Source organism: Bradyrhizobium sp. C9 (assembly GCF_002532045.1).
Taxonomy (GTDB): Bacteria; Pseudomonadota; Alphaproteobacteria; order Rhizobiales; family Xanthobacteraceae; genus Bradyrhizobium.
This window is the reverse complement of the sequence record NZ_NWTG01000011.1, coordinates 180,080-237,142: the sequence shown is the minus strand read 5'-3', so window position 1 is coordinate 237,142 and position 57,063 is coordinate 180,080. Positions and strand designations below refer to the sequence as shown.

Below are 57,063 nucleotides of genomic sequence, written 5' to 3'. Positions count from 1 at the left end.
GAATTTTCATTGGCGCGCAGACCACGTTCATGCCGATGGAGACTATTATAGTGGGGCTCGGACAACTCAAAGAAACGGCCCCCAGCGAGGGTCAATCGCTGCGGCCGCGTGCGGCATCACGTCGGAGGTGTTCAGCCGATCAGCAGAGCGCCGATGCCTACCATGAGCGCTACGAACGATATCGCCGCCACCGCTTTGGAGCTGTACTCGACGCCATCTGCGTGATTGCTTCTGCTGAACATAGCCCCATTTTGCGCCCCGGCTCAGGTACCCGCATTCACATATGCAAAGCGGTCGGATTCTGAGATCGGCCCCAGCGCCCCGGGGAGAGCACTGAGGCCGATGGTCGTCCCACTCAGCCCGACCGACATTGCAACGCCGCAAATTGCCACTTGTTCCCGAAACGAAAGCCGGCCTCAGCGAGAGGGGACCCGCTGAGGCCGGTTGCGGGATCGTCCGGGCTGCTGTCAGACAGCACGACCTGCAGTAAACGACGATCCCGAATGTCCGTTCCTGTGAATTAAAAGGGCAGCACGTTGGGGGCCTAAGCCATGATAACCCTGCCGCCTCCGCGCCTGCGAACCGGCGCAACATGGGTAAGGAAGGCAACCCCGCAGGTAGGTGGAAATTAGTGGACGCGGGTTGCCAATCACCTCGGATTTTTAACCCGGCGAATTACCCGCGTCCTTCCCGGCGCGAGTACACCGGAAACTTATCTGTTGCACTTGATCAGTTCGACGACCGCTTGACCGGTCATCGTCGAGCGCCTCAGTAACTCGGCGACGAGAGCGTCAAATGCTCGCCGATGACGGCGAATGATCGCGCGGGCCTCGCGGATTGCCGCATCGAGCAGATACTCGCGGGCGACGCTGCTATTCGGTGCAAGCAGCCGTGCCACCGCTTCGGCCTTACGTAGATCGCTGCCGCCTATGTCATCAGCCTCGCCGAGATGGGCGCGCTCGCCAGCACGACCCGCAGACAGGATGACGATCCGGTCGAAGTCGTCATCAGCATCTCCGACGACGCGACCGTTGACGCCTTGGCCGTTGCTGACGATCGTTATGCTGTCGATCCCGGCGCCAACCGCCCAACGGGCGATTGCGTGCCCGCTCTCATGCGCCGCGACGCGACGAGCCTCGCGGATGTCAACGGTGAGGGAGTGGAGCATCACCGGCCACGCATCCGATCAATCATGCGCTGGCGAGCCAGCATACGGGTTCTCGCGGCCATACGTGCGAGCGCAGCGCGGTGAGCGGCTGCAAGCGAGTAGTCGCCGAAGCTGCGAAAATTTGCTTCGCTATCTGCCGGAGTGCTAACGATTGAGACTTCATGGAGTCCCCAACGGACGGCCTCAAAGGTAAGATTGTCGTCGAAGGAAATTCGATCGACTGCCGGATCGAGGATGCGGCCATCCTCGCCGGTAATCTGCCATTTGGTCACGGTGTAGCCGACCGAGACCGAAGACAGTTCGCCGCGTGCGACCATTCCGAATGCCGCGTCGCCTGCTGGCGTCTTATTGAAGCGAATGCGACCGAGGAGCGTCTTTCCTTCAAACCAAACGCGAGTTAATCGTCCCAAGCTGGACGAGATCGAGCTTTGGTTGTGGCTGTCAAGGACCATGATGCCGCCAGCGTCGAGGCGTGATAGATCAACGGCGGATGGCGAGATGCGCAAGACTTCGGTCCCGTATGCTCTCTGGACGGCGCTGCCCTTGCTCAACGTGGCATCAATTGTGCGATCGGATTTGTTTAAGCTGCGTGGTTCGCCCGGTACAGTGCTAGATCGCCGCTTCTCCGAAGAGAAGCGACGGAGGTCCGTTGACGTGATGAATTGGCCCATTGGTTACCTCTGATAGGAAATGACTTCAACGATGCCGCCAGCGGCAACGCCCTGATCGTTTCCGAACGCCGGAGTCGGACGCCGCAGGTCGTCGGCGTCGAGATCGATCAGACCTGTAGTGCGCGGATCGACCTGAATGAGGCGGCCAGCGTTATGCTTCAACCATGCGGGAGAACCGACTTCGGCGGCGCGGCCAGCGGCGACGGCACGATCGGCTGTTGCGACGGGGAGATCGACCTGACTATCCTTGGCAGCCGCGCGGAGTTCGCCGCCGTGCTGCCATTTGCAGTCGGCCAGAGCCACAACACGGCGGGTCGGGATCACAGGCGCGACTTCTATTGCCGCGACCGGCTCATGTTCAACCGGCATGCTTGGCGCGATCGAGCCGTTGCGGAGACCGTCGATCAGGTATGCAAGCTCAGCCGCAGTGTGATCTACGCTGAGCGCGAGATCGCGGCAGATCGATTGCGCGAAGCCAGCGATTTCTGCGGCCGCGAACGACAAGCCGCCGATTTTCTCGGCTGGCGCGATCAATGCGCTAATAGCATCGACCGCAGCGAGCGCGGCGGCCTGATAGTCGTGAAGAGCGGCCTCGTGCTCGTTAGCCAGCTTCGCGGCCAGTTCGGCACGAACGATCGAGTCATGTTCGGCGCGTTTCTGAGCAAGTGCCTGTTCATAGCGGCGGATGACGGACGTAAGCGTCTTCGCGGACGCCTCCGATTGCGCAAGGAGGGCATGCGCGGCCTCGATCTCGGCGGTTGGCTTACGCTCGAAAACGAGCCTCTCAGCCGCCTCAGAGGCGGCGACGGCAGCACCGCGAACGTCGTTCAGTTCGCCGCGAAGGGTGCCGAGACGATCTTCGATGTTCGCGATATCTTTGATCAGTGACTTGAGGGTCTGATCGCCTTTTTTCGGGAAGAATGAAAATCCCATAGGAGTCCTCGTTTCAACAGGTGAAGCCCCGTTGCACGCTGGCAACGAGGCGTAGGTTTTGGGGTTCGGGATGATTGGGAAGGGTTTGGGCGGGAGCGCGGTTCGCTCCGGGCGACGAAGGCAACTATACACGGTTTTCGGAGGCGAAACCGTAGCTCGTCCAGTTCGTCCGGTTCATAACGGTTCGGCGACTAGCTGCCCATCGCGTTCGAGCAGCCGCAAGCACTTCCTTGTCGCTGCCTTGCGAACCGCAGCCCAAAAACTTGCTGGCAATGCGTAGAGCCGCCCGTCGTCCGACTGACACGATGTGATCTCGCCTGACTTGGCGAGTTCGTACACTCTGGATTTGCTGATCACGCCGTGCGGGACTTGTTCGAGAAGCTGAGGAACTGGCATCATGCCGCCCATCGGGCGGCTCGCGCTGCCGAGATCGATGACGGTCTGGGCTAGGCGTGCGGAGGCGAGTTCGGCTTCGAGCCGCGCGATCTTTTCACGGAGGGGTTCAAGCAGGGCTTCGGCGATCTTGCGGCGATGCCGTTCCTCGTCAAGCTCAGCTTGCGAGCGCCACCATTCACGTTTGGCGACAGCCGCTTCGCCTTCGGCATGCTTCATGCGGCTGTAGATGCTGGCGAGCGCGCGCCGCGAGATCGTAACCTGATCGATCATTGTGCCGCCCCATCAGCGCCGGGGGTCGATCCCCGCTTCCTGAGCTGCCTTAGCATCCGGTCATCGAGGCAGAGATCATCCTCAGCGATCGAGAGGTTCAAGCTTCGATCGTCGGGAAGAGCAGGGAAGCCGAGGGCCTGCAGTAATTCGTGACTGGGAGGCGTGTCTTTCGTCTTCGGCCTGATCTTCGGGCACGAAGTAAAGAGCGTCTTGACGGTGAACATGTCGATGTACGTGACCGTATCGAGCTTGACTGCCCTGATCCTATCGGTGCGGATTAACGAATAGAGCTTACTCTTGCTGATGCCCATCAATTCTAGGGCACGGCTTACACGCACGTAACGTTTCTCAGTCAGCGGGTCTGGCCGGTCGCCAAACAGGTCTAAATCCATTCAAGTAGTCCTTTCAGGTGTTAAGCAGGGTTCCCGAGTGCCAACAATGGCAATGATCTGAACCCCCTTGGGGCGTTGTTTCCGTAGGGATACGTCGCCGTCGCGCGTGCGTGGACCGTCGGCATAGGGGGCGCCACTGGGACCCAAATCCTATTGCAGGAATTTGTTATCTTCCTTTTCGCCCGGTCAGCATCGCTCTTCTCCCCGCTCGATTGAGAGGCGCGAGAGATTGGAGAGCACGCGCAGTACACGCGCTCTCACGGATCGAGCGGTTCTCTATGGGAATTGGTGCTTTGGGGCTTGTGCTGATGGTGCTGCGGCTCTTGCCGACCAACACTGTCAGATGCCGCTTTCCTGACTCAGCGCGAGTCACGGGTGGGTTTGTTCTGACGGTGGCGGTCAATGCTACCGACTAGCTGCGGACTTATCAGCAGCCTTGCTGCGCGATCCATTTGCGAATGGCATGGTGCTCACCTGCAGCTATCAGCAACCACCGTGCACTCAGCGTGACACGCCAGCGAAACCCGCCATCCGGTCCACGGGATGCCGCCTTGTATGCGGCGACATACCCGGCATCCCTCAGCCAGCGCAGTTCCCATGCTGGTGGGATTGCATACGGCTTGCAGTGCAGTGACCGGAACGACTGCCACGTCGGTTCCCAACTCGGCATGCTCAGCAATCGCGCTTGCAACGTCGAGCATGACGCGGGTCATGTTGAACATCGCACACGGCAACCCGGACCAGTTTCTGCCTGAACGCGCGCTTAGCGAATTCGGCGGCGATGGCACCGGCCAAGTCGTCGCTGGGAGTGCGGACGGCCATCCCCTGATGATCCGGCCGAGCCATACGATCATGCACTCTCATGCTGTTACCGAACGCTAGCCTTTTCTTGCTGCAAGAAACAGCAGGCCACGCTGATGAGACGTAAGGGTTTCGCCCTTCGCGAATGCGGCTATTGCGTCTTCCAATTTTTTCTCTGCGTGCCGCCGATAGGCGGTGCGGTAGTCGTCATCAGTTGGCCGTGGCCTATGGTCGTCGAGTCTTACGATATTGGTCATTTGTTGCTCTCTTCGGTTGGTGCGCGAAGTGGCACAAGTGCGTGTACACCAGATACTTACTTACTTTGCTGTACACGGACCTGTGCCAACCTTGGCGTTTGCTTTGCGGCGTTGATAAGTGCGCCTGCTGACACCCAGTGCCAGCCACGGCTTAGTCCTGCTTTCGGAGTGCGTCGCCAGATACTCAGCGCGCGGCTGTGCGCCGCGCTTACGCCGACGTTCGGCTTCGGCTTGCTTTTTGCAACGCTTGCGTCGCAGCTCGCGGCCAGCCTTATCGAGATCGAATGCACCGATGGTGGTGATGCCGAGCGCTTGTCGCGTCTCGAATGCCAACCGCATCTCTTGGCCCAGCTCATCGGCTGTCCACTTCCGAGGATTGGCGGTAACTTCCATGATCACGGTTTCGATGTCGTATGGACTGAGCCACGGAGCCCATTGCTCAATCCACTCTCTGATGGCGGCATCTGCGCCGCATTTCTTGCCGAGATACCAAAGATGGCAGGCAGCAATGAGTATGCAGTCCCATCCTGCAGAGTCCTCGGGTAGCTCGGTGCCGCGAAATTGATGGGCGTAGAGAAGCTCAAGGTCAGCGAAACGGATGTTCTTTCGAGTTTGGTAGAGCGGGGTCTTCCGGCTGTTTCCGTGAGCGTTATAGAGCAACCTGATAAGCGCGCGGGTCTGCGCGACTGCTCTCGTGTCGGTGCGATCGACCTTCACCAGCCGTGCTTGAGTTTTCATGCGCTCCTTCTTTTGAGAGTTTCTGAGGGTTGAGAAAAAAGAACACGACTTTTCGCGCGCCCGCTGGACTGTCATCTGCGGATGCCTGAAAAATCGTATTGCCGGAGGCGACACAGCGTGCCGCCTCCCAACACTCTTCACGAGTCAAAGAGCCAGCGACCCGATCGCTCGGGCCACGCTCACGTCTGCATCGTTGCGCTTCGGTGATGTCGGGAAATATAGAGCCCGCTCAGACGGCAAGCGAACCTTGCAGCCCAGTTCGTGGGTGTGGACAAACGGGCGGAGAGACCGCCGTCGAGATTGTCTGCGCGAAGGGGCCGCTTGTCGTTAGAGCGATAGGTCGATCACGACGTGGCCTAAATCTAGTCCAGTGAACGCCTGTTGAGGGTCGGTCACGTCCGCGCAGAAAAAATAAATATGCTCAGTGGCCTATATCTAGGCCACCTTGAATTTGACAACGCGATGCTCGGCACCATTTCGGCTGCATGTGCCCACAATGGGCGACCACAACCTGAGAGGAAAATCTACGATGGAAGTGACTTTCAACGCCGTAACGAAGCGCTTCGGGCGGCGTTTCTGGCATGAGGGACGAAGTATAGCCAAGGCTACGAAGCGTGAGACGGCGAACGGCTATGGGCCATATCAGTTGCTGTTTAACGGCACCACGATCATCGACTGCGGTGATCTCGATCGCATCAATGATTGGTGCGCCGACGTGATGACACGCAACGAGCGTATCATTGATGTAAGGCGGGGGATGTGATGCTGGTCTACAGGCGCACGTCTGATAAGGCACATTGGAGGCTGGCACACAATCATGTGCAGCACTCTGCCGACATGATGCACGGCGTTAACGGCTTCCGGCGGTTTTGGGTTGACCCAAAAGAGGTCAAGCGCGGTAAATGGGTGAAGTGTCCTTGCGGCTGGCGGCCCGATCTTGGCACCCACTATGCGATCAAGGAGCATGCCAAGCGCTGGCGTTGCGATATGTTCAAATGGGGACCGATCAGCGACCGTTGGAATGAAAATAGCCAAGGACAGTGATCAGCACAAAAAGCCCGGCCAAAGGCCGGGCTTTCTTTTTAAACGCATTGGTGAGTCAGCTAGGCAGCTTGGCGTGTATCCTGCGCATCGACTGCCGACATGATGTAACCTTCCCATTTGGTGAGAGCTTCGAGCTTCTGCCTAATGTAGACGGCGGAGTTGTAAACTTGATCCATCCCGCGCTTGCCGTGGTTGAGGATCGACTCCGAGACTTCGCCGGGAACGTCGAGATGCTCGGACATGATCGTTTTCGCGGTCCTGCGAAGATCGTGGAATACCCACGGTTCATTGAACCTCACAATGTCGTCGATGCGCTGCTTCAAGCGAGTCCAGTTCGTCAGGCCGAGATCGTGATAGCCGAATACAAAGGTCCGGTCCTTGACGGTGCGGCTGTCGATGATCGCCTTCGCCATTGGTGCTAACGGCAAAACATGCCGACCGAGTGCTTTGTTTTTCGCGCGAGCGCGGTCCCAAGTCAGCCGATCGTCGCCGATCTCAGAGACGCGGAGATTGCCGATTTGGCCGGCGCGTTGCGCGGTGAGGATCATCAGGCGCAACGCATCACGCTCGTCCTGAGAGAACACGTCGGCGTCAAGGGCGGTCCAAAGCTTGGCGATCTCGGCAGCGCTCAGCGCGCGGTCGCGCGGTACCTCTTGCGCCTTAGCCGTCTTCTCGGCGGGATTGTGCTCAAGGACGCCTTCCGCAATCAGCCAATTGAAAAAGGTGCTGAGGGCAGCGCGGGACCGGTTACGACACGTCTTGCCGCTATCACGCTCAATGGTAGCCAACTCGGCGGAAACGTCAGCGCGGGTGATATCGGTCGGCGACATGCCGTGCAAGCGTTTGAAATAGACCCTGAGATAGCGCTCAATGTCCGACCTGTACTTGCTGGCCCAGCGGCCCTCCATCGCCTCAAGATAACGATTGATGAGCGGTCCAAGCGCCTGAGAGATGCGACGCTCTTCGTCAAGGCGTGCTTGCTTCGGGCTCTTGCCGGTCTGAGCAAGGCCAAGAATATGCCGGGCCTTCTCGCGAGCGGTATCGAGATCGAGGACGCTGATCCTGCCGATCGTCTCCCGACCTTGCCGGGAACCAATCTGCCATTGACAGATGTAGCTGGACGCACCGCTTGCCCGGAGGCGGACGCCGAAGCCGGGCATGCTGTCATCCCAGATCATAATTTCCGTCCTGCCTTCCGGTGTCCGGAGCTTCCGCACCGCTGACGTGCTGGTAAATTTCATTTCGGCGTTTCCAAAATGGTGGAAGGACGGTGGAAGGAAATGGAGTGATAACCACTTACAACTACCTTCAAACAGTCAGCCAACAAATGGGGAATATCAGCGGTTTAGCAAGTCCGTCCTTCCACTTTCCCGGCGAGTCATGCGGCTGACAAACAGCTGTGCTTATGGGGCCTTGTCGCCCACGGGGAAGCGCGATTCGCGGCCGGTTCCAAGGTTGTGCATCCATGCCCCATCCGATAGGTTCCGCCCGCGTCCGTCCCCCCGATTCAGCCCAAAAGCCCGCATGCTAGGCCGTCCCAAATTCGTTCTTGCTTCCGGTTCGCCGCGGCGGCTGGCCCTGCTCAACCAGGCCGGCATCGAGCCCGACGCGTTGCGCCCGGCCGATGTCGACGAGACCCCGCGGCGGGGCGAGTTGCCGCGCGCCTGCGCCAATCGCCTCGCGCGTGCGAAGGCGGACGCGGCGCTGAAGTCGGTGCAACTCGACGACGATCTGCGCGGCTCCTTCATCATCTCGGCCGACACCGTGGTGGCGGTCGGCCGGCGTATCCTGCCCAAGGCCAATCTGGTCGACGAGGCCGCGCAGTGCCTGCGGCTACTGTCGGGCCGCAATCACCGCGTCTACACCGCGATCTGCGTGGTGACGCCGCGCGAGGCGTTCCGCCAGCGCCTGGTGGAGACCCGCGTGCGCTTCAAGCGGCTCAGCGACGACGACATCCAGGCCTATATCGGCTCCGGCGAATGGCGCGGCAAAGCCGGCGGCTATGCCGTGCAGGGCATCGCCGGATCCTTCGTGGTCAAGATGGTCGGCTCCTACACCAACGTCGTCGGCCTGCCGCTCTACGAGACCGTGACCCTGCTCGGCGGCGAGGGGTTTCCGATCCGCCACGGCTGGCTCAACGCCGTCGCGGTTTGAATTATCCGCTTTCGCGCAGCGACGGCAGTCCACCTCTGCCGCTTGCGGGTGGGGCTCTTTCCTCCTGAACGGCTCCTGGTGAGACCTCACCCCAACTGCCCCACGTCGGCATGGCCGGGCTATGGAACCGGCCGATAGCCGGGTGCGATAGCTCGTCCCAGAGGCGCGCCGCCGAAATATCGAAAACAACCCCATGCACAGTAGCCGTCAACTGCCCGGCGTTCGAAGACGCATATGCGATTGCCTAACCCGCAACCGGGAAAGGGAGCGCAGCAGAACATGCGGCAGATGATGTACACTCCGGCCCAACCATGACCGATCAAGCCCGAACACCCCCGGCCGCCTCACGGGCGTGCCCGATCTGCGGCAAGCCCGCCCAGCGGACCTTTCTCCCGTTCTGCTCGTCGCGCTGCCGCGACGTCGACCTCAACCGCTGGCTCAGCGGCCGCTATGTCGTTCCCGGCCGCGATGATGACGCCGAGGACCCGGAATAGCCAAGATTTCCCAACAAGTTGGGGAAAGAACGCCAGGCGCGCGGCGCCCGGCGAAGCGTTTCGCGAAGCCGGGTGGACACAGCGCCCCGACCTCTCTATAAACCGCCCGCTCGCTTCGGCCTTTTCGGCCCCGCGGGTTTGCCCAGGTAGCTCAGTTGGTAGAGCATGCGACTGAAAATCGCAGTGTCGGTGGTTCGATCCCGCCCCTGGGCACCATCCCCTCGCAGCAATTCTGATCGGCCCAACGTTGCATTCGGACGATCCGGAAGGCACGGCAGGAACCGGGACGGCTGCCAACCCGTTTGCAGCGGCGAGCATTTGATTCCGATGCCACAATTTGGCGCCGTATCGTCAGGGCGATCCCCCGCCTGAAGGACGTTGCGACATGACTAGACGATTCAAGGCCGGCGATCACGTCAGGTGGAATTCCGAGGCTGGCCGGGTCTCGGGCACCATCATCGCGGTTCATACCCGCGATTTCGATTACAAGGGGCATATGCACCGCGCCTCGGAGGCCGATCCGCAATACGAGATCAAGAGCGACAAGACCGATCACGTCGCCGCGCACAAGGGCAGCGCGCTCCATCGTGCCTAGCGAAGGCGTAGCGCTGCCGTTCTTCACGATCGGCCATTCCAACCGCAGTCTCGAGGACTTGATCGTCCTCCTCACTGCGGCCAGGATCGACCGCGTCGTCGACATCAGAACGGTGCCGCGGTCGCGCACCAATCCGCAGTTCAACAAGGACACGCTGCCCACGTCTCTGTCGGCCGCCGGCATCTCGTATGAGCATCTGGCCGATCTCGGCGGGCTGCGCGGCAAGGCGCGAGGCGTGCCGCCTTCAGTCAACGGATTCTGGAGCAACGAGAGCTTCCACAACTACGCCGACTATGCGCTGTCGCCGCAGTTTCACGCGAGCCTGCAACATCTGCGCGACGAGGGGCACCGGCAACGCTGCGCGATCATGTGCTCGGAAGCGGTGTGGTGGCGCTGCCACCGCCGCATCGTCGCCGACTATCTCATCGCGTCCGGCGAGATCGTCGTCCACATCATGGGGGAGGGCCGCCTCGAGCCCGCCCGCCTCACCGAAGGCGCCGTGGTCCAAGGCGATGGTACGGTGGTCTATCCGGCGACGGGTCAACTGGACTTATGAGCGGGCGGCGAAGCCCGCGGCGGTCCGCGTCGCGCGCGGTGCGCCACCTGGCGCAGTCATGCCAACGGCACGCGATCAGGCCGCCTGTTTCGGCGTCCAGACGCCTGCTGGCACCGGCTCAGCCGGCAACAGACTGGCGCCGGCGGCGCCCGCGATCGACATCGTGATCTCGTGGATGTCTTGCACCGACCGCTGCATCGAGAAGCGCGGATAGAGCTCGCTCATCGTGGTGGCGGTCGCCGCCTGGGCCGCGGCGGGATCGGCCAGCAGGGCCTCGACGGCGGCGGCGACGCTGGTCGTGTCCTGGCCGAAGCTGTAGCGGTTAAGATACGGCATTTCCGCGGTCGAGAAGCGGTTGGCGTCGAACACCGGCACGGTGCCGGCGCCGAGCGCGAAGAACACCCGGTCGTGCACCGACAGGTCGATGTTGGGATTGAGCGAGACCGTGGCGAGATAGCTGCCGAGGCCTTCACGCATCGCATCGAAGGTCATCGCGCCTAGCACGCGGGCTGGACGTCTGCCGACGTCGAGATCGCTCCAGCCGCCGCCGATGAAATCGACCGGATAGTCGGCCAGCACCGCGCCGACCTCGCGGGTGCGCACGCCTCTTGTGTAATTGTCGAGCCGGGTCAGAATCACGTTGAACAGCTCGCCGCCAGGCTTCAGATAGACGAGATGCCGCTCGGCGACATCGACGATGATTTTTGGAAACGCGCCGCAGGTCTTGCCGCGCGCCTCGGCGATCGCGTCGAACAGCAGCGCGAACAGCTTTGGCGGCATCGTCTTGCGCCAGCCGCGCTCGAGGGCCAGCGGATTCCAGCCGGACTTGGCGAAGATCAGCCGGCCGTTGCGCTTCTCGGGCGGCAGGCCGCCGAAGAAGCCGGGATCGGGGATGCCCATATGGGTCGCGAACACGCTGCCGTTAGCGCCGAGGTGATCGCGGTTGAATGCGGCGTGGTCGGGAAACACGTAGCCATGCGCGGTGTAGCGGCTCTCGAGCCCGTGCCGCTTGGCGAAATAGCAGGGGTGGTCGCAGAACCAGGTGAAGACGGGAATCTGGGCGACGTCCCAGAACAGCCGGCCGTCCTTGGTGTGGATATCGAGCCCGATGCCGGAGAAGCCGAGCGCCATCGTCTCGGTCTTCCGCGGCAACAGCGCATTGAGCCGGGCCGAGAAATCCGGCGCCAGCAGGTCGAGCATCTTGACCTCGTGCCCGAGCCGGTCGAGCTCGGCGGCCGCCATCGCGAGGATGCCGCGCAGCGAATCATAAGTCGTGTTGCTGGAATACAGAACGCAGATTACGGACATCGGGCCCCCGCGCATGATGCTGTTGCTGCGCGCGCGGATAAACCCAGCGCCTCGCATGCTGTCAGTTGAACGGCCGAGCCCGCTGTTCCGGGCACGAAATTATCGTGGCCTTAACCAAAATCTTCGCCGGAAGTCGGCGGCAGCGCCGTTGAAGCTCCGACGGGATCACGCGGCGGGCGACCGCCCGGGCCCGCGCGGGGAGCGGGGGCCACATGCAGCTTGAGAGTTTCGATGTCGTCGTGGTGGGCGCCGGCTTCTTCGGCGCCGTGATCGCCGAGCAGGTGGCGAACAGGCTCGACCGCTCGGTCTGCGTGCTCGACCGCCGGCCCCATATCGGCGGCAACGCCTATTCGGAAGTCGATTCCGACAGCGGCGTCGAGGTGCATCGCTACGGCACGCATATCTTCCACACCAATTCCGAGACCGTCTGGCGTTATCTGCACCGCTTCACCGAATTCACCGACTACCGCCACCGCGTCTTCACGGTGGCGAACGGCCATGTCTATTCGATGCCGATCAACCTTGCGACGGTGTGCTCAGCGTTCGGCCGCATCATGTCGCCGGACGAGGCGCGCGCTGTGATCGCAGCCGAGGCGGCAGCGCATGGTGCCTCCGGGAGGCATGGTGCCTCCGGGATCGGCAATCTCGAGGACAAGGCGATCGCCTCGGTCGGCCGCACGCTGTATGACCTCCTGATCCGCGGCTATACGCAGAAGCAGTGGCAGACCGATCCGCGCGAGCTCTCGGCCGATATCATCGGTCGCCTGCCGGTGCGCTTCACCTTCGACGATCGCTACTTTGCCGACCGCTACGAGGGCATGCCGCTCGACGGCTACACCGCGATCTTCCGCCGGATGCTCGAACATCCCAGGATCGCGGTCCGGCTCGGTGTCGACTATTTCGACGTCGCCGACCGCATCAACCCGCGCCAGCTCGTGATCTACACCGGCCCGATCGATCGCTTCTTCGGCTATGCCTGCGGCCATCTCGGCTGGCGCACCGTGGACTTCGCGCGCGAGGTCCATGACGTCGCCGATTTCCAGGGCGCCGCGGTCATCAACTATGCCGACGCCGAGGTGCCGTTCACCCGCATCCACGAGTTCAGGCACCTGCATCCGGAGCGCGCGCATGCGGGGGCGCGGACCACGATCTACCGCGAATATTCCCGCTTTGCCGGCCGCACCGACGAGCCGTATTACCCGATCAACACCGCAGCCGACCGCGCCATGCTCGCGTCCTATCACGCCATGACGCCACCGCATCCGAACGTCATCTTCGGCGGCCGGCTCGGCTCCTACAAATATCTCGACATGCACCAGGCGATCGGCGCTGCGCTGAAGACGTTCGAGCACGAGGTTGAGCCGTTCTTCGCTGGTGCAGACATGCGCCCCGGCGGCACTGCCGCGCGCCGCGACGCCTTGTCGCCTCTGCCGGCGTGATCTAATCCTGCCGGCGCGGGCAGCGAACCACACAACAATCGCCCGCGATCTCTGGTGAGGAAACAATGCGAAAGATCGCCATTGCCGCGGCCGCCGCCGCAACATGTCTTGCCGTCAACATCGCCCATGCCGCGCCGCCGCTGCCGGAAGCTTCGGCACATCAGGCCGGTTTCTCGGATCAGGGACTGGCGCGGCTCGACGACTTCTTCGCGCGAGAGATCGCGGCCAAGCGCGTGCCCGGCGCCGTGGTGGCGATCGCGCGCGACGGTCGCCTCGTGCATTACAAGGCCTACGGCCAGCTCGACCCGGTCAAGGGCACGCCGATGCCGATCAATGCCGTGTTCGCGCTGGCGTCCATGACGAAGCCGATGGCGGCGGTCGCCGGGCTGACGCTGATGGAGCAGGGCCGGCTGCCGCTGCAGGCCAAGGTTGCCGAGTTCTATCCGGGGTTTGCCGACATGAAGGTCGGCGTGCAGCAGGCTGACGGCTCGCTGACGATGGAGCCGCAGGCCCGGCCGATCTTCATCCATGATCTCTATCGCCACACTTCAGGCCTGATGTATGGTGGCCGGCCCGACAGCTCGAGCGCGCTGGCGCGGCTCTATCCCGACGGCACCGCGCCGGCGATCGAAGGCGACACGGCGGCCTTCATCGACCGCATCACCAAGCTGCCTTTGGTGCACCAGCCCGGCACCGAGTTCGAATACGGCTTCTCGATCGACGTGCTCGGCGCCGTCGTCGAGAAGGTCTCGGGCCAGCGGCTCGGCGACTATCTCTCAGCCAATGTCTGGAAGCCGCTCGGCATGAAGGAGGCGACGTTCCACCCGAGCGATGCCCAGCGCGCGCGACTGGCGCGTCCCTTCCCCAACGATCCGCTCACCGGCAAGCCGCAAGCCATCAAGCTGCTCGACGTGCCAACCAAGTTCGATTGCGGCGGCGCCTGCTCGTTCGCGACCGTCGGCGATTATGTCCGCTTCGGACAGATGCTGCTCAATGGTGGCGAGCTCGACGGCAAGCGCGTGCTCAGCCCCACGACAGTGCATCTCATGACGTCGAACCATCTTGGGCCCGAGATCAAGAACAACGTCGCCGCGGTCGAGCCGCATCGCGGCGGCTTCGGCTTCGGGCTGGCGGTCGCGGTGCGAACCAGCGAGGGGCTGGCGTCGGTGCCGGGCAATCCAGGCGAGTTCACCTGGAACGGCGCCTATGGCACGCAGTTCTTCTGCGATCCGAAAGAACGCCTTGTCGTGGTGGTCGGAACCGCGGCTCCCGGCGAGCTGCGCAAATATTATCGCGAGAACGTGCAGGACATCGTCTACGGCGCGATGGTGAAGTGAGCCGCATCGTTGCGGCGTCAATCATAGCGGCTGACGGATAGCAAAAGGCCCATCGGCTCAAGCCGAGCGATGGGCCTTCAAATTTGCGTGGGCTATCATTGCGCTGTGCCCGGTCCAATGCATTCGGTGCCGGGCGCTATGCGTTTCCGGCTATAACGCCCCGCAGCCGGCCGCGCCCGCAGTGCTTCGACAAGCCGGGCGTTTCGTAAAAGGAAGCCCGCCGACCGGGGCGGGCAAGGTCTCAGGGAGGAAAACGCTCTGACAAGGGAGCGTACGGTCAGTCTCCCCGATTCGATGGCGGATGCGAAGATCGTATAACTACTGTCATCAGGGCCGGCATTATGCGAATGCTGCTGCGGGCCGCGGCCGCCCGGCAGGGCGCAATCACGGGGCGCGAATAACAGGGGAAGTCGATGAGCACGTCTGGAGTTTTTGCCCGCGTCGTCGCGGCGATCGGGGCCGGCGCCGTGGCCTGGCGGCGGATGCAGGGCGCCGAGCCCGCACCGGCCTGGGGCAGCGCGCCGCAAATTCCGGCGGCGAAATCGCAGGGCGCGATCCCGACGCTGAAGATGCCGACGGCGCGCGGCTGGGACAAGGGCCAGCTTCCGACGGCAGCAGCAGGGCTCAAGGTTAACGCCTTTGCCGCGGGGCTCGATCATCCGCGCTGGATCAACGTGCTGCCGAACGGCGATGTCCTGATCGCGGAGGCGACGCAGATTGCTGGCACGCCGCGCAGCGTCTTCCACTATGCGATGCAGGCGACGATGCGCCGTGCCGCCGCCCTCGGCGTCAGCGCCAACCGCATCACGCTGCTGCGCGACCGCGATGGCGACGGCGTCGCCGAGAGCCGCGGCGCCTTCATGGAGGGGCTGCGCCAGCCGTTCGGCATGGCGCTGATCGGCGACACCTTCTATGTCGGCAACACCGACGGCGTGGTTGCGTTTCCCTACACCGCGGGCGCGGATCGCATCACGGCGGAGGGACGCAAGCTCGTCACCTTCAAGCCCGACGGACACTGGACGCGCAGCCTGCTGCCGAGCGCCGACGGCAGGAAGCTCTATGCGGGTGTCGGATCGCTCAGCAACATCGCCGAGAACGGCATGAAGGTCGAGGAGGGCCGCGCCGCGATCTACGAGCTCGATCTCGCAGGTGGCACCAGCCGCATCTTCGCCGGCGGCCTGCGCAACCCGGTCGGGCTTGCCTGGGAGCCGACCACGAATGTGCTGTGGACCGTCGTCAATGAGCGCGACGGCATCGGCGACGAGACGCCGCCGGACTATCTCACCTCGGTACGCGACGGCGGCTTCTACGGCTGGCCCTATTGCTACTGGGGCAAGACGGTGGACGATCGCGTGCCGCAGGATCCGGCGATGGTCGCCAAGGCGATCCAGCCGGACTACGCGCTCGGCGGCCACACTGCATCGCTCGGCCTGTGCTGGATGCCGGCGGGCACGCTGCCGGGTTTCCCCGACGGCATGGCGATCGGCCAGCACGGCTCGTGGAATCGCTCGACGCTGTCAGGCTACAAGGTGGTGTTCGTGCCGTTCACGAATGGCCGTCCCTCAGGGCCGGCGCGCGACATTCTGTCGGGCTTCCTCGCGCCCGATGAGAAGGTGTCGTACGGCCGTCCGGTCGGCGTCGCGCTCGGTCCCGACCGCTCGCTGCTGGTGGCCGACGATGTCGGCAATGTGATCTGGCGTGTGACGGCGGCGTAGGCTGTAAACGAGCCCGGGCATCAGCGAGACGAAAGAGGCCGCCAGCAGCGAGCAGCCTTAGCGGACGGCTCTCGCTTGCTTGATCGCGAGAGCCGGCCCGGCGCCCTTGCGAGCGCCGGCGGCGATCTCCCAGTTCGGTACTGCTAGTCGCAACGGCGGACCCTGCGGACCGAGCCGTCGTCGCGCTCGATCGTAACGGTGCGGCATCCGCGATATCCGCGATCATATCCGTAGGCGCGATAAGCGGGCCGATCGTAGTCCCGGTAGTAACGCGGCTCGGGACCCACTCTCACGCCGCCGAGCGGAGTATCGACGGCGACTTGAGCTGACGCGGGTGCAATGGAAATCGGCGTGGCGACAGCGAAACCGGCAATCGCCAATGCGCCGGCCAATAACAGGTTTCTCATGCGAGTTTCCTCCTGAGTTATTGCATCCTTTCCAACATTCCAGCCAGGGCAAGAGTTCCTGCGCCTTGACGGACGTCTTGCCGGGGCGCGCGTTAGCGGCTCAGGAACTCGCGGATGGTTTGCGCGATCTCGGCGGCATGCGTCTCCAGCGCGAAGTGGCCGGTGTCGAGGAAGCGCACCACCGCGTTCGGATTGTCGCGCTTGAATGCTTCGGCGCCCGGCGGCAGGAAGAACGGATCGTTCTTGCCCCACACCGCGAGGAACGGCGGCTGATGGCTGCGGAAGTAGGTCTGGAAGGCCGGGTAGAGCGCGACGTTGCTCTTGTAGTCGCCGAACAGATCGAGCTGCACGTCATGCGCGCCGGGACGCGCCATGTAGTAATTGTCGAGGTTCTGTCCGTCGGGCGAGACCGCGTGCGGATCCGGCGTGCCGTGGGTGTACTGCCAGCGCGTGGTCTCCGGCGTCAGGAAGGCGCGCAGCGCGTCGCGGTTCGCCGGCGATGGGTCCTGCCAATAGGCCTTGATCGGCGTCCAGCCGTCGCTGAGGCCTTCCTCGTAGGCGTTGCCGTTCTGCGAGATGATCGCCGTGATCCGCTCCGGATGCTTGAGCGCGAGGCGGAAGCCGGTCGGCGCGCCGTAGTCGAACACATAGATCGCGTAGCGATCGAAGCCGATCACCTCGGTGAAGCGGTCGATCACGCCGGCGATGTTGTGGAAGCTGTAGGCGAACGTCTCGCGCGACGGCATGTCGGACTGGCCGAAGCCGGGCAAATCAGGCGCCACGATGTGGAACTTGTCCGCGAGCAGCGGGATCAGATCGCGGAACATGTGTCCCGCACTCGGGAAGCCGTGCAGCAGCAGCAGTTTCGGCGAGCCGGGCGAGCCGGCCTCGCGATAGAACACCTTGAAGCCGTCGACATCGGCCGTGCGATACTTGATCTCGGACATCTGTCACTCCCTTTGATCGTGATGTGGTGGTTTGGTTTCGGAGATCAGGACTTGATCTGCCCGGCAACCGCGCTGACCGCTTCCCGGATGATGTCGGTGACGTGCGCGGGCGCCGTCACGATCGGGGTGTGATCGACGGCATGCGATCGCACGGCAGCCTTCATCCGCGCCGCCATGCTGCGCTGGGTCTCAGGGGCGATCATCCGGTCGTCCTCGGCGACCAGAAACCAGCTCGGGACGTCCTTCCATCGCGGACGGCCGACCGGCACCGTGATGCAGGCGGGGGAGATCGGCCGCTGCACGGCGGCGAGCACCGCGAGGTCCTCGGCCCGCGCGCCTTGTGCGAAGGCCGACGCGAAGGCGGACTCAGGCAGCCAGATCAGGCCGTTGTTGTCGGGCGCGAGCTTTGGCGCAAACGGATGCGGCGGCAGCCGATAGAACACGTCGGCAACGGTCTCGCCCTCGTCTGGCGCCAGCGCCGCGACATAGACCAGTGCCTTGACGCGTGGCGAGCGGGTCTCGGCGATCACAGCGCCGGCATAGGCATGGCCCGCCAACACCACCGGTCCATCGACGCGATCCAGCGTGCGGTTCAATGCGGTGACATCGTCGGCGAGCGAAGTCAGCGGCAACGGGGCCGCGACCGCGGTGATGCCCTCGGCGTCGAGCGCCGTAATCACCCGCGCCCAGCTCGACCCGTCGGCCCACGCGCCATGGGCGAGCACCACGCTGACATCCTTGTTCGACATATTGAGCTCCTTGTCTTAGTAACCGTATAAATGCAGTTTGACAGGTTACTGCGCTTATGATCCAATGTTCGTAACTTGTCAACTGGCTTTAATCAGGTTATTTGCGACGAGATCGAAGAAGCCGTCGAGGAGAACGCCACCGTGCAGTCCCACCCGCCCGCGATGTTCATCGCCGATAGCCTGGGCCTCGATTTCATCAATTCGATCGCGACGCCGGTCGATACGCTGGTCGACTGGATCGCCGATGGCGACGGCCTGTTGCGCTGGCTCACACAGGCGAAACTGGTGCCGTCAGATGTGCTCGACGAGTTGAAGGCGCGCGCGAGGCTAGGCGAACTCGACAAGGTTGCCGGGCAGGCGCGTGATTTGCGTGAATGGTTCCGCGGCTTCGTCCGCAAGCATATGGGCCGGCCGCTGGCGCCGCGGGCGCTCAAGGAGTTGGAGCCGCTGAATCGATTGCTCGAAAGCGATCAGGCGTTCAGCAGGATCGTGCCGCATCGTCACGACGATCATGACGGTTTCGCGCTGGAGCGGACGCGACGCTGGCGCTCGGCCGAAACATTGCTGCTGCCGATCGGCGAGGCGATGGCGAGAGTCGTCTGCGAGGAAAGCTTTTCCGACATCAAGGCGTGCGAGGGCCCGGCCTGCACGCTGATGTTTGCCGATCACACGCGGGCGCGGGCGCGCCGCTGGTGCAGCATGGCGGTCTGCGGCAACCGCGCCAAGCAGGCCGCGCATCGCAATCGGATCAAGGACAGGGAAGCATGATCCGGAAAAGTGCGTAGCGGTTTTCCGAAGAGATCATGCTCCAGAAAAGGCGAGGGCAAACCCAACCCAACGGAGAAAAAATGGCGCTTCCTCTGATCGTGTTCGACGTCAACGAGACCCTGCTGGACCTCGAGACCATGGAACCGGTGTTCGCACGTATCTTCAATGACAAGAGCGCGATGCGGCTGTGGTTCGCGAATTTCATCATGTACTCGGCTTCGCTCACGGTGGCGGGCTGCTACGTGCCGTTCACCGACATCGGCGCAGCCGTCATGAAGATGCTGGCCGACACCCGCGGCATCAGGATCGACGATGCAGACAAGAGGGAGCTGACCGAGAAATTCTCCACCATGCCGCCGCATGCGGAAGTGCCGGCCGCGCTGCGCAAGCTGCGTGCGGCGGGCTTTCGGCTGTTCACGCTGACCGACAATCTGCTGGAAGTACAGACGAGGCAGCTGACCAATGGCGGCATCGTCGATCTGTTCGAGCGGCGGTTTTCCGCCGACGGCGTCAAGCATCACAAGCCGTCGCGGCAAGCCTATGGCTATGTCGAGCAGGAACTCGGCGCCAAGCCGTCGGAGTTCTGCCTGATCGCCTGCCACACCTGGGACACACTCGGCGCAGTCGCCGCCGGCTGGGAGGCCGCGCTGATCAGGCGCCCGGGCAACGATGTGCTCGGCGTCGGTCCGCAGCCGCAGGTGGTCGGCGACAATCTCGACGATGTCGCCGACCAACTGATCCGGCGCTATGGCGCCAAAGGGTAACGGTTGCTGACGGATTTTTCGGTGGAGTGAAGGCCAAAAGCTGCTCCAGGCCAGATCGCTCGGAAGCGCATAAAACCGGAATGAAATCCATAGCGGTTTTCAACCATGCCCCTTGAGCCTTCCTCAACTTCCCCGGCCGATGCTCCGCCTGCTGACGGGATCGACAAGGAGCTCAAAGCATGCCGGCCAAAGGACGAGCGACCGCGACCAATGCCACCGCGCAATCGCGCGAGGATATCCTGAACGCGCGGGCCATCAGCACGCTGGGCGCCGGCGTCGTCAACGCGATGAGCGCGGTCGGCGCCGCTGTCATCAAGAAGCACAGGCCGGCGCTCGGCAAGAGCCCGGATTGGTTCTGGCACATGTTCGCGAAATGCGAGGCCAAGGCCGCGCGTGTCGCCGAGCAGGCCGCGCGCGATCCGGAGGCCTGCGGCGATGCCACCTTCATCGAGGTCTATGCCGCGCAACTGCCGAAGCTGATGGCATCCGCACTCGAGAGCCACGACAAGGCGCTCAAGGCGAAGTGACGTGGCGCCAGGAAGAAGCTGACAACGGCGATCGTGCCGTTGTCGTTCTCTTGATCTGTCTGCTGCGTCGCTGCGCAGGGCAGCCATGCACCTGAAACCACAACCCGCCGCCGTTCGTATCCGATAAGTGGCAGAAGTCCGCGCCCGCGGGCTTCGGGTTTTTCAATCCGGGACGGTTGATGGTGAAGCACCTTATTTCCGATGAAGAGAAGTGTGACGCGTGTAACGGGACAGGCTTTCCGGAGGTGAAGCAGCCGCGCGAGCCGGGACGGAAGATCTATCCCGAGCCCTGCAAGAAATGCGGCGGCAAGGGGCGAGTCAGGAAGGCGACGTGGGGCAAGTAGCCTTCTAACCCGCCCTACGTCTCCGCCTGCGCGCGGGGTGCGACGGCGTGTGACGCGCGTCACGGCAGGAGCCGGCACAGCGAGCCATTGATAGCGCCATGAACGGGCGGTCCTCCCGTCAATCATGGAGCTGAAGATGACGTCCTCCCTTGCAATCAGTGATTCCGATGATGGCCTTGCTCTGGTGCCGGAGCATGATCAGGCCGCCGCGTCCCTCGTTCCCGCCGATGCGAGCAGCGCGCCGCAACGCCAGTTCTGGGAGACCGAGCACACCCGCCCGGATTTTCAGCCCTCCAACGAGGCCGCGCCCGAGCTGGTCGCGGCTACCCAAAACTATCTCGGCGAATGCATGCGGCACCCCTATCTGCCGGTGTCGGAAATCCGCGCGCGGCAGTTCGCCCGGATCAAGGAGCTGGTCGAGCTCGCCTACCGCGACATTCCGGTCTACCGCGCCAAGTATGATGCGGCCGGCTTCAAGCCGGAACATCTGCGCGACTATGACGACATCCAGAAGATCCCGGTCATCACCAAGCCGGAGCTGGTCGCAGCCTTTCCGGACCAGTGTGTCAACAAGAAGTACAAGCCGGAGAATCTGTTTCCGACCCGCTCGTCGGGCTCGTCCGGCCAGACCTTGCTGATCCGCGTCGACTATGACGCGGTCATCACCGACACCATCCAGGGCGTCCGCCAGTTCGCGATGCAGAGCGGCGGCAACTACCGCGCCGAGGATTTGCTCGCCCACGTCTACACGGTGCCGTGGTGGTTCGACTCGATCGGCGGCGACTATCCAACCGCCTTCATCTCGAACCTGATCCCGCCGGCGCGCGTCGCCCAGCATCTGCGCTATCTCGGGCCGAAGATCCTGTCGCTCTATCCGTCGAGCCTCGATGCGCTGATGCCGCATGTCGACGAGTTCCGCTCTTCGCTCAGCCTCGCGGTGACGCATTCGGAATATTCCTCGCGCACTGCGCGTGCGGAATGGTCGCGCCAGCTCGGCGTGCCCGTGCTGGACGAATATTCCTCCGAGGAAGCGACGCGGATCGCGCTCGAGATGCCTGATGGCCAGTATCACGTCTGCGAGGACACGGTGCATCTCGACGTGCTCGACCCCGTCACGATGCAGCCGCAAGCCGCCGGCCAGTCCGGCATTGCCGTGATCACCAATCTGCTCAACGAGGCGATGCCGTTCATCCGCTACGTGCAGGGCGACTACATCACCCAGCCGGTCAATCCCGCGCCGTCCGATATCAACTGGTCACAGATCGCCAGCATCGACGGACGGCTCAACGATGCCTTCGTCAACCGCGACGGCCGCAAGGTTCCGGCCGGCAGTATCCTGGATGCGACCTATCGCTGGATGTTCGACTGCAATCTGCATCTGGCGCAGTTCGAGATCGTGCAGCGCGGCGTCGACCTCGTCGAGGCGCGCGTCGTGCTCGGCCAGGATACGCCGCTGTGCCGGCTGCACAGCTCGGTCGCGCATCTCGAGGATCTGCTTGCCGCCTGCCTCGAGCATCCGGTCCGCGTGCAGGCCAACGCGCTGCTCGCATTTCCGCCCAAGGTCGGCAAGCGCCGCCCGATCCGCCGCGAGTTCGATTGATCTCGGCGAAAGGGAGCGCGTGCTATGACCCAGTCATTGAACCGCATCGCCGCCATGACGGCGCGCTACTACTACATCCTGCGCTCGTCATGGCTGCGGCTGCTCGAGATCGTCTACTGGCCGGCGATGCAGATGATGGTGTGGGGTTTCCTCTACACCTATCTCTATCAAAGCAAGTCGGCGATGGCCTCGACCGCCGGCCTGCTGCTCGGCGCCGTCCTGCTCTGGGACGTGCTGTTTCGCGGCCAGCTCGGCTTCACCTTCACCTTCCTGGAGGAGTTCTGGTCGCGCAACCTCGCCAATTTGATGATGAGCCCATTGCAGCCGTTCGAGCTTGCGGCCTCGCTGATGCTGATGAGCCTGATCCGGCTGGTGATCGGCACGTTGCCGGTGACATTGTTGACGCTGCTGCTGTTCGGCTTCAACGTCTATGCGATGGGGCCGGGGTTGATCGCGTTCTTCCTCAACCTCGTGCTGACCAGCTGGGCGATCGGGCTCGTCGTCGCCGGCCTCGTGATCCGCCAGGGTCTCGGTGCCGAAAGCCTCGCCTACTCGATCATGATCGTGCTGCTGCCGCTGTGCTGCGTCTACTATCCGGTCGAGGCGCTGCCTCTCTGGCTGCATCCGGTCGCCTGGTCGCTGACGCCGACCTATGTGTTCGAGGGCATGCGCGCCGTGCTGCTCGACGGCACCTTCCGCACCGACCTGATGATCGAATGCCTCGCGCTCAATGCCGTCTATCTCGGCGTGGGCTTCGCCACATTCGTCGCCTTGTTGCAGAGCGCCCGCCACAAGGGCGGCCTGCTCACCATGGGCGAGTAAGGGGAGACATCCATGAGCCGCATCGAGCGTTTTTTGCCCCGCAGACATCTGACACCGGTGTCGCCAGACGCCACGCCCGCGCAGGACGATGCGCCTGTCAGCCTCGGTATCGATGAGGCGCCGGCCATCGTCGTCGAGGACCTCTGCAAGAAGTACCGCACCCATTGGGCGGTCGACGACGTCAACTTCAACGTGCCCAAGGGCTGGACCGTCGGCCTGCTCGGCGGCAACGGCGCCGGCAAGACCACCACCATCGCCATGATCATGGGCCTGGTGGTGCCAAGCTTCGGCCGCGCCATGGTGCTCGGCCACGACATGGCGACCGAGCGTCACAAGGTGCTCAGCCGGATGAATTTCGAAAGCCCCTATGTCGCGTTGCCGGGGCGGCTCACCGTGCGGCAGAACCTGACGGTGTTCGGGCGGCTCTATGGTGTCGCCAATCTCAAGGCGCGGATCGAGGAGCTGATCGAGGATTTCGGGCTCGGCGACGTGCTCGACCGCGTCACCGGGCGGCTCTCGGCCGGACAGAAGACCCGGGTTGCCGTCGCCAAGGCGCTGATCAACGACCCGGACGTGCTGCTGCTCGACGAGCCGACGGCATCGCTCGACCCTGACCGCGCCGAGTGGGTGCGCGGCCGGCTGCGCGCCTATCAGAAGCGCCGCGGTGCCACCATCCTGCTGTCGTCACACAACATGACCGAGGTCGAGCAGCTCTGCGACTTCGTCGTCATCATGAGTCAAGGCCGCATTGTCGCGATGGGGCGTCCGGGTGAGCTCGCCGAGCGCTTCAAGTGCCGGGACCTCGACGAGGTCTTCATCTATCTGGCGAGGGTGGCATGATGTCCTCATTTGGTTCTCCGAACGACAAGCCGGTTGCGATCCGTCAGGAACGCCGTTCGGACGTGGCGGCGCGAGAGGGTCTGCTCGACGCTGCATTCGGTCCTGGCCGCTTGGCCAAGACCTCGGAGCGGCTGCGCGAGGGCCGCAAGCCTGCGCGCGGCCTCGCGTTTGTCGCGCGCCGTGGCGGCCACCTGGTCGGCACATTGCGGCTGTGGCCTGTCGTGACCGCCACCGGTCACGTCGGCCTGCTGCTCGGCCCGCTCGCGGTGGCGGAGGAGGCGCGATGCCTCGGCATCGGCGCCGCGCTGATGCGGCAAGCCTTGCAGCGGGCGCATCGGCTCGGCCACGGCGCCGTCATCCTGGTCGGCGATGCCGCCTATTACAGCCGCTTCGGCTTCTCAGCGGCGCAGACCGGAGCGCTCCGGATGCCCGGTCCATATCAGCGCGACCGTCTTCTGGCCTGCGAGCTGGTGCCGGGCGCGCTGCGCGGGGCGGGCGGCCTGATTGCCGCAGCCGGCCCGCCGCCGTCGCGGCTGTCCGGATTGATGGACCGGATCGCCGGCAGCCAGGCCCCGATCGGGCAACCGGCCTGATTTACGCCACCCTTTTCCGCCTCGGGGGCATGGCGGTTTGGTTGTTCTTGGCGTAAAGCACCCCAAATCGTCATGCGGCTGTGCCGCCTGCCGGGTACGCAGCTTCAGGTCGTCCCGCTCGACGTTCCGCGCCCGGACCAATCAAGGTTTCCCATCTCGTGCCCTTTCCGACCACAAGTTCGCCGCTCGCCCGTGCCTTGGCTGAGCGCAACTACGAACAGCCGACCCCCGTCCAGCTCGCCGTGCTCGCGGACGATGCCATTGGCCGTGACCTGCTCGTTTCGGCCCAAACCGGCTCGGGCAAGACCGTTGCCTACGGATTGGCCATGGCAAAGGACCTGCTCGACGGCGCCGAGCGGTTCGAGCCGGCGGCCGCGCCGCTGGCACTGATCGTCGCGCCGACCCGCGAGCTCGCCTTGCAGGTTCAGCGCGAGCTCGCATGGCTCTATGAGCATGCCGATGGCCGCGTCGTCTCCTGCGTCGGCGGCATGGACCCGCGCCGCGAGCAGCGCGAGCTTGCCGCGGGCGCCCACATCGTGGTCGGCACGCCCGGCCGGCTGTGCGACCATTTGCGGCGCGGTCGTCTCGACATTTCGGGATTGCGGGTCGTCGTTCTCGACGAGGCCGATGAGATGCTCAATCTCGGCTTCCGCGAGGACATGGAATTCATCCTCGAGACCACGCCGGACACCCGCCGCACTTTGCTGTTCTCGGCGACGTTCCCGCGCGGCATCGTCGCGCTGGCCAAGCAGTATCAGCAGCAGGCGTTCCGGATCGAGGTCGCGGGCGACGAGGGTGGCCACGCCGATATCGAGTACCGCGCCATCCGGGTGGCCGCCGACGATGTCGAGCACGCGGTCGTCAACCTGCTGCGCTTCCATGAGGCGCCGAGCGCGCTGGTGTTCTGCAACACAAGAGAAGCCGTCAGGCATCTGCAGGCTGCGCTGCTGGAGCGCGGATTCTCGGTGGCCGCACTGTCGGGCGAAATGACCCAGAACGAGCGCACCCAGGCGCTGCAGGCGTTGCGCGACGGACGCTCCCGGGTCTGCGTCGCGACTGACGTCGCGGCGCGCGGCATCGACCTGCCGAGCCTCGACCTGGTCATTCATGCCGATCTGCCGAAAGACCCCGAGGTCATGCAGCATCGCTCGGGCCGCACCGGCCGGGCTGGCCGCAAGGGCGTCAGCATCCTGCTGGTGCCGCCGGCCCGGCGGCGGCGTGCCGAATTGCTGCTGGATCACGCCGGCATCGATGTGGTGTGGGGCTCTGCGCCGCAGGCGGATGAGATCCGCAAGCTCGACCATGACCGCCTGCTGCACGACGCGGTGTTCTCGGAAGAGGTGACATCAGATGATCTGGTGCTCGCGCAGGCCTTGCTTGCCGAACGGTCGCCCGAGGCGATTGCTGCGGCGCTGGCCCGGTTCTATCGCGCGCGGCTGCCTGCGCCCGAAGACATTCTCGATCCCGGCGAGGGCCGGGGCCGTGACCGCGACGATCGCCGCGGCGAACGCACCTCGCGCCGCGACGATCGTCCTGCCGGGCCACGATCGAAGGCCGGCAAAGTCTCCCCGCGTCACGGCATGGAGGAGGCTACCGTCTGGTTCCGCGCTTCGATCGGACGCCGAAAGAATGCCGAAGCCCGCTGGCTGTTGCCGATGATCTGCCGTCGCGGCGGCATCGACAAGCACGACATCGGCGCCATCAAGATCTCGGATACGACCACCGAGTTCGAGATCGCCGCGCGGGTCGCGGATTCCTTCGCGGTCAAGATCAAGCGTCCGGACAAGGAAGACACCATCCGCATCGAGCCGCTGGCGGATGCTCCGCAGCGAGAGGCGCACGTGGAAAAGCCGCCGCGTAAGCCCAGGAACGAGCCCAGACAAGATTCTTGGCGCGATCAGGACGACGGCGGATACAGGGCTCCTCGTGGCGAAGAGTCGCGCGATCACGCGGCCGCAAAGCGGCGCGGCAAGCCCGACCGCGAGACGAGAGCGTTTTCGAGCGAAGGCGCGAGCGGTTCGCGAGAAGACTATGCTTCAAGACAGGAATCCAGAGGGCCGTCCCGATTCGATCGCGATGGCAAAGGCGCGAGGCCGACATCCGGCGATGAGCCGAGGTTCGGCAAGAAAAAGAAGCACCGGGGCAAGGCCGGACACACCGGACTGACGCAATGGCCGGACACGTCGGCGAAGCCGAAGTTCGGCAAGAAGCCGAAGAAGAAGCGGCGGGGCTGAACTGGCGTGCGTGACGTTTGAGCTGCGATGCTGCAACAAATCAGCGTCGTCCCGGTCTAGTGCACAATTGCGCACGGGGGACCCATTACCCCGAATGCTCATTGTTGCACAACGCTGGGGCCACGGCTCGCTTCAACAACACAAGCCTGTGGTTATGGGTCCCGGCCTTCGCCGGGACGACGATGTGGAGAGAGCTCCGTGTCGAAACTCGATTGCGAGTAGCCGCGGCATCTTTTGGCCGCTACGCCACCAGCGCGATCTTCGGCACAGCGGCGAGCACCGATTGATTGCGGCCGTTGGCCTTGGCGGCGTAGAGCGCCTTGTCGGCGGCTTCGATCAGGTCGGACCATTGCTGGCCGGCGAGCGGCCGCATGCTGGCGGCGCCGATGCTCACCGTCGTGATCAGCTCGCCCTCGGACCATTGCTGGACCTTGCCGCGGATGGTCTCCGCCAGGTTGAAGGCCTCGAGCGCGGTCGTGTTGGGCAGCAGCACGGCGAATTCCTCGCCGCCGAAGCGCGCCGGGCAATCGCCGGCGCGGCGCACCGCATCCGAAATGCAGATCGCAATTCCCACCAGCACCTGGTCGCCGGCCTGGTGTCCAAAGGTGTCGTTGTAGGCCTTGAAGTGATCGGCATCGATCATCAGCAGCGCGACCGGCTGGCCGTAGCGACCGGCACGGCGCCATTCGCGGTCGATCTCGGCATCGAACTTGCGCCGGTTCTTCAGGCCGGTGAGGGCGTCGGTGGTCGCGAGCTCCTCGAGCTTGTCCTCGGCATCGGCGCGGCGGACGATCTCGCGGGCGAGCACCAAGGTCGCGCTGAGCACGAACAGCACCAGAACGGCCATGATCGTGCCGATCCGGATCGCTTCGGTGCGCCACAGATTGAACACGGCTTCGAGCGGCTTGCCGACCACCACGTAAAGCGGCCCGCTGCTGCTGCGCCTGACATAGAGCCGCGGCGTGTCGTCGACCGGGCCCTTGCCGGAGAACGCACCGCCCACCTTCAGGTTCTCGGATCTCCAGTCCAGCTGCTCGGCGAGGTTCTTGCCGATCACGTCGAGGTCGAACGGCGTCCGCATGATGATGGTGCGGTCGTTGCGCAGCACCGTGATGGTGTCGCCCGGTGTGAGATTCAGCCGCCCGAACAGATCGTGGAAGTAGCTGAAGCGGATCGAGCCGACCACGACGCCGAGAAAGCGGCCGTCCTCGCCGGTGATGCGCCGGCTCAGTACGATAGCGTAGGCCCCGCGATGCAACATCGGCCGGCTGACATACAGCCCGGTGTCGGGATGGTCGCGCTGGATGGCGAAATACTCCTCGTCGCTGCGGTTCTCCGGCTGCGGATCGAGGCTTGCCGCGTCGATGGTCAGATTGCCCCTGGTGTCGAACACCTGGATCGCGCCGAAATGCTTTGCGGTCGCGGCGTGATCGAACAGGATCAGCTGGCGCAGCTCCTTGCTGACGCCGCGGATCTCCGGCATTTCCAGATTGCTGGCGACCGCGCGCAGCGACAGGTCATAGAGCTCGACGTTGCGGCTGATGTCGGCCTCGATGCCTGACGCCAGATTCTCCAGAGTCCGGCGGGCCAGCTGTTCCTCGCCGCGGCGCATGTCGAACATCACGCCGGCGCAGACCGCGGAAAAGCCGACGACGGTCGCAACGGACGCCGCGATCAGCAGCTTTGCCGATAGCCGCCAGCGCCACCTTGCGTCGTTTCCCCGTCGAAATGGCATGTCCGCTCCAAAGCGCCGTCATGCAACGGGAAATCTTGTTGTCGCCTTAAATGGCGACAGCGGCCGCCGAATGGGTTAACGGGTGGTTGCGGAACCCTTGCTCATTGTCATCGAGGACGTTGTGAACGACTACGACGCGCTGCGGGATTATCTGAAGAAGCAGCATTTGACCGAATTCGTGCTGACCTTCGAGGAGATCGAGGCGATCATCGATGCGGCACTGCCGCGCGCCTCGCACCGGGCGTCGTGGTGGGAAACCCTGCGCAGCCCGCAGGAGAAGATGCCGCAGCGCGAAGCCTGCCTCGATGCCGGCTACATCGCCACGCGCCAGGCCGACGGCAAGAGCGTCAAGTTCAAGCGAATGCCGAAGCCGCGCTAAGCCGCGATCCGGCGGGGTTGGATAGTAACGGCACAGAAGGTGCGCTCCCTCTCCCGCTTGCGGGGGGGGGCCGGGGTGGGGGCTCTCTCCGCGAGTCGCATTGTGGAGAAAGCCCCCACCCGCCACGCTACGCGTATCGGCCTCCCCCGCAAGCGGGAGAGGCGATGCGAGTGTGCGGAATGGCTAGTGCAGCCCAATCCCAGCGCACTTTAGCTCGCGGCTTCCAGCCGTTCCTCGGTGAGCAGCCGCGTCGCGGCATCGGCGTCCATCGGCTCGCCGAAGGCGAAGCCCTGCGCGTATTCGCAGCCGAGCTGGTAGAGCTCGACGGCATCCGAATCCGTCTCGGCGCCCTCCGCCACCACTTCCATGCCGAGGTCGTGCGCCAGCGCGATGATCGATTTCAGGATCACCGGGCGGGTGCCGCGGCTGGTGGTGCGGACGAAGGACTGGTCGATCTTGATGGTGTCGAACGGGAAGCGCTGCAGATAGGACAGCGAGGAATGCCCGGTGCCGAAATCGTCGAGCGACAGCCCGGTGCCGAGCTCGCGGATCCGCGCCAGCATCTGGGCGGCGTGCTCCGGATTCTCCATGACCAGCGATTCCGTCAGCTCCAGCTTCAGCGTGCCGCGCGCCACCGAGGAGCGCGACAGCACGGTGCGGATGTCGTGGATCAAATCGTGGCGCAGCAATTGCCGCGAGGACACGTTGACGGAAGCGAAGATCGGCTCGCGGGCGCGCATCGCGCGCTGCCACACCGCGAGCTGGCGCGCGGTCTGGTCCATCACGAACATGCCGAGATCGACGATCAGGCCGGTCTCCTCGGCGACGTTGATGAACTCCGACGGCGACATCCGGCCGAGCTTCGGATGGTCCCAGCGCGCCAGCGCCTCGAAGCCGGCGATCGCGCGATCCTCGAGCCGCACGATCGGTTGGTACAGGATCGTGATCTCCTGCCGCTCGATGGCGCGGCGCAGGTCGCTCTCCAGCGTCAGGCGGTCGGTCTTCCGCGCCCGCATCGCCGGCTTGTAGACGTCGATGCGGTCGCCGCCGATCCGCTTCGAATGATACATCGCAAGCTCGGCATCCTTGATGATCTCGTCGGTCAGCGGCGCGGCCGGGTCGGACAGCGCAAGGCCGATCGAGGCGGTCAGGAAGATCTCGCGGTCGTTGAACGCGATCGGCGCACGGATGGTCTTGCGGATGGTCTCGGCGAAATTGGTGATCCGCGCCGGGTCCTGCTCGGATAGCAGGATCAGGCCGAACTGGTCGCCGGCCATGCGCGCCAGCGTGTCCTGCGGCTTGAGGATGCGGGTGAGGCGGCGCGCCAGCGTCAGCAGGATCGAATCGCCGACCGCGATGCCGACGGAATCGTTGACCTGCTTGAAGCGGTCGAGATCGATCACCATCAAGGTTGGCCGCAGGTTCGGCATGGTCTTGGCGAGGTTCGCCACCGCGCCGAGGCGGTCCATGAACAGCCGGCGGTTCGGCAGCCCGGTCAGATTGTCGTGCACGGAGTCGTGCAGCATCCGCTCTTCGGAGTTCTTGAACTCGGTGACGTCGGTCAGGGTGCCGACCACGCGCGAGACCTCGCCGTCGGAGCCGACCACCGGCCGCGCCTTCAGCGCGAACCACATGAAATGGCCGTCCGGCGTCCGCAGCCGGAAATCCTGCACCAGGCGGCCGCGGCGCTGGTCGAGCACGCTGTCGAGTGCGGCGCGGAAGCGGTCCTGGTCGAGCGGGTGCAGCACCTCGAGCCATTTCGCGGCCGGGCCTTCCAGCGTGCCGCGCTTCAGGCCGAGCAGCGCCTCGGTCTCCGGGCTGGTGAACACCTTGTCGGCGGACACGTCCCAGTCCCAGATCAGATCGCCGGAGCCGGTCAGCGCCAATGCGCGGCGCTCGACATCGGAGACGACGCCGGTGGTTGCGCCGCCGCCGGCGAAAGCGTGTTGCATCACCGTAAATCCAATGAGCATCACGATCAGCACGAGGCCGCCGAGCAGTGCCGGGCCGACGATGTCGTTGGTCACGGAACCCGCGACCGTCATGCCGGCCGCAACCACCCAGACCACCAGCAGGAACCAGGTCGGGATCAACAGCACCGCGCGGTCGAAGCCGTGGGTCGAGAGATAGACGATCAGCGCGAAGCCGGCGAAGGCGATCATCACCAGCGACATGCGCGCGATGCCGGAGGCGACCGCGGGATCGAACAGCGCCAGCGCCACCAGCGAGCCGAGGAAGACGAGCCACCCGATCGTGATGTGCGAGTAGCGCACGTGCCAGCGACTCAAATTCAGATAGGCGAACAGGAACACCAGCAATGTCGCCGCGAGGATCGCCTCCCCCGCCGCGCGCCAGACGCGCTCGGCGTTGTTCGACATGTCGAGCACCTTGCCCCAGAAGCCGAAGTCGACGCCGATATAGACCAGCACCGCCCAGGCCAGCGCCGCGGCGGCCGGGAACATGATGCTGCCCTTGACCACAAACAAAATCGTGAGCACGAGCGCGAGCAGGCCCGAGATGCCGATCACGATGCCCTGGTACAGGGTGAACGAGTTCACCTTGTCCTTGTAGGCGTCGGGTTCCCACAGATAGAGCTGCGGCAGCTTGTCGGTGCGCAGTTCTGCGACATAGGTGACGACAGCGCCGGGATCGAGCGTGATGCGGAAGACGTCAGCGGTCGGGCTCTCCTGCCGCTCGGGACGGTCGCCGACCGACGGCGTGATAGTCGCGATACGCGACAAGCCGAGGTCGGGCCACAACAGGCCTGACGACACGATGCGATAGTGCGGCGCGACGATCAGGCGGTCGAGCTGGTCGTCGGTGTTGTTGGCGAGCGCGAACACCACCCAGTTCTGGCCGCCTTCGCGGGCGCGAACTTCGATGCGGCGCACGATGCCGTCGGTTCCAGGCGCAGTGGAGACCTGGATGCGGTCGGTTTCGCTGCGCTGATGGTCGAGAACCGCGGTGAGGTCGATCGCCGGCGCATCGCTGCGCACGCTGACCGCGTCGATCGCATACGCGTCAGGCGCAGCGGCAAACATCATGAGGCCCAGCGCCAGCAGCGCAAGGCACCTGATCAGACGCAATGTCAGTACTCCGCGATCGACAAACTGCCCGGGCCCGGCGACCGGCCCGGAGGTGGCGCGATAAATGACACGAAAGCGAAGGGAATCAAAGGGTTTCCGCCCCTGCTTCCGCTGCGAGAGTTAAACCACCAACACAATTTTGCCAATATGTTCGCTGGTCTCCATGCGGCGGTGCGCATCGGCGGCCTTTTCCAGCGGGAATGTGCTGTCCATCAGCGGTTTGACGCGGCCTTCGCGTAGCAGCGGCAGCACCTTGGCCTCGATCACCGCGACCATCGCCGCCTTGTCCGCATTACTACGGGGACGCAGGGTCGAGCCGGTGTGGTGCAGCCGCTTGATCATCAGCTTGGCGAAATTGGCCGTGGCCTTCGGTGTTCCCGACAGGAACGCGATCTGGACGATGCGGCCCTCGACCGCGGCGGCGTCATAGTTCCGGTCGATATAGTCGCCGCCCACCATGTCGAGGATGACGTCGGCGCCGTTGCCGCCGGTCGCCTGCTTCACGGCCTCGACGAAATCCTCGGTCTTGTAGTTGACCGCGCGATCGGCGCCGAGCTTGAGGCAGGCATCGGCCTTGTCCTGCGAGCCGACGGTGACGATCACTTTGGCGCCGAACGCCTTGGCAAGCTGGATCGCCATCGTGCCGATGCCCGACGAGCCGCCGTGAATCAGCAGCGTCTCGCCGGCCTTGAGCGCGCCGCGCTCGAACACGTTGTGCCACACGGTCATCAGCGTTTCCGGAATCGCGCCGGCTTCCTGCATCGTGAGCTGCGGCGGCACGGTCATCGCCTGCGCGTCCTGCGCGATGCAATATTGCGCGTAGCCGCCGCCGGCGACGAGCGACATCACCTTGTCGCCGATCTTGTGCTTTGCGCCTTCACCGAGCGCGACCACTTCGCCCGCGATCTCGAGGCCGGGCAGGTCGCTGGCGCCGGGCGGCGGCGGATAGGAGCCGGAGCGCTGCGCGACGTCGGGGCGATTGACGCCGGCGGCCGCGACCTTGACCAGGATTTCGCCGGCCTTCGGCACCGGCACTGCACGGGTCTCCGGCACCAGCACCTCCGGGCCACCTGGCTTGCTGATGGCAACGACGGTCATTTGCGCGGGCAGGTTTGGCATGGTTCGTCCCTGGTCAGTGAAGAGGATTGGCTCGTGGCATACCGCCTTTTGCAACGAAGCGAAACGCCATTAAGTCCCGAACCGCCTCGTCAGATGGGCGGCTTTTTCGGGGCTGATTTTCTCGACCGGCAGGCCGAGCCTTGCGACCGGCGTGCCCGCGCCACTGTCCAGCAGCGGGAGGAGTGGGCCATTGGGCCAGAGCGGGATCACATCGTCGCGACCGAGCGCGCCAAGCACGCGCTCGGCAAGGTTCGGCACGATGCTCCAGGCCAGCGTGGCGCCAAGCGCGACAAGGTTGAGGCCCGTGCGGGTGACGACCGCCGCGCGTGCGGGATCGGACTTGATCGCCGTCCATGGCGCGGTGTGCTGCAGGTAAGCGTTCGCGGTGTCCCAGATCGCGCGGGTCGCGGCCGCAGCGGCGCGAAACTCCAGCGCGGTGTGATGGCACTGGAGCGCCGCGATGCGCTGCGCCAGATCATCCGCGAGTTGCCGCTCGGCGTCACCGGGTGCACCGCCATCCGGAATGCGGCCATCGAAGGCGAGATGCGCAAAGCTGATGATGCGGTTGGCGAGGTTGCCGAAGATGTCGGCGAGATCCTTGTTCACATCGGCAACGAATCTGGTGACGGCAAAATCGGTGTCGGCACTTTCGGGCGCGTTGGCGATCAGCCACCAGCGCCAGAGATCGGCCGGCAATTCCTCCAGCGCCGCATCGGTGAAGATGCCGCGCTTGCGGCTGGTCGAGAACTTGCCGCCCTCGTAAGTGAGCCAGTGGAATCCCTTGATCACATCGGCGGTCTTCCACGGTTCGCCGGAGCCGATCAGCGTCGCCGGAAAGCTCACGGTGTGGAACGGGATGTTGTCCTTGCCGAGAAACTGGATGTAGCTGACATCATTGGCCTGCCACCACCATTGTCGCCAATCGCGGCCGGGCGCAGCGGCGGCCCATTCCTGCGTCGCCGCGATATAGCCGATCGGCGCGTCGAACCAGACGTAGAACACCTTGCCGTCAAAGCCTTCGCGCGGCACAGGAATGCCCCAGGCGAGATCGCGCGTGATGCAGCGGTCGCGCAGTTCGGCATTGAGCCAGCTCTTCGCGGTCGACACCACGAAGGGCGGCCAGCCGGTGCGGCTGTCGATCCAGGCGCCGATGCTGTCGATAAGTTGCGACTGGCGCAGGAACAGGTGGCGGCTGTCGCGGATTTCGAGCGCGCGGTCGCCTGATAGCGCCGAGCGCGGATCGATCAGGTCCGGCGGGTCGAGCAGCGTGCCGCAATGGTCGCATTGATCGCCGCGCGCCGATCCATCGCCGCAGTGCGGGCAGGTACCGAGCACGTAGCGGTCGGGCAGGAAGCGCTGGTCGGCCGGCGAGAACACCTGCCGCGAGGTCTGCGCCTCGATCAGTCCGGCTGCGTCGAGCCGGCGATAGAAGTGCTGCGTCAGCGCGTGGTTGTGCGGCGAGCTGGTTCGGCCGAAATGATCGAAGGAGAGGCCAAAGCGCCGGTAGATGTCGGCCTGGACGGCGTGCTGCGCGTCGCAGAACGCCCGGACGTCCTGCCCAGCCTCGATGGCGCCGAGCTCGGCCGGCGTGCCGTGCTCGTCGGTCGCGCAGATGAAGAGCACGTCGCAGCCTGTCTGCCGCCGGAAGCGGGCATGGACGTCGGCAGGCAGCAGCGAGCCGATCAGATTGCCGAGATGCTTGACGCCGTTCACATAAGGAAGGGCGCTGGTGATGAGAATTTTGGTCATGGGTCAGGGTCTTTCGCGTTCGGTGATGCCGGCCCCAAGGAAAATTCCGACGAAATCAAACCGGAAAAATCAAAAAGCCCTCCCGCATGATCGGAAGGGCTTGGGGTCGGCTCATGCCTGGCGCGCAGGCGCACTATCCCGTCCGGTCAGACTCCTTGCGGTCGGGCCGGGGCATTCGCGTCAGATGTTGCGCGCACACGAAAGTCACTGCAAAATTCTCCTGCACGCAGATATTTATCATCTCTGGACGCACGGCGCCAGATCACCATCGCGGGGAGGACACATGCCGATTGAGGATGAGGACCGGCCGCGGAAGAAGATCGCCCACGAGATCGGGCAGGATCTCTCGCTGCTGTCGGTCGAGGAATTGACCGAGCGCATTGCTCTGCTCAATGCCGAAGTCGACCGCCTGAAGGAAGCGATGACCAAGAAGCGCGCGTCGAAGGACGCCGCGAACGCGTTCTTCAAGTCGTAGCGCTGCGACATCGCAAGCGTCGTCCGGAACAAGCGAGCATCGCGAGCGCGATCCGGGACCCATAACCACCGCTGTTTCTCGTCGTGTATGGCTGGGGCCACAGCTGCGCGCGACGCGGGCATTGGTGGTTATAGGTCCCGGCGTTCGCCGGGACGAGTCATGGTGATCGACTGAGGACCAAGTCGGACCTGTCCCAAACTAGGTCAATGGCCGACATGGCAAACAAAGCCTGAAGAAATCCGTTCATTTACGATCGGTTAAGCTTTCTCGATTATGACTGCATTGTCCTCGTTTGGACACCGAGTGGCTCCTGTCCACTCTGTTTGACGCCTCCCTGTTATCAACTTCAAAAGCCGCCGGAAACGGCGGCTCTTTTTTGTGCGTCCTATCCGTTGGAAACCATAAATCCGGTTGCGGCTGGACTCTGCGGCGCGCCCGCGCAATGATTTGTTCATCATAAGCTGGCGCGTCAGACGCCAGTGGGCGTTACGATGGTGTGAGGGCGTTAACCATGGCGGATCGTTCCCAGAACGAAGCCGGGCTTGTGCTGTTCAGTGAACGGCTGACCAATTCTGCGGCATTCGGCGTGCTGTTCCGGGAAGGCATGGATCTGGTTGAGCAGACCGCCGCCTATCTCGACGGCGACGGCCGTGCCGAGGCCAAGGCGCTGGAACGGTCCGTGAGCCTGACCTATGCCACCGAAAGCATGCGCCTGACCACGCGGCTGATGCAGCTCGCCTCCTGGCTGCTGCTGCATCGCGCGGTCAAGGAAGGCGAGATGACGCTGACCCAGGCCAATCGCGAGAAGACCAAGGTGAAACTGTCGGCCGCCGATCCCGGCCCGGCCGACATGGTGACCAAGCTGCCGGAGCAATTGCAGCAGCTGATCGCCCGCTCGATGGATTTGCAGGCGCGCGTCCGCCGCCTCGACACCACGATCCATGCGCCGGCGCCGGATCGCTCGTCGATCGGCAACCCGCTGGTGCCGCAGCTCAATCGGTTGAAGGCCGCGTTCGAGCAGTAAGGTCAGCGTTAGACGTCGCTGCGACGCGCGCGAGCCGCGAGCCTACAATGATCCATGATCTGATCGCAGCAGCCGAAGCGGTTACTGACGAGCGGTCGTTCATCCGACTTCTGCAACTGATGGCGCTTGATCGGCAGGACGAGCAGCAGAAGGAATTGGCGAGACCGAGCCCGCCCTATTCACCTGGAGCGAATGGTTGGGAGAACGGTTCGATCGCTGCTTTCTTGGATGCCGCCGCGTCGTGGGGCGAGGCCACATCGCGGACAACCAACCTCGGCACAGAAGCATCCAATGTTTGGCGTCGTGCAGCAATGATCATTGTCGCGGGCGCATTCTACGAGTGAACGCGTTGCCAGCGCTGCGGTGCATCTTGATCGATCACGCGCCGCAGCCTTTTCGTCGCAGCCTCCAGCTCCTCCGGTTCGAAGCCGCCGAAGCCGAGCATGAGGCCCGGCCGCGCCGCTGCCTGGTACATCGGTGAAATCGGCCGCACGACGATGCCGTCGGCGAGTAAGTCCTTCGCCAATTGTACGTCGTCGAAGCCCTGCGGCAGCCATAGCAACAGATGCATGCCCTGGTCGCTCGGCTGCAGCGTGAAATCATCAGGCATGTGACGCGCAAGCGCCGCGATCAGCGTCGCGCGCCGCGCGGCATAGACGCCGCGGATGCGCCGGATATGTGCTTCGAACAGCCCCTCGCGCATATAGGCCGCCAGCACATGCTGGTCGGCGGTCGGCGAGTGCCGGTCGAGCAGGGCGCGTGCGCCGGCGAAGGCGTCGATCAGCGGCAGCGGCGCCACGACGTAGCCGAGCCGCAGTGAGGGAAACAGCACCTTGCTCAGCGTGCCCAGATAAATCACCCGCGACGGCGCGAGGCCTTGCATCGACGGGAACGGATGACCCGCATAGCGCAGCTCGCTGTCATAATCGTCCTCGACAATCCACGCATTGCTTCGCTGCGCCCACGCCACCAGCGCGTTGCGGCGGGCCATGCTCAAGGGCATGCCGAGCGGATATTGATGCGAGGGCGTCACGAACGCCGCACGCGCATCCGGACACGTGGCAATAGCCGCATCGACGTCGATGCCTTGCGCATCGACCCGTATGCGCGTGGTGGTGAGATCGAGATCGTCGAGCACCGCCGTCATGCCGGGATAGGCGGGATCCTCGGCCCACACCCGATCGCCCGCCGACAGCAGCACACGGCCGGCGAGATAGAGGCCTTGCTGCGTGCCGGCCGTGATCACGACCTGCCCGGGTTCGCAATGCACCGCGCGGGATTTGCGCACGTAGTCGGCGATCGCCTGCCGCAGCTCCATCAGGCCGCGCGGATCGCCGTAGCTCGAAGGCGCGGCCGCGCGCGATGCGCGCACGCGGTTGCCGAGGCGGCGCCAATTGTCGTCGGGGGCGACCGCGCCTGCGGGGACCGCGATCGCGAACGGGACTTCGGGCATCGGCGTGAAGGCCGCCGCCACCTTGGCAAGTCGCACCGCGCGCGGCGGCAACGCGATCGGCGCTGATTTGTTCGGGCTGCGACCAGCCGGCGGGCGTGACGGCCGTGCTTGCTCGGCAAGCGTCGGCGCGACGCGGGTGCCGGCGCCGATTTGCGATTCCAGATAGCCCTCGGCCTGCAATTGCTCGAAGGCCTCCGTGACCGTGCCGCGCGCCACGCCGAGCGAGGCCGACAGCGCGCGGGTCGACGGCAGATACTCTCCCGCCTTCAACTCGCCGTTGGCGATGGCGGCGCGCAGCGCCCGCGCGATCTGCCGCCCGACCTGGCCGGCGCCGCGATCGACCGTCCGCAGCGAGGGGATGCTGATGGTGGCGCGCAGGCGGGGCATAGTGGACCAGTCATTGTGATCGAAAGTGGCTCTTATCATAGGCCACTTCGGCGCTAATGTGCGAGCAGCAATTGATGAGGTCTTCCAAGAGGTCTGCAATGTACCTGCCGCCGCATTTCAAGATGGATGAGCTCGGCCCGATCCATGCCGCGATGCGGGCCTCAAAGCTCGCGACGCTGGTCACCGCGACCGCGGACGGCCTGATCGGAACGCCGCTGCCGCTGATCCTCAATGAGAACGAAGGCGACTACGGCACGCTGTACGGTCACGTCGCGCGGCCCAACCCGCAATGGAAGCTGCCCGCCGTGGGCGAGGCGATGGCGATCTTCATGGGCCCCGACGCCTACGTGACGCCGTCCTGGTATGTGACCAAGGCCGAGCACGGCAAGGTGGTGCCGACCTGGAATTACCTCGCCGTGCATGTCTATGGTCCGGCCGAGTTCTTCGAGGATGCCGACCGCCTGCTCGACATCGTGACCCGGCTGACCCGGTTGCACGAGAGCTCGCGCAAGGAGGTGTGGCAGGTGAGCGATGCGCCTGATGATTTCATCAAGGCGCAGCTGCGCGGCATCGTCGGCTTCCGGATGCCGATCACACGGATCGATGCCAAGAAGAAGATGAGTCAGAACCGCAAGCTCGAGGACCGCGCCGGTGTCATCGCGGGTCTTGGCGCCAGCGACGATCCCGCGGATCGCGAGGTCGCAGCAATGATCCCGGCGAACTGAGACGAAAGCCGCCGATGGAATTGTACCTTGCCTTTGCGGTTACGACCGCGACCTTCGCGCTGATCCCGGGTCCGGCCATGCTGTACGCCGCGGCCCGCACGCTGGCGGGCGGCCGGCGCGCGGGGCTGATGGCCTCGCTCGGCCTGCATCTCGGCGGCTACGTTCATGTCATCGCTGCCGCCGCCGGCCTTGCGCTGCTGTTTCATGCGGTGCCGCCGCTATTCATGGCGATGAAGCTGGTCGGTGCGGCCTATCTGGTCTGGCTCGGACTGTCGCTGTTTCGCGATCGCGACAGCGCCAAGCGGCCCGAGTTGGCGCCGCCCTCCACGGAGCGCGCGTTCGCGCAAAGCATCGTCGTCGAGGTGCTCAACCCGAAGACCGCGATCTTCTTCCTGGCGTTCCTGCCGCAGTTCGTCGATGCGTCGGCCAGCCCGCCGGTCTGGGCCCAGCTGTTCCTGCTCGGCACCACGGTCAATTTGACGTTCTCGGCGGTCGATATCGTCTGCGTGTTTTTCGCCAGCGCCGTGATGGCGAAGCTGCAGCGCTCCCGGAGGTCACAGCGGATCATGCAGCGGATCGGCGGCAGCATCCTGGTCGCGCTCGGTGCGCGGCTTGCCTTTGGGGATCGCTAGGGACTGGGCGATCCATCTTCCGGCGCCGGCATCCTTAAGCACACCTGTCATCGCCCGGCAGACGGGTGATCACACCGAACTCGCTCGAGATCGCGCCACAAATTTCAGTGTCGTCCTGGCGAAAGCCAGGACCCATTACCCCGAATGCTCGCCGTTGCACGACGCTGGGGCCACAACCCTCTTCAACAGCACGAGACCCTGTGGTTATGGGTCCTGGCTTTCGCCAGGACGACGCGTGGAGACAGAGTCGCGCCAATCATTCAGCCAATTGATCCGGAGCAGCCCAAAACAAAAACGCCCCCGAAACGGAGGCGTTTTGCACGTGATCGCAGGGGTAATCCCGAAGCGGACTTTAGTCCTTCTTGAGGAAGCCCGAGAACTTCTTCTGGAAGCGCGAGACGCGGCCGCCGCGGTCCATCAGCTGCTGGGTGCCGCCGGTCCAGGCCGGGTGCGACTTGGGGTCGATATCGAGGTTCAGCGTGTCGCCTTCCTTGCCCCAGGTGGAGCGGGTCAGGTACTCGGTGCCGTCGGTCATGACGACCTTAATCGTATGATAATTCGGATGAATATCGGCTTTCATGACAGTTCCTTCGGCGCGCCAGCGCCCGTCTCAAGATGTATTGGATACGGGATTTGGGCGGCTCTATAACCCATGGTGCCTGGCAAAACAAGCCAAGAAAGGGCTTAAGCCCATCACCGGATTGGGACTTTACCGGATTTGCCAGCCGGGGGTCGGCAGGCCTATGTGGGGGGCGATAGAACCGGTCTAGATAATGAGTGTAGCCGAACAGCTTGAGACCCCTCGCGGCACCCCCGAGCCGCCGCGCGATGCGTTGCTCGATGAGGAGGCCTTCATCGAGAGCCAGATCATGGAGCCGACGAAGAGCCGTGCCCGCCTGCGGCCCCTGCTTGCGCTCGCGCCCTATGTCGCGCGCTACAAGGGGCGGGCAATCCTCGCGCTGATCTCGCTGACGATCGCGGCGATCACCACGCTGATCGTGCCGGTCGCGGTGCGGCGGATGATCGACCTCGGCTTCACGCCCGAAGGCATCGCGATGATCAACAGCTATTTCAGCGTGATGATCGCGGTCGTCGCGGTGCTCGCCTGTGCCAGCGCCTCGCGCTACTACCTCGTGATGACGATCGGCGAGCGCATCGTCGCCGATCTCCGGCGCGACGTGTTCGCGCATCTGATCTCGCTGTCGCCCTCGTTCTTCGATTCGGCACGAAGCGGCGAACTGGTGTCGCGCCTCACCGCCGACACCACCCAGATCAAGTCCGCGGTCGGCGCCTCGGTGTCGATCGCGCTGCGCAATCTGATGCTGTTCTTCGGCGCCGCCACGATGATGGTGATCACGAGCCCGCGGCTGTCCGGCTTCGTGCTGCTCGCGATTCCGATGATCGTGATTCCGCTGGTCGCGTTCGGCCGCTGGGTGCGGCGGCTGTCGCGCAACGCCCAGGACACGCTGGCCGACGCCAGCGCCTATGCGAGCGAGCTGGTCAACGCGATCCGCACCGTGCAGGCCTATACCGGCGAGCGGCTCGCCCGGACGCGCTTTGCCAGCGAGGTCGAGCAGGCCTATGAGGCCGCGCGCAGTTCGACCAAGGCGCGCGCGGTGCTGACGCTGATCGTGATCTTCATCGTGTTCGCCAGCGTCGTCGTGATTCTGTGGGTCGGCTCGCACGACGTGCTGATTGGAGCCATCAGCCCCGGCCGGCTCGGTCAGTTCATTCTCTATACGGCCTTTGCCGCGAGCGGCCTCGGCCAGCTCAGCGAGGTCTGGGGCGAGGTCTCGGCGGCATCGGGCGCCGCCGAACGGCTGTTCGAGATTTTGCGCGTCAGGCCGCAGGTCGCAGCTCCCGCGTCGCCGCGCGCACTGCCGCAGCCCGCGCGCGGCGATGTCGGCTTCGACAATGTCAGCTTCGCCTATCCGACCCGGCCCAACGCGCTGGCAGTCGACGGCGTATCGCTGAAGGTCGGCTCGGGCGAGAAGGTCGCGATCGTCGGCCCATCCGGCGCCGGCAAGAGCACGCTGTTCCATTTGCTGCTGCGCTTCTACGATCCGAAATCGGGCGCCATCTCGCTCGACGGCGTGCCGATCCGGCAGGCCGATCCGGCCGACGTGCGCGCGCGGATCGCGCTGGTCCCGCAGGATTCCGTGGTGTTCGCCGCGAGCGCCCGCGACAACATCCGGTTCGGCCGGCCCGATGCGTCAGACGCCGAGGTCGAGCGTGCCGCCGATCTCGCCCATGCCACCGAATTCCTGCGTCGGCTGCCCGACGGCTTCGACGCCCAGCTCGGCGAGCGCGGCGTGACGCTGTCCGGCGGTCAGCGCCAGCGCATCGCGATCGCGCGCGCGATCCTGCGCGATGCGCCGCTGCTGCTGCTCGACGAGGCGACCTCGGCACTCGACGCCGAGAGCGAGACGCTGGTGCAGACTGCGCTGGAGGAATTGATGCGCCACCGCACCACGCTGGTCATCGCGCATCGCCTGGCGACGGTGCTGTCCTGCGACCGCATCCTTGTCATGGACCAGGGCAGGATCGTCGAGCAGGGTACCCACGCCGAGCTGGTGTCGGCGGGCGGCCTCTACGCGCGGCTGGCGCGGCTGCAATTCGAAGGGCTTTGAGCGAATTGGGACTCCGCCTATGCGATTCCTATGCGATCGCATGCGCGCTCCCCTCGAAAACCTATTCCCGCGCAAGGATAGTCGCGCCGCGCCGGACCTCCCTCGACCGCCGAAGGAGCATCGGCGCGCGGGGTGTTCGACTGATGCGCGAGAATGCGACCGAACCGGAGAGCAAGTTGCTTCGGGCCTGGCAGCTTGCCGTGCTGCGATTCGCAGTGACGCTCGACGACGACGATCGGATGCATGCACTTGGTGTGGCCGGCGAGGTCGACCGGCTGGGCGGCGCGGACGATGATGCCTTCCACTTCTTCCGCAGGGCGACGGCGGAGCTGTGTGCGGCGATCTCCGGTCGGGGCGCGGATCGGGACGACGTCATCCGGCGATTCCTGGCGCAGATCGACAATGTCAGGCTCAAGCGCGCGATCGAAGCGGCGATCGCCAGGGACTGCACGCCGCCGAAACTCGTGGCAAACCGCGTCAAGCCCGATGCCGATCTCTGGCGCGGCCTGCCATCGCGGCGTGCAACCGGAGCGTAGGGAGGGGCTGTCTGCAATCGCCATCACGGCGCGGCGGATATTCCGCCACAGCATGTCGCCACAACCCTGGCCCGGCTTGCTGCGATGAGTGCGATGCGCTTCTCTGTGCTCGAGAGCGACCGGTCGGTGTCGGACAATGCGGGGAGTGACGAGATGGGTGGTTTGGTGATCAGCGGCGGCCGGGTGGTGGACCCGGCCAGCGGGATGGACGCGGTCGGCGACGTCGCGGTGGTCGACGGCAAGATCGCCGCGGTCGGCACCGGCCTCGGCGGCGCGGAACGGCAGATCGACGCCACCGGACTTGTGGTCGCGCCCGGCTTCATCGACCTGCACGCGCACGGCCAGACCATTCCGGCCGATCGCATGCAGGCGTTCGACGGGGTGACGACATCGCTCGACCTCGAGGCCGGCGTGCTGCCGGTGGCATCCTGGTACAAGCGGCAGGCCGAGAAGGGGCGGGTGCTGAACTACGGCGCCGCTGCCAACTGGGCGTTCGCGCGGATCGGTGCGATGACCGGCTCGAATTCGGAAAGCTCGCTGGAATCGTTCGGCGCAGCGATGCGCGATCGCCGCTGGATCGAGAACGTGGCGACCGAAAGCGAGGTCGGCGGCATTCTCGCGCGCCTTGCCAACGGACTGAACGAAGGCGGCATCGGCATCGGTATTCTCAACGCCTATGCGCCGGGCGCCGGCGTGCAGGAACTGACCGCGGTGTGCCAGCTCGCGGCGGATCATGCGGTGCCGACCTTCACCCACGTCGCCTACATGTCCCGCATCGATCCCGAGAGCGCGGCCGAGGCCTATATCCGCCTGATCGGCTATGCCGGCGCCACCGGCGCGCACATGCACATCTGCCATTTCAACTCGTCGAGCAAGACCGACATCGAACGCTGCGTTGCGCTGATTGCCAAGGCGCAGGCGCAGGGCCTGCCGATCACGGTGGAGGCCTACCCCTACGGCACCGGCTCGACCGTGCTGGCGGCGACCTTCTTCAGCGATCCGAAATTCGAGGAGCGCAACGGCCTCGGCTACGATTCGGTGCAGCGCGTGACCGACGGCCATCGCTTCGGCAGCCGCGAGGAGCTGCTGGCCGCGCAGGCCGCCGAGCCTTCGACGCTGGTGCTGTGGCATGTGCTCGATATCGAGAACAATCAGCACCATCGCGACCTGCTCGACATGGCGGTGCTGTATCCCGGCGGCGCGATCGCGTCCGACGCGATGCCGTGGACGCTGTCGGATGGCCGCCCTTACACCGGCGACGCCTGGCCGCTGCCTGACGATGCCACCTCGCATCCGCGTTCAGCCGGCTGCTTCACCCGCTTCATCCGCGAATGGGTGCGCGAGCGCAGGAAGGTGTCGCTGCTCGAGGGCATCCGCAAATGCGCGCTGATCCCGGCGGAAATCCTGTCCGCGAGCACGCCGGCGATGCGCGCCAAGGGCAGGCTGCAGGCGGGCGCCGACGCCGACGTCGTGGTGTTCGACTTCGAGACGCTGAGTGATCGCGCGACCTTCTCCGCGATGAACCGCCCGGCGGAAGGCGTGCGGCATCTCGTGGTCAGTGGCCAGCCGCTGATCAACGATGGCGTGCTTGACGTCGCCGCACGTCCTGGCCGGCCGGTGCGCCGGCCGATTGCCGGAGGCTGAGATGCCGGTCCCGATCCTGCTGGTCGCGGGCTTTCTCGGGGCGGGCAAGACCACGGTCGTGAACCATCTGCTGTCGCATGCGCAAGGCCGGCGCATCGCCGCGGTGGTGAACGATTTCGGCGCGATCAATATCGACGCGGAGCTGATCGCGGGCGCCAGCGATGGCGTGGTCAGCCTGAGCAACGGCTGCATCTGCTGCACGCTGGAGGGCGATCTGCTGCGCACGCTCGGTGGCCTGCTGCGGCGTGATCCGCGTCCCGAATTCATCGTGATCGAGACCAGCGGGATCGCCGATCCCGCCGACATCGTGCGCAACCTGATGGATCCCGTGGTGTGGAAGGAGGCGCCGCTGGAGGCGGTGCTGTGCGTGGTCGACGCATCGCAGCCTGTGGCCAAGCTGGATGATGCGCTGCTGCGCTCGCAATTGCGGGCGGCCGACGTGGTGGCGTTGAGCAAGGTGGACCTCGCCGATGCAGCTGCGTGCGCTGCGATCCGTGATGCGGTGCGGGCGGAGCGTCCGGCGGCTGTGGTGGTCGATGCGCCGCATGGCGAGGTGCCGGCCGCGTTGCTGTTTCCGGCCGACCTCGATCATATGCCGGCGCCGCGCGAGACCGCGCCGCGACGTCCGGTAGTCGACCGGTTCGAGACGCTGAACTGGACATCAGAATGGCCGGTGCGGTTGCCGCGCTTGCAGCAGGCGATCGGCAAGCTGGCGCCGAAGCTGGCGCGGGCGAAAGGATTGTTCGAGACGGTCGAGCAGCCCGGACGGCTGACGGTATTTCAACTCGCCGGCGGCCGCGCGACACTGGCTGCGGGCGGCGTGCCGGCACCGGGCGTGCCACGCACGCGTATGGTGTTCATCGCCGAGATGGGCGCGCTGTCGCGGGCCGAGATCGATGCGGTGATGCAGGGATGCGTCGAGGCTCAGTGAGGTAAGCTCGCACTCTGTTGTGACGTCGTGGCCACGACTTCCCGCAAAGCATGCGTGCGACAATCGCATCGAATTGACAGCCCATCCCGCACCACCTATCGTTTTTGTCGACGGTTCCCTTCGGGGATCAAAAGGGAATGCGGTGCGAGGGTAACCCCAATGCCGCAGCTGTCCCCGCAACTGTAAACGGCGAGCCTTTCGTCAATTTGCCACTGGGCCACTAGGCCCGGGAAGGCGTCGACAGGCGATGACCCGTGAGCCAGGAGACCTGCCGTCAGTCGTGGTCACACGCGAGCACATCGGGCGGGGGCGTCCTGGTGGGATCGGAGCACTGCCTTTTGGGCAATGCGCCAGTCCGCGTTCGCGGTGACGTGCCACGTTACCGCGAGTCCTTTCATGTCTCCGTCCTCTCCCGTTGCGCGCAAATGGCGCCTCGGTCTCGTTTGCTCCCTGTCATCGCTGCTGCAGCCGGCCGAGGGGGCAGCACAAACAGCTCTACCCACGACGCTCGATCCGGTCGAGGTCTCACCCTCGACATCCGCAAAGCCCAAGCCTGCGGCGCGAAGCCGCAATCCCGCCGCCGCATCGCGGTCACGCGCGAGGCCTGCAACGGCGGTGGCAACCGCTGGTGCGCCGCGCGCGGCGGCGTCAGGCGCATCGGGATCGGCATCGCCGACGCTCAACGCCACCACGCAGGGCGGCACCGGCAGCCGTCTCAATCTGACGCCGCTGCAAACGCCGGCCAGCGTCGAGATCATCACGGCGCAGACCATCGCCGAACGCGGCCAGCACAATGTGCTCGATGCCGTCACCCAGAACGCGGCCGGGTTCATCGCAACGCCGGCGCCCGGCAATGGCGGCCTGTCGTTCAGCACCCGCGGCTTCGCCGGCAGCAACTCGGTGATGACATTGTATGACGGCACGCGCTTCTATATCGGCTCCGGTACCCTGACGTTTCCCTACGACACCTGGTCGACGCAGCGCGTCGAGGTGCTGCGCGGACCGGCCTCGGTGCTGTACGGCGAGGGCGCGATCGGCGGCGTCATCAACGTCGTTCCGAAGAAGCCGCAGGGCACGCCCTACAATGAGGCCGAGGTCTCGCTCGACAGCAATATGACGCGACGGCTTTCGGTCGACGCCACCGGTCCGATCAATCCCAATGTGTCGTACCGCATCAACGCCACCGGCAACATGTCGGACGGTTGGGTCGATCGCGACAAGACCTCGAATGCGGTGGTCTCAGCGGCCGTACGCGTGCAGGCGTCGGCCAATCTCGCCTTCACGCTCTCCGAGGATTATGGCGACCGCAGCCCATCGCGCTATTTCGGCACGCCGCTGGTTGGCGGCTCGATCCAGGACGCGCTGCGCTTCAAGAACTACAACGCATCAGACAGCGCGATCCGCTACCAGGACAGCTGGACCCAGTTCAAGACCGAATGGGACGTCGCCGACGGCATCAAGATCAACAACACGCTGTATTACCTGACCAGCGAGCGGCACTGGCGCGACATCGAGAACTACACCTGGAATCCGAAGACCCAGCTGCTCGACCGCAACAACTATATCGAGATATTCCATGACCAGAAGCAGGTTGGCAACCGGATGGACGCGAGCTTCAACGGTCATGTCTTCGGGCTTGCAAACCAGTTTGTCGCCGGGTTCGATGTCAACCACATCGACTTCACCCACACCAACAACTCGCCCTATAGCGGCACGTCGTCGGTCAATCCCTACGTCCTCGATCCCGGGTCATTCTTCGCGACGACGTCTCCAACCTCGCCCGGCTTCAACTCGATCGTCAATCAGTACGCGTTATTCGCCGAAGACCGGCTGTCGCTGACCGATCAATTGTCGCTCGTCACCGGAGTCAGATATGATCGTCCCGATATCGATCGCACCGACTACAGGACGCCAGGGAACAGCTTTGGCGTTTCGCTATCGGGCACCAGCTGGCGCACCGGCCTGGTGTACGAGCCGATCAAGAACCTCGCGTTCTACGGCCAGTACGCGGTAGGCGTCGATCCGGTCAGCAACCTGATCTCGCTGTCGACTTCGCAGAAAACCTTCCAGCTCGCGACCGGCAAGCAGACCGAGGTCGGGGTCAAGCAATCGTTCTGGGGCGGCCGCGGCGAGTGGACGCTGGCTGCTTACGAGATCGTCAAGACCGGGCTCACGATTCCCGATCCCAGCAATCCAACCGCCGGCCTGGCGTTGCAGATCGGACAGCAATCATCTCGCGGGGTCGAAGGATCGATCGGGCTCGCGCTGAACGATGGCTGGCGCGTCGACGCCAATCTCGCGCTGTTGCGTGCGCGATACGACAACAACAGCCAGGTGGTGGGCGGCAAGATCGTCAGCTACAACGGCAATGTCCCGGTCAACGTGCCGCAGCAGGTCGCCAACGTCTGGCTGACCTGGGACTTCGCGCCGAACTGGTCGGTCTATGGCGGCGTGCAGATGGTCGGTGCGATGTACTCCGACCTTGCTAACACCCAATTGCGGCCGGGCTACGATGTGGTCAATGGCGGCATCAAATGGAAGCCGGATGACCGCACCACCGTCGCGTTCCGGGTCTACAATCCGTTGGACAAGGTCTACGCGGTGACCTCGAACGGCACGGGGCAGTGGCTGCTCGGCATGCCGCGTACCGCCGAACTGTCCGTCAACGTGAAGTTCTGACCATGCGCAACGCTCTGGTCCGGCGAGCGCGGCGATGGCTCTATGTCGTGCATCGCTGGATCGGCATTGCGACGTGTCTGTTCTTCGCGATGTGGTTCATCTCCGGCCTCGTCATGATGTACGTGGCGTTTCCGCGCCTCACCGACAGCGAGCGCCTGTCCGCGCTCCCCGTCATTCTCTGGAACAAGGTACGGGTCGCACCTGATCGCGCCATGGCGCTCGCAGGTGCGGTGCATTATCCGCGCGATCTCCGGCTCTCGATGATGGACGACGTTCCGGTCTATCGCGTGACCGGCTGGAAAGGCGGCTCCGTCACCATCTCGGCGATCGACGGCAGCGTGGTCGACAGGATCACAGCGGACCAGGCGCTTGCCATTGCGCGGCATCACCCGCGTGCCGTGCACCCGCAGCTGCTCGATGCCGTGACGCGCGATCAATGGTCGGTCACCGCGCGATTCGATCCGTTGCGGCCGCTCTATTTGATCGGTCTCGGTGACGCTGACGGCACCGAGCTCTATGTCTCCTCGCGCAGCGGCGAGATCGCGCTCGACACGACGCGGCAGGAACGCGTCTGGAACTGGCTCGGCTCGATCCCGCACTGGATCTATCCGACCGTGCTGCGCCAAGACGGCCCGCTGTGGCGGGACGTGGTGCTGTGGACCTCGGGCATCTGCCTCGTCGTCGCGGTCAGCGGCTTCTGGATCGGCATCCTCCGCCTGCGGCTGATGCGCCGTTACGCCAGCTGCGCCGTCTCGCCCTATCGCGGCTGGATGGCCTGGCATCACATCGCCGGCCTGATCGGAGGTGTCTTCGTGTTCACCTGGATGTTCAGCGGCTGGTTGTCGCTCAATCCCGGCGGCGCGTTCTCCGGCCGTGGCCTCACGCGCGAGATCGCGGTCGGCTACAGCGGCCACGACACACCCGACATCGTTGCCGGGTTTCGGGCCGCGCCATCCGCGCGGGCCGTGGAAGCGCGCTACGTCTGGATCGGCGGCCGCCCTCTGGTGATGCTCGACGACAGCGGCGGCCGTCGAAGCCTTGCCGATCCCGTGACCAGCGCGCCCGTGGTGCTCTCGCGCGATGAAATCATCGCCGCCGCCCGGCGCGCAATGCCGAAAGCTGCGATGATATCGGCGCGACAACTCGACGAGCCGGATGCCTATTGGTACACGCTGCACCAGCCGCGGGAGCTTCCGGTGCTGCGGATCGGCTTCGACGATCCCGCCCATACCTGGCTGCACATCTCACCCGGCACCGCCGAGATCCTCGACCGCAGCGACGACAGCCGTCGCTCCTACCGCTGGTTGTTCAACGCGCTGCACAGTCTGGACTTCCCGCTGCTGCTGCGCATCTGGCCGGCGCGCGACGTCGTGGTCTGGCTGCTGTCGGCGGTCGGCACGATCGTCTCGATCAGCGGTATTGTGATCGGCTGGCGCCGGCTGCGGCGGCGCAAGGTGCGGCCGGTGCGAGGTCTGCGCCCCTGTTAGCAGATTGTCATAATCTGTTTCTATGTTGCGCCTGCCGCGGGGTTTGACGAACGGCTTCATCGATCACCGATAGATCGTGCCGTTCGGCTGGGGCTTGAGGATCAAGGCGGCGCCTCATTCACTTTGTTCAATGGGTCGGAAGATCGGGCTGCGCTCGAAGCATGATCGGATGTGGCAGCGCTTTCTTGGCCTGGTCATAGGCACTCTCGTTGCCGGGAATATCCAGACGGTAACGATGGCCGCAAGCCTTGAATCAGTTCGCACGCCGCCAGCGGTCGACTTCGATATTGGTAGCCAGCCTCTGGTCTCCGCGCTCGATGCTTACAGCGCAGCCACCGGTCGTCAGGTCGTTTATGACGCCACCCTGGCCGCGGGGCGTCGCGCGCAGGCCGTCAAGGGATCGATGACGCCCGACATGGCGTTGCAGCTTCTGCTCGAAGACACCGGTCTGGTCGCGGTCTATGCCGCGGCCAACGCCTTCACGATTGTGCCTGCGGCGACCGCGCCGCAGACGGCGTCGATACGCGGGTTCATGCCCTATCTCGCATCCGTCCAGAGCAGTATCGAGGAAGCCTTCTGCCGTTCCGCGCTGACCGCGCCGGGCGGCTATCGGATCAAGTTCAAGTTCTGGATCGGGCAAGCCGGCGAGCTGCTGCGGCCCCAGCTGCTCGGCTCCACCGATGACAGCGCGCGTGACCAGGCGATCGCCGCCCTGTTGCGTGCCGTCGTGATCGGCCGGCCGCCGCCACCGGACATGCCGCAGCCTGTCATGATGGCGGTTTCGCCGCGGCCGCCCTCCGAAACCGGCGACTGTGCGGCGCGTGATCCGAGGCGCCCGGGACCGGTCGCGCGATGACGGAAACCACTTCGACCACGCTTCGGCAGGTGCTCGTCGAGCGCTACGACGAGCTTCGCCGCCGCCTCGCGCGGCGTCTCGGCGACGAGAAGGCGCGCGAAACCCTTCACGAGACGTGGCTGCATCTTCGCGACAAGAACAGCCCGGGCGTGGTGGATAGCCCGATCGGCTATCTGCTGCGCAGCGCGCTCAATCTCGCGATCAGCCGCGAGCGCCAGGAGACGCGCCGGATCAAGCGGTTCGAGGTGCAGCCGATGCTCGAGATCGTCGATGCGGCGCCGGGGCCGGAACGCGAGGTCGAATCGCGGGAGCAGATTGCGCATCTGGAGCAGGTGCTTGAGGAACTCACGCCGCGCCGCCGCACGATCCTGCTCGCATCCCGCCTGGAAGGCACGCCGCTCCGGGAAATCGCCGCGCGCCTCGGGGTGTCCCAGCGTTTGGTGGAGCTTGAGCTGAAAGCCGCGCTCGAGCATTGCGCCAGGCGGTTTAATAAAAAGGTCACAAGACGTTTCGGTCCGGCACCGCGGGAAACGTCCTGATAGGAGAGAGTCCGAGTGTTGCGCATTTGTATGGAAGTGCTGCCAAGAGAGCTGTCAAGAGAAACGCCCGATCGATGACACGTCACGACGAACCGTCGGAGCAGCTGACCGCGATCGAGAGCGAGGCGCTTGCACGCGTCCAGCGGCTCGGTTCGGGTCAGGCCACCCGGCGGGACATCGAGGAAACCAAGCAGTGGGGAAGCCAGAGCACAGCTCATTCGGAGGCGCTGGCACAGGCCAGCCTGCTGTGGGATCAACTCGGCCCGGCCGGCGCCAACCTGTTGAAGCGGCGTGGCGATTCCATGCTGGCGGATGTCCGGCGGCAGCCGCGCATGACGCGGCGGGCGATGCTCGGAGGCGCGCTTGCGACGTCGGCCGCCGCGTATCTCGTGGTGTCGCCGCCCTTGCGGTTGTGGCCATCGCTGCAGGACGTGATGGCGGATTATCGCACCGCCGCCGGCGAGCAGCGCAAGCTCACGATCGATGGCGGTGTCAAGGTGACGCTGAACACCGGAACCAGCGTCAATGTTCAGTCGGGTGATGGCAGCCAGGATCGCATCGAGATCCTGACCGGGGAAGCCGTGATCGCGGCGGCCTCGGCAAGCCGCGAAGTGCGCGTGGTTGCCGGTGACGGCGAGATGAATGCGCGTCAGGCACAGTTCAACGTCCGTCATGAGCAGCCCGGCACCTGCGTGACGTGTCTCGATGGCGAGGTCCAGGTCATCCGCCATGGTTCCGTCGCGGCGCTGCGTGCGGGGCAACAGGTCAGTTATGCAGCGCGTGGTCTCGCGGCGCCGATGTCGGTCGATCCTGCCGAGGTGACGGCCTGGCGCGACGGAATGTTGATCTTTCATGACGCTCCGCTCGGCAACGTCGTGGCCGAGATCAATCGCTACCGGTCGGGCAAGGTCATGGTGACGAACGCGGAATTGGAACGCCGTCTCGTCAACGGCCGGTTCCGCATCGACAACGTCGAGGGCATCCTCGCCATGTTCCAGCAAATCTTCGGCGCCAAGGCGCGACACCTGCCCGGCGGCATCGTGCTGCTGAGCTGATGTGAAGCGGGTCGTGAAAGCGCGTGTCACATCTGCTCAGGAATTGTGCGCGATTTTGTTGTTCGGTCCTGCCGATCAAATGGCGTCCTTGAGGACGAGAAGCCTGGCATACGGTCAAGCCGTGTGACGGGCATCTGCGCAGATCCGATCTGCATATTTTTCCGTCCGTTGTTCCCAGGGGACATCCTATGCCGTCTCGTCAGCGCGTTGCCCGCCGTCCTCGCCTCGATCCGCGTCGGGCTGCACAGCTTCGGTCGCGGCAGCGGATCGGATCGGTATCGCGCTCCATGCTGCTCGCGGGAACAAGCACGCTGGCGCTGCTGCTGAGTGGACTTGAGGGCACATCCGCGCGTCCGTTCGGCAATTTCGGGACGACGACGTCGGCGCCGGCGATCGCCAGCGATGCAGCCGCCGCCGCGGCCCAGCGGGCCACTGACGTCGCGAGGCAAAGCCAGGGCGCGCTGACGCGGGCGACCCATGCCATCCAGGCGTTGCAGGCCGCGCAGTCCGCCGCGCGCAGCGCAGCCGCCGCCTCGCAGCGATCGGCCACGTTGCCGCAGGTGGCGGTGCCGAACGGCCTTGCGCCGGGTGGGCTTCAGGTTGCGCCGGGCGCCGTGCCGGGCTCAAGCCTTTGGCAAGGCGCCGCGCTGCCGAGCCAGGCCGCAAGCGGTGGCCAGACCACGGTCACCGTCAATCAGACCGCGCCGCAGGCGATCCTCAACTGGCAGAGCTTCAACGTCGGCAGCCAGACCACGCTCAATTTTAACCAGCAGGCCGGCAACTGGACCGCGCTCAATCGCGTCGTCGGCAACACCGGACCGAGCCAGATCCTCGGCCGCATCACCGCGCCGGGGCAGGTGCTGGTGATCAACCAGAACGGCATCATCTTCGGTGGTGCGAGCCAGATCAATGTCGGCTCGCTGATCGCCTCCAGCGCCAACATCGCCGACAGCCAGTTCCTCGCCAATGGTCTCTATTCGACCCAGAGCGGCACCAAATATCTGCCGAGCTTCACCGGCGCCGGCGGCAAGATCGTGGTCGAGAGCGGCGCGCTGATCACGACCAACGCGCCGTCCTCGGTGACGGCGGGCGGCGGCTTCGTGCTGCTGGTGGGCACCGAGGTCGACAATGCCGGCGCCATCACCACGCCGAAGGGACAGACCCAGCTTGCGGCCGGCGATGATTTCATCCTGCGTGCCGGTTACGGCACCAATGTCAATCAGAACTCAACCACCCGCGGCAACGAGATCGCCCCGGTGCTCCATCCCGGGAGCGGCAGCGGCACTGTCAGCAACACCGGACTCGTCCTCGCCCAGCAGGGCGATATCACGCTCGCCGGCCATGCCATCACCCAGGACGGCATCCTGGTCTCCACCACCTCGGTCAATCAGCGCGGCACCATCCATCTGCTCAACTCGGCGTCCGACACCACCGGCAGCATCACGCTGACCAATAGCGGCATCAGCCTGATCCTGCCGGAGACCGATGCGGCGGCCGCGCTGGTCGCCGGCATCGATCCGAACGTGACCGGGCTCAATTCGCAGCGCGATGCCCTGATCGCCTCGGCCAAGCCGAATCTGCTGGCGACCGGCCAGTTCGACAACCTCTCGACGCTGTCCGACCGGCCCGATCAGTCGCGCATCGAGATCGTCACCGGCGGCACGGTCGATTTCAGGAACGGCGCGCTGACCATGGCGCAGGGCGGCCAGGTGACGGCCGCAGCCGGCAAGCGCGTATTCGCCGAAAGCGGATCGGTGATCGACGTCTCCGGCACCACCGGCACCGTGCTGCCGGTGTCGGCCAATTCGATCAAGGTCAACGTCCAGGGCAACGAGCTGCGCGACAGCCCGCAGAACCGCGACAATGGCACGCTCATCAACAGCAATCTGTGGATCGACGCCCGCGATCTGACCCTGGTGCCGGCCGGCACCGGCGGCTATGCGACGGACCGCTACTACACCGCGGGCGGGCTGCTCGAGGTCTCCGGCTATCTCAACAACACCGGCCACAAGATCGGCGAATGGACTGCGGTCGGCGGCACCATCACCTTGTCGGCGCCGGAGGTGGTGGCGCAACGCGGCGCGATCTTCAATATCTCTGGCGGTGCGGTGCAGTATCAGAGCGGCTATGTGCGGCAGACGCTGCTGCTCGGCAATGACGGCCGCATCTACAGCGCCGACGATGCTCCGGCCAATCTGACCTATGTCGCGGTGGCCAACGGCTTCATCGTCAATCACGCGCACTGGAACGTTGTCGAGGTCTATCTCAGCCCGTTCGGCAAAGGCAGCACCCGCTGGGAGAACGGCTACACCCTGGGCCGCGACGCCGGCAGTCTCGTTCTCGCGACCCCGACCTCGGTGTTCGAGGGCACGATCCTCGCCAATGTGATCGACGGCGAGAACCAGGTCGCCAAACGCCCGACTGGTGTCGCCGACGGCTACAAGCTGACGCAGACCACCGTGCCGCTCGCCGGCACGCTCGCGCTCGGGCAGTACAATGGCTATGGCCTCGCCGGCGCCTACAACACCGATGTGTCGTTCGGCAATGTGGCGCCGCTCACCGGCAATCTCGGTTTGACTTCTGCGCTGCCGGCGGATCGCGTCAACACGGCCTGGTTCGATGCGCCGGCGCTGAACGGCTTCGGCCTCGGCGGCCTCAACATCAACACGGCCAACAAGATCTCCATCGATGCGCCGCTGCAATTGTCATCGGGCGCGCAGGTCAAGCTGATCGCTCCGACCGTCGACATCGCGGCCGACATCACCGCGCGCTCCGGTAGCGTCACGGTGAGCAACATCCTCAACGCAGCGACCGGCACGTTTGCGCTGACGAATGCGGCTGGAGGCGCGGCGCTGACGCTGGAGCCCGGCGCCGTCATCGATACGCGCGGCCTGTGGGTCAATGCGCAGACCAATCCGACCAGCGTGTCGGGTCTCGGCTTCGTCGACGGCGGCAACGTCACCTTCGATTCCACCGGTGACCTCACGCTCGCCAATGGCAGCACGATCGATGTCTCATCGGGCGGAGCCATTCTCGCCAATGGCAAGACCCGGGGCGGCAAGGGCGGCAACGTTACGCTGATCGCCGTTGATCCGGCCGGCGGCGGCACCGCCGTAAATGGAACGTTGACGCTCGGCAGCAGCATTCGTGCGGCCGGCGTCAGCGGCGGCGGCACGCTGACCATCGCTACGCCGGGGACCGTGGTGACCACCGATCAAGCAAGCCTGTTCGGCGGCACGCTGCTGGCTAACACGCCTGCGAAGGCGAACCTTGTCTTGGCGCAGCCGCTGACCATTCCCGCCGGCCAGCCGCTGCCGATGCCATACAGCACGGTGCTGACGCAGGTGCCCCTCGATACGCCGCTGCCGGGCGGCGTGGTACCGGGCGATCAGCGCACCGACGGCAGCGGACAGAACGGCGTCACCGTTCAACAGGATTGGATCGTGCCGACAGGCATGTCGGCCGTCGATTACAATACCCTCACAAACTACACTGCTGGCCAGACGATTCCCGCGGGCTCGAACATCTCCAACTTCAGTGGCGCCTTCCCGGTCGGCTATGTCGTGCCGTCGGGGACATTTCCGAATAGCATCAGAACGCCAGCCTTCACCTATACGATTGCCGCCGGAAGCGTTCGGTCGTCGGACACCACATATGCGCCCGGCGCCGTGATCCCTGCTGGAACCAGCCTCGGCGTCACCGTCGCGGTCCAGTCGCCGGTAGTTCTCACGCCAGGCCTCTTCGCATCCGGTTTCGCGAACTACGACATCAACGGCGGAACGGAGACGCTGGTGACGAATGGGACGGCCGTTGCGCCGACCATGCCGGTCTACCGGTTCACAGCGAGCAGCTATGCCGCGCGGACCGGCGCCGATCCGGCAGCGGCGCTGTCATTGTGGCAGCCGCCGCTGTTTACCGAGAACCCGCTGAACGCGACGCTGACGCAGCGGGCCGGCGCCAGCGTAACGCTGCATTCATTGATCAAGGGCGGCCTGGAGCACGGTGGTGGTCCGATCGTGATCGGCGACGGTGCTTCGATCACGGTCGATCCCGGTCAGAGCATCAAGCTCGATGCCTACAATCAGATCACGATGGACGGCCGGCTGACCGCGCATGGTGGCAGCATCACGCTGATCAACGAGTCCGATAATTCACTGGGGGCCTCGCGCAACTTCGACGCGTACGGCCAGGGCCGTGCCTTGTCGCTGTGGATCGGCGCAAATGCCGTGGTCGACGTGTCGGGTGCGGCTTACACGGCCACTGACACCACGGGACGGACGTATGGCACCGTCACCGATGGCGGCAGCATCAACCTGGGTGGCGCAACCGGCTTCGTGATCGTCCGGCCCGGCGCCGAACTCAACGCCGACGGCGCCAGCATCACCGTCAACTCCGCTGCCGGCATGTCGCCAAATGCGTCCGGCAGCGCGCAGACGCTCGTCAGCAATGGCGGCTCCATCGCACTCAGCTCATCGAGCGGCCTCTATCTCGATGGCAACATCCACGCCGCGGCCGGTGGTGCGGGCGCGGCGGGCGGCAGCCTGTCGATCTCGCTGCTCAGCGCCGTCTTTCCCGCCGACGGCTCCTTCGTGCCGGCAAATGCACTCGTACCCAGTACGATCATTGTGACCCAGACGCAGCAAGCGTTGCTGCCCGTCGACATCGCGCCGGGGACCGACGCTTCGAGGCTGACATTCGGCCAGGCCGTGGTCAGTGCCGACATGATCAAGGCCGGCGGCTTTGGCAATCTGTCGCTGAGTTCGGGCGATTACATGCAGTTCTCCGGCAATGTGTCGCTCGCGCTCGGCCAAAGCATTGCGCTCACGGCCGCTGCATTCACGTCGGGGCCCGCCGTGCCGGGCCTGCCGGTCCCCGTCGGCTCGCCCAGCAAGCCCGATCCTTCCGCGCCGATTCCGACCGGCGATGTCCTGCTGTCGGCGCCCTATGTCCTGCTGCGCGAACCGGCGGCAACGACCGCCGGATTCATCGGCAATCCGGGCGCGGCCGGCGTTCCGAGCCGAGCGAGCTTCGAGGTCGATGCCAGGCAGATCGACGTGCAGGGGCTGATTCTGTTCTCGG

51 protein-coding genes, 1 tRNA gene and 1 riboswitch (1 of these 53 running past the window's edge) are annotated in these 57,063 nt (G+C 64.8%); of the genes, 35 read left to right on the top strand and 17 right to left on the bottom strand.

Annotation, left to right across the window (positions count from 1 at the left end; all coding sequences use genetic code 11):
• Positions 1-712 precede the first annotated feature (712 nt).
• The 5 genes from CO675_RS22675 to CO675_RS22655 all read right to left on the bottom strand — a co-directional run bounded on the left by CO675_RS22675 (position 713) and on the right by CO675_RS22655 (position 3,830).
• Positions 713-1,168, bottom strand: a complete 456-nt coding sequence (locus CO675_RS22675) for a M50 family metallopeptidase (RefSeq protein ID WP_097674059.1) — start codon at positions 1,166-1,168, stop codon at positions 713-715.
• On the bottom strand, positions 1,168-1,839 hold the full coding sequence (locus CO675_RS22670; protein WP_097674058.1) for an HK97 family phage prohead protease: 672 nt from the start codon (positions 1,837-1,839) through the stop codon (positions 1,168-1,170). Before CO675_RS22670 ends, CO675_RS22675 begins: the two co-directional genes overlap by 1 nt.
• A gap of 3 nt (positions 1,840-1,842) precedes the next feature.
• Positions 1,843-2,772 (bottom strand): hypothetical protein, encoded by a 930-nt coding sequence (locus CO675_RS22665; RefSeq protein WP_097674057.1) that lies wholly within the window; start codon positions 2,770-2,772, stop codon positions 1,843-1,845.
• Positions 2,773-2,946: 174 nt separating this feature from the next.
• Positions 2,947-3,438, bottom strand: a complete 492-nt coding sequence (locus tag CO675_RS22660; protein ID WP_097674056.1) for a hypothetical protein — start codon at positions 3,436-3,438, stop codon at positions 2,947-2,949.
• On the bottom strand, positions 3,435-3,830 hold the full coding sequence (locus CO675_RS22655) for a hypothetical protein (RefSeq protein WP_097674055.1): 396 nt from the start codon (positions 3,828-3,830) through the stop codon (positions 3,435-3,437). The genes CO675_RS22660 and CO675_RS22655 overlap by 4 nt, the downstream gene beginning before the upstream one ends.
• 711 nt (positions 3,831-4,541) lie before the next feature.
• Here CO675_RS22655 and CO675_RS40630 point away from each other — a divergent pair.
• Positions 4,542-4,712, top strand: coding sequence for a hypothetical protein (locus CO675_RS40630; RefSeq protein WP_158231292.1), 171 nt, complete (start codon positions 4,542-4,544; stop codon positions 4,710-4,712).
• Here CO675_RS40630 and CO675_RS40075 read toward each other — a convergent pair.
• Positions 4,709-4,888, bottom strand: a complete 180-nt coding sequence (locus CO675_RS40075) for a hypothetical protein (RefSeq protein ID WP_143279075.1) — start codon at positions 4,886-4,888, stop codon at positions 4,709-4,711. The two genes, CO675_RS40630 and CO675_RS40075, sit on opposite strands and share 4 nt — an antisense overlap.
• Positions 4,889-4,948: 60 nt before the next feature.
• Positions 4,949-5,701: a hypothetical protein gene (locus CO675_RS22645; RefSeq protein ID WP_097674053.1), complete on the bottom strand. Its 753-nt coding sequence runs from the start codon at positions 5,699-5,701 to the stop codon at positions 4,949-4,951.
• A gap of 454 nt (positions 5,702-6,155) precedes the next feature.
• Here CO675_RS22645 and CO675_RS22640 point away from each other — a divergent pair, with 454 nt between their 5' ends.
• Together CO675_RS22640 and CO675_RS40070 are read left to right on the top strand one after the other, a co-directional pair.
• Positions 6,156-6,389, top strand: a complete 234-nt coding sequence (locus CO675_RS22640; protein ID WP_143279074.1) for a hypothetical protein — start codon at positions 6,156-6,158, stop codon at positions 6,387-6,389.
• The gene (locus CO675_RS40070) at positions 6,389-6,670 is read left to right on the top strand and encodes a hypothetical protein (RefSeq protein ID WP_143279073.1); all 282 of its coding nucleotides are present in this window, start codon (positions 6,389-6,391) and stop codon (positions 6,668-6,670) included. The genes CO675_RS22640 and CO675_RS40070 overlap by 1 nt, the downstream gene beginning before the upstream one ends.
• Positions 6,671-6,729: 59 nt before the next feature.
• Here CO675_RS40070 and CO675_RS22635 read toward each other — a convergent pair whose 3' ends face one another.
• Positions 6,730-7,911 (bottom strand): tyrosine-type recombinase/integrase, encoded by a 1,182-nt coding sequence (locus tag CO675_RS22635; protein WP_097674051.1) that lies wholly within the window; start codon positions 7,909-7,911, stop codon positions 6,730-6,732.
• A gap of 283 nt (positions 7,912-8,194) precedes the next feature.
• Here CO675_RS22635 and CO675_RS22630 point away from each other — a divergent pair, with 283 nt between their 5' ends.
• From CO675_RS22630 to CO675_RS22610, 5 genes are all read left to right on the top strand, one after another.
• Positions 8,195-8,824 (top strand): Maf-like protein, encoded by a 630-nt coding sequence (locus tag CO675_RS22630; protein WP_092123132.1) that lies wholly within the window; start codon positions 8,195-8,197, stop codon positions 8,822-8,824.
• A gap of 311 nt (positions 8,825-9,135) precedes the next feature.
• Complete coding sequence (gene yacG / locus CO675_RS22625) at positions 9,136-9,318, top strand: DNA gyrase inhibitor YacG (protein ID WP_097674050.1); 183 nt, start codon at positions 9,136-9,138, stop codon at positions 9,316-9,318.
• 140 nt (positions 9,319-9,458) lie between these two features.
• Positions 9,459-9,534 (top strand) — tRNA-Phe (locus CO675_RS22620).
• A 169-nt stretch (positions 9,535-9,703) separates the two neighbouring features.
• Positions 9,704-9,913, top strand: a complete 210-nt coding sequence (locus CO675_RS22615) for a hypervirulence associated TUDOR domain-containing protein (protein ID WP_097674049.1) — start codon at positions 9,704-9,706, stop codon at positions 9,911-9,913.
• Complete coding sequence (locus CO675_RS22610) at positions 9,906-10,469, top strand: DUF488 domain-containing protein (RefSeq protein ID WP_097674048.1); 564 nt, start codon at positions 9,906-9,908, stop codon at positions 10,467-10,469. Before CO675_RS22615 ends, CO675_RS22610 begins: the two co-directional genes overlap by 8 nt.
• 75 nt (positions 10,470-10,544) lie before the next feature.
• Here CO675_RS22610 and CO675_RS22605 read toward each other — a convergent pair whose 3' ends face one another.
• Positions 10,545-11,777 carry a hypothetical protein gene (locus CO675_RS22605; protein WP_097674047.1) on the bottom strand — a complete coding sequence of 411 codons (1,233 nt, stop codon included), beginning with the start codon at positions 11,775-11,777 and terminating at the stop codon, positions 10,545-10,547.
• Positions 11,778-11,989: 212 nt separating this feature from the next.
• Here CO675_RS22605 and glf point away from each other — a divergent pair, with 212 nt between their 5' ends.
• The 3 genes from glf (at position 11,990) to CO675_RS22590 (ending at position 16,268) form a co-directional block, all read left to right on the top strand.
• Positions 11,990-13,216 carry a UDP-galactopyranose mutase gene (gene glf / locus CO675_RS22600; RefSeq protein ID WP_097674046.1) on the top strand — a complete coding sequence of 409 codons (1,227 nt, stop codon included), beginning with the start codon at positions 11,990-11,992 and terminating at the stop codon, positions 13,214-13,216.
• Between the two features lie 65 nt (positions 13,217-13,281).
• Positions 13,282-14,553 (top strand): serine hydrolase domain-containing protein, encoded by a 1,272-nt coding sequence (locus CO675_RS22595; protein ID WP_097674045.1) that lies wholly within the window; start codon positions 13,282-13,284, stop codon positions 14,551-14,553.
• A gap of 413 nt (positions 14,554-14,966) precedes the next feature.
• Positions 14,967-16,268 carry a PQQ-dependent sugar dehydrogenase gene (locus CO675_RS22590; RefSeq protein ID WP_097674044.1) on the top strand — a complete coding sequence of 434 codons (1,302 nt, stop codon included), beginning with the start codon at positions 14,967-14,969 and terminating at the stop codon, positions 16,266-16,268.
• Between the two features lie 499 nt (positions 16,269-16,767).
• Here the strand turns inward: CO675_RS22590 and CO675_RS22585 are convergent, their stop codons facing one another.
• Positions 16,768-17,622 carry an alpha/beta fold hydrolase gene (locus CO675_RS22585; RefSeq protein ID WP_097674043.1) on the bottom strand — a complete coding sequence of 285 codons (855 nt, stop codon included), beginning with the start codon at positions 17,620-17,622 and terminating at the stop codon, positions 16,768-16,770.
• A gap of 44 nt (positions 17,623-17,666) precedes the next feature.
• Positions 17,667-18,371, bottom strand: coding sequence for an alpha/beta fold hydrolase (locus CO675_RS22580; protein ID WP_097674042.1), 705 nt, complete (start codon positions 18,369-18,371; stop codon positions 17,667-17,669).
• Between the two features lie 162 nt (positions 18,372-18,533).
• On the opposite strand from CO675_RS22580, the gene CO675_RS22575 reads away from it, so the two are divergent.
• The 8 genes from CO675_RS22575 to CO675_RS22540 all read left to right on the top strand — a co-directional run bounded on the left by CO675_RS22575 (position 18,534) and on the right by CO675_RS22540 (position 26,863).
• Positions 18,534-19,139: a CGNR zinc finger domain-containing protein gene (locus tag CO675_RS22575; RefSeq protein WP_097674115.1), complete on the top strand. Its 606-nt coding sequence runs from the start codon at positions 18,534-18,536 to the stop codon at positions 19,137-19,139.
• An 80-nt stretch (positions 19,140-19,219) separates the two neighbouring features.
• Positions 19,220-19,903 (top strand): haloacid dehalogenase type II, encoded by a 684-nt coding sequence (locus CO675_RS22570; protein WP_097674041.1) that lies wholly within the window; start codon positions 19,220-19,222, stop codon positions 19,901-19,903.
• A gap of 179 nt (positions 19,904-20,082) precedes the next feature.
• Positions 20,083-20,430, top strand: a complete 348-nt coding sequence (locus CO675_RS22565) for a hypothetical protein (protein ID WP_097674040.1) — start codon at positions 20,083-20,085, stop codon at positions 20,428-20,430.
• Between the two features lie 480 nt (positions 20,431-20,910).
• Positions 20,911-22,374: a phenylacetate--CoA ligase family protein gene (locus CO675_RS22560; RefSeq protein WP_143279071.1), complete on the top strand. Its 1,464-nt coding sequence runs from the start codon at positions 20,911-20,913 to the stop codon at positions 22,372-22,374.
• Between the two features lie 24 nt (positions 22,375-22,398).
• Entirely contained in the window at positions 22,399-23,196 is a 798-nt protein-coding gene (locus tag CO675_RS22555) for an ABC transporter permease (protein WP_245452865.1), read from the top strand.
• Between the two features lie 12 nt (positions 23,197-23,208).
• A complete protein-coding gene (locus CO675_RS22550; protein ID WP_097674038.1) occupies positions 23,209-24,036 on the top strand; it encodes an ABC transporter ATP-binding protein in 828 nt (275 codons plus the stop codon).
• A complete protein-coding gene (locus CO675_RS22545) occupies positions 24,036-24,629 on the top strand; it encodes a GNAT family N-acetyltransferase (RefSeq protein ID WP_245452869.1) in 594 nt (197 codons plus the stop codon). The genes CO675_RS22550 and CO675_RS22545 overlap by 1 nt, the downstream gene beginning before the upstream one ends.
• Before the next feature lie 158 nt (positions 24,630-24,787).
• The gene (locus CO675_RS22540) at positions 24,788-26,863 is read left to right on the top strand and encodes a DEAD/DEAH box helicase (protein ID WP_097674036.1); all 2,076 of its coding nucleotides are present in this window, start codon (positions 24,788-24,790) and stop codon (positions 26,861-26,863) included.
• Positions 26,864-27,104: 241 nt separating this feature from the next.
• On the opposite strand, the gene CO675_RS22535 is transcribed toward CO675_RS22540, so the two are convergent.
• A complete protein-coding gene (locus CO675_RS22535; protein WP_097674035.1) occupies positions 27,105-28,598 on the bottom strand; it encodes a sensor domain-containing diguanylate cyclase in 1,494 nt (497 codons plus the stop codon).
• A gap of 121 nt (positions 28,599-28,719) precedes the next feature.
• Between CO675_RS22535 and CO675_RS22530 the strand changes: the two genes are divergently transcribed.
• On the top strand, positions 28,720-28,977 hold the full coding sequence (locus tag CO675_RS22530) for a DUF7662 domain-containing protein (RefSeq protein WP_097674113.1): 258 nt from the start codon (positions 28,720-28,722) through the stop codon (positions 28,975-28,977).
• Between the two features lie 209 nt (positions 28,978-29,186).
• On the opposite strand, the gene CO675_RS22525 is transcribed toward CO675_RS22530, so the two are convergent.
• From CO675_RS22525 to metG, 3 genes are all read right to left on the bottom strand, one after another.
• Complete coding sequence (locus CO675_RS22525; RefSeq protein ID WP_050422740.1) at positions 29,187-32,063, bottom strand: EAL domain-containing protein; 2,877 nt, start codon at positions 32,061-32,063, stop codon at positions 29,187-29,189.
• A gap of 120 nt (positions 32,064-32,183) precedes the next feature.
• Positions 32,184-33,182, bottom strand: coding sequence for an NAD(P)H-quinone oxidoreductase (locus CO675_RS22520; RefSeq protein ID WP_097674034.1), 999 nt, complete (start codon positions 33,180-33,182; stop codon positions 32,184-32,186).
• Between the two features lie 69 nt (positions 33,183-33,251).
• Positions 33,252-34,931 carry a methionine--tRNA ligase gene (gene metG / locus CO675_RS22515; RefSeq protein ID WP_097674033.1) on the bottom strand — a complete coding sequence of 560 codons (1,680 nt, stop codon included), beginning with the start codon at positions 34,929-34,931 and terminating at the stop codon, positions 33,252-33,254.
• Positions 34,932-35,214: 283 nt separating this feature from the next.
• Between metG and CO675_RS22510 the strand changes: the two genes are divergently transcribed.
• The 3 genes from CO675_RS22510 (at position 35,215) to CO675_RS22495 (ending at position 36,774) form a co-directional block, all read left to right on the top strand.
• Complete coding sequence (locus CO675_RS22510; RefSeq protein ID WP_097674032.1) at positions 35,215-35,406, top strand: DUF1192 domain-containing protein; 192 nt, start codon at positions 35,215-35,217, stop codon at positions 35,404-35,406.
• A gap of 511 nt (positions 35,407-35,917) precedes the next feature.
• Positions 35,918-36,430 carry a protease adaptor protein RcdA gene (gene rcdA / locus CO675_RS22500; protein WP_021081334.1) on the top strand — a complete coding sequence of 171 codons (513 nt, stop codon included), beginning with the start codon at positions 35,918-35,920 and terminating at the stop codon, positions 36,428-36,430.
• A gap of 47 nt (positions 36,431-36,477) precedes the next feature.
• Entirely contained in the window at positions 36,478-36,774 is a 297-nt protein-coding gene (locus tag CO675_RS22495; RefSeq protein WP_097674031.1) for a hypothetical protein, read from the top strand.
• On the opposite strand, the gene pdxR is transcribed toward CO675_RS22495, so the two are convergent.
• Positions 36,765-38,270, bottom strand: coding sequence for a MocR-like pyridoxine biosynthesis transcription factor PdxR (pdxR, locus tag CO675_RS22490; RefSeq protein ID WP_097674030.1), 1,506 nt, complete (start codon positions 38,268-38,270; stop codon positions 36,765-36,767). The genes CO675_RS22495 and pdxR overlap by 10 nt on opposite strands.
• A 98-nt stretch (positions 38,271-38,368) precedes the next feature.
• Between pdxR and CO675_RS22485 the strand changes: the two genes are divergently transcribed.
• Together CO675_RS22485 and CO675_RS22480 are read left to right on the top strand one after the other, a co-directional pair.
• Complete coding sequence (locus CO675_RS22485; protein ID WP_097674029.1) at positions 38,369-38,995, top strand: FMN-binding negative transcriptional regulator; 627 nt, start codon at positions 38,369-38,371, stop codon at positions 38,993-38,995.
• Between the two features lie 14 nt (positions 38,996-39,009).
• The gene (locus tag CO675_RS22480; RefSeq protein WP_097674028.1) at positions 39,010-39,627 is read left to right on the top strand and encodes a LysE family translocator; all 618 of its coding nucleotides are present in this window, start codon (positions 39,010-39,012) and stop codon (positions 39,625-39,627) included.
• Between the two features lie 352 nt (positions 39,628-39,979).
• Here the strand turns inward: CO675_RS22480 and rpmE are convergent, their stop codons facing one another.
• Positions 39,980-40,207, bottom strand: coding sequence for a 50S ribosomal protein L31 (rpmE, locus tag CO675_RS22475; RefSeq protein WP_016845230.1), 228 nt, complete (start codon positions 40,205-40,207; stop codon positions 39,980-39,982).
• A 193-nt stretch (positions 40,208-40,400) separates the two neighbouring features.
• Between rpmE and CO675_RS22470 the strand changes: the two genes are divergently transcribed.
• From CO675_RS22470 to CO675_RS22425, 10 genes are all read left to right on the top strand, one after another.
• On the top strand, positions 40,401-42,257 hold the full coding sequence (locus CO675_RS22470; protein WP_097674027.1) for an ABC transporter ATP-binding protein/permease: 1,857 nt from the start codon (positions 40,401-40,403) through the stop codon (positions 42,255-42,257).
• Positions 42,258-42,400: 143 nt separating this feature from the next.
• The gene (locus CO675_RS22465) at positions 42,401-42,793 is read left to right on the top strand and encodes a hypothetical protein (protein ID WP_245452864.1); all 393 of its coding nucleotides are present in this window, start codon (positions 42,401-42,403) and stop codon (positions 42,791-42,793) included.
• 93 nt (positions 42,794-42,886) lie between these two features.
• Entirely contained in the window at positions 42,887-44,437 is a 1,551-nt protein-coding gene (locus tag CO675_RS22460; RefSeq protein ID WP_097674111.1) for an amidohydrolase family protein, read from the top strand.
• A gap of 1 nt (position 44,438) precedes the next feature.
• On the top strand, positions 44,439-45,368 hold the full coding sequence (locus CO675_RS22455) for a CobW family GTP-binding protein (protein WP_097674025.1): 930 nt from the start codon (positions 44,439-44,441) through the stop codon (positions 45,366-45,368).
• Positions 45,369-45,462: 94 nt separating this feature from the next.
• A riboswitch (cobalamin riboswitch) is annotated at positions 45,463-45,658 on the top strand.
• Positions 45,659-45,764: 106 nt separating this feature from the next.
• Positions 45,765-48,047, top strand: coding sequence for a TonB-dependent receptor (locus tag CO675_RS22450; RefSeq protein ID WP_097674024.1), 2,283 nt, complete (start codon positions 45,765-45,767; stop codon positions 48,045-48,047).
• Between the two features lie 2 nt (positions 48,048-48,049).
• The gene (locus CO675_RS22445) at positions 48,050-49,534 is read left to right on the top strand and encodes a PepSY-associated transmembrane domain-containing protein (RefSeq protein WP_097674023.1); all 1,485 of its coding nucleotides are present in this window, start codon (positions 48,050-48,052) and stop codon (positions 49,532-49,534) included.
• A 76-nt stretch (positions 49,535-49,610) separates the two neighbouring features.
• Positions 49,611-50,390 carry a secretin and TonB N-terminal domain-containing protein gene (locus CO675_RS22440; protein WP_143279070.1) on the top strand — a complete coding sequence of 260 codons (780 nt, stop codon included), beginning with the start codon at positions 49,611-49,613 and terminating at the stop codon, positions 50,388-50,390.
• Complete coding sequence (locus CO675_RS22435) at positions 50,387-50,929, top strand: RNA polymerase sigma factor (RefSeq protein ID WP_097674021.1); 543 nt, start codon at positions 50,387-50,389, stop codon at positions 50,927-50,929. The genes CO675_RS22440 and CO675_RS22435 overlap by 4 nt, the downstream gene beginning before the upstream one ends.
• 74 nt (positions 50,930-51,003) lie before the next feature.
• Positions 51,004-51,984, top strand: coding sequence for a FecR family protein (locus CO675_RS22430; RefSeq protein ID WP_097674020.1), 981 nt, complete (start codon positions 51,004-51,006; stop codon positions 51,982-51,984).
• Between the two features lie 287 nt (positions 51,985-52,271).
• On the top strand, positions 52,272-57,063 hold the 5' portion of the coding sequence (locus CO675_RS22425) for a filamentous hemagglutinin family protein (protein WP_158231291.1). It continues 7,229 nt past the right edge of the window; the window shows 4,792 of its 12,021 coding nt (coding positions 1-4,792); the start codon lies at positions 52,272-52,274; its stop codon lies beyond the right edge, outside the window.

Excerpts from the sequence above, each read along its gene's own strand:
- CO675_RS22675 (WP_097674059.1), bottom strand. The coding sequence starts at position 1,168 with ATGCTCCACTCCCTCACCGTTGACATCCGCGAGGCTCGTCGCGTCGCG.
- CO675_RS22670 (WP_097674058.1), bottom strand. The coding sequence starts at position 1,839 with ATGGGCCAATTCATCACGTCAACGGACCTCCGTCGCTTCTCTTCGGAG.
- CO675_RS22665 (WP_097674057.1), bottom strand. The coding sequence starts at position 2,772 with ATGGGATTTTCATTCTTCCCGAAAAAAGGCGATCAGACCCTCAAGTCA.
- CO675_RS22660 (WP_097674056.1), bottom strand. The coding sequence starts at position 3,438 with ATGATCGATCAGGTTACGATCTCGCGGCGCGCGCTCGCCAGCATCTAC.
- CO675_RS22655 (WP_097674055.1), bottom strand. The coding sequence starts at position 3,830 with ATGGATTTAGACCTGTTTGGCGACCGGCCAGACCCGCTGACTGAGAAA.
- CO675_RS40630 (WP_158231292.1), top strand. The coding sequence starts at position 4,542 with ATGTTGAACATCGCACACGGCAACCCGGACCAGTTTCTGCCTGAACGC.
- CO675_RS40075 (WP_143279075.1), bottom strand. The coding sequence starts at position 4,888 with ATGACCAATATCGTAAGACTCGACGACCATAGGCCACGGCCAACTGAT.
- CO675_RS22645 (WP_097674053.1), bottom strand. The coding sequence starts at position 5,701 with ATGACAGTCCAGCGGGCGCGCGAAAAGTCGTGTTCTTTTTTCTCAACC.
- CO675_RS22640 (WP_143279074.1), top strand. The coding sequence starts at position 6,156 with ATGGAAGTGACTTTCAACGCCGTAACGAAGCGCTTCGGGCGGCGTTTC.
- CO675_RS40070 (WP_143279073.1), top strand. The coding sequence starts at position 6,389 with ATGCTGGTCTACAGGCGCACGTCTGATAAGGCACATTGGAGGCTGGCA.
- CO675_RS22635 (WP_097674051.1), bottom strand. The coding sequence starts at position 7,911 with ATGAAATTTACCAGCACGTCAGCGGTGCGGAAGCTCCGGACACCGGAA.
- CO675_RS22630 (WP_092123132.1), top strand. The coding sequence starts at position 8,195 with ATGCTAGGCCGTCCCAAATTCGTTCTTGCTTCCGGTTCGCCGCGGCGG.
- yacG (WP_097674050.1), top strand. The coding sequence starts at position 9,136 with ATGACCGATCAAGCCCGAACACCCCCGGCCGCCTCACGGGCGTGCCCG.
- CO675_RS22615 (WP_097674049.1), top strand. The coding sequence starts at position 9,704 with ATGACTAGACGATTCAAGGCCGGCGATCACGTCAGGTGGAATTCCGAG.
- CO675_RS22605 (WP_097674047.1), bottom strand. The coding sequence starts at position 11,777 with ATGTCCGTAATCTGCGTTCTGTATTCCAGCAACACGACTTATGATTCG.
- glf (WP_097674046.1), top strand. The coding sequence starts at position 11,990 with ATGCAGCTTGAGAGTTTCGATGTCGTCGTGGTGGGCGCCGGCTTCTTC.
- CO675_RS22595 (WP_097674045.1), top strand. The coding sequence starts at position 13,282 with ATGCGAAAGATCGCCATTGCCGCGGCCGCCGCCGCAACATGTCTTGCC.
- CO675_RS22590 (WP_097674044.1), top strand. The coding sequence starts at position 14,967 with ATGAGCACGTCTGGAGTTTTTGCCCGCGTCGTCGCGGCGATCGGGGCC.
- CO675_RS22585 (WP_097674043.1), bottom strand. The coding sequence starts at position 17,622 with ATGTCCGAGATCAAGTATCGCACGGCCGATGTCGACGGCTTCAAGGTG.
- CO675_RS22580 (WP_097674042.1), bottom strand. The coding sequence starts at position 18,371 with ATGTCGAACAAGGATGTCAGCGTGGTGCTCGCCCATGGCGCGTGGGCC.
- CO675_RS22575 (WP_097674115.1), top strand. The coding sequence starts at position 18,534 with ATGTTCATCGCCGATAGCCTGGGCCTCGATTTCATCAATTCGATCGCG.
- CO675_RS22570 (WP_097674041.1), top strand. The coding sequence starts at position 19,220 with ATGGCGCTTCCTCTGATCGTGTTCGACGTCAACGAGACCCTGCTGGAC.
- CO675_RS22565 (WP_097674040.1), top strand. The coding sequence starts at position 20,083 with ATGCCGGCCAAAGGACGAGCGACCGCGACCAATGCCACCGCGCAATCG.
- CO675_RS22560 (WP_143279071.1), top strand. The coding sequence starts at position 20,911 with ATGACGTCCTCCCTTGCAATCAGTGATTCCGATGATGGCCTTGCTCTG.
- CO675_RS22555 (WP_245452865.1), top strand. The coding sequence starts at position 22,399 with ATGACCCAGTCATTGAACCGCATCGCCGCCATGACGGCGCGCTACTAC.
- CO675_RS22550 (WP_097674038.1), top strand. The coding sequence starts at position 23,209 with ATGAGCCGCATCGAGCGTTTTTTGCCCCGCAGACATCTGACACCGGTG.
- CO675_RS22545 (WP_245452869.1), top strand. The coding sequence starts at position 24,036 with ATGTCCTCATTTGGTTCTCCGAACGACAAGCCGGTTGCGATCCGTCAG.
- CO675_RS22535 (WP_097674035.1), bottom strand. The coding sequence starts at position 28,598 with ATGCCATTTCGACGGGGAAACGACGCAAGGTGGCGCTGGCGGCTATCG.
- CO675_RS22520 (WP_097674034.1), bottom strand. The coding sequence starts at position 33,182 with ATGCCAAACCTGCCCGCGCAAATGACCGTCGTTGCCATCAGCAAGCCA.
- metG (WP_097674033.1), bottom strand. The coding sequence starts at position 34,931 with ATGACCAAAATTCTCATCACCAGCGCCCTTCCTTATGTGAACGGCGTC.
- CO675_RS22510 (WP_097674032.1), top strand. The coding sequence starts at position 35,215 with ATGCCGATTGAGGATGAGGACCGGCCGCGGAAGAAGATCGCCCACGAG.
- rcdA (WP_021081334.1), top strand. The coding sequence starts at position 35,918 with ATGGCGGATCGTTCCCAGAACGAAGCCGGGCTTGTGCTGTTCAGTGAA.
- CO675_RS22495 (WP_097674031.1), top strand. The coding sequence starts at position 36,478 with ATGATCCATGATCTGATCGCAGCAGCCGAAGCGGTTACTGACGAGCGG.
- pdxR (WP_097674030.1), bottom strand. The coding sequence starts at position 38,270 with ATGCCCCGCCTGCGCGCCACCATCAGCATCCCCTCGCTGCGGACGGTC.
- CO675_RS22485 (WP_097674029.1), top strand. The coding sequence starts at position 38,369 with ATGTACCTGCCGCCGCATTTCAAGATGGATGAGCTCGGCCCGATCCAT.
- CO675_RS22480 (WP_097674028.1), top strand. The coding sequence starts at position 39,010 with ATGGAATTGTACCTTGCCTTTGCGGTTACGACCGCGACCTTCGCGCTG.
- rpmE (WP_016845230.1), bottom strand. The coding sequence starts at position 40,207 with ATGAAAGCCGATATTCATCCGAATTATCATACGATTAAGGTCGTCATG.
- CO675_RS22470 (WP_097674027.1), top strand. The coding sequence starts at position 40,401 with ATGAGTGTAGCCGAACAGCTTGAGACCCCTCGCGGCACCCCCGAGCCG.
- CO675_RS22465 (WP_245452864.1), top strand. The coding sequence starts at position 42,401 with ATGCGCGAGAATGCGACCGAACCGGAGAGCAAGTTGCTTCGGGCCTGG.
- CO675_RS22460 (WP_097674111.1), top strand. The coding sequence starts at position 42,887 with ATGCGCTTCTCTGTGCTCGAGAGCGACCGGTCGGTGTCGGACAATGCG.
- CO675_RS22455 (WP_097674025.1), top strand. The coding sequence starts at position 44,439 with ATGCCGGTCCCGATCCTGCTGGTCGCGGGCTTTCTCGGGGCGGGCAAG.
- CO675_RS22450 (WP_097674024.1), top strand. The coding sequence starts at position 45,765 with ATGTCTCCGTCCTCTCCCGTTGCGCGCAAATGGCGCCTCGGTCTCGTT.
- CO675_RS22445 (WP_097674023.1), top strand. The coding sequence starts at position 48,050 with ATGCGCAACGCTCTGGTCCGGCGAGCGCGGCGATGGCTCTATGTCGTG.
- CO675_RS22435 (WP_097674021.1), top strand. The coding sequence starts at position 50,387 with ATGACGGAAACCACTTCGACCACGCTTCGGCAGGTGCTCGTCGAGCGC.
- CO675_RS22430 (WP_097674020.1), top strand. The coding sequence starts at position 51,004 with ATGACACGTCACGACGAACCGTCGGAGCAGCTGACCGCGATCGAGAGC.